General features: G+C 65.0%; 35 protein-coding genes and 1 tRNA gene. 24 read left to right on the top strand and 12 right to left on the bottom strand.

Annotated elements, in window-relative coordinates; translation table 11 throughout:
* From VFW84_RS00550 to VFW84_RS00505, 10 genes are all read left to right on the top strand, one after another.
* A partial coding sequence (locus VFW84_RS00550) for a YncE family protein (protein ID WP_414638843.1) occupies positions 1 to 162 on the top strand: 162 nt, incomplete at its 5' end.
* Positions 149 to 970, top strand: a complete 822-nt coding sequence (locus tag VFW84_RS00545) for a polysaccharide deacetylase family protein (RefSeq protein ID WP_329678470.1) — start codon at positions 149 to 151, stop codon at positions 968 to 970. The genes VFW84_RS00550 and VFW84_RS00545, both read left to right, overlap by 14 nt.
* Positions 971 to 1,000: 30 nt before the next feature.
* On the top strand, positions 1,001 to 1,969 hold the full coding sequence (locus VFW84_RS00540) for a sterol desaturase family protein (RefSeq protein ID WP_414638842.1): 969 nt from the start codon (positions 1,001 to 1,003) through the stop codon (positions 1,967 to 1,969).
* A 60-nt stretch (positions 1,970 to 2,029) separates the two neighbouring features.
* Positions 2,030 to 2,884 carry an EI24 domain-containing protein gene (locus VFW84_RS00535; protein ID WP_329678468.1) on the top strand — a complete coding sequence of 285 codons (855 nt, stop codon included), beginning with the start codon at positions 2,030 to 2,032 and terminating at the stop codon, positions 2,882 to 2,884.
* Complete coding sequence (locus tag VFW84_RS00530) at positions 2,881 to 3,675, top strand: competence/damage-inducible protein A (RefSeq protein WP_329678467.1); 795 nt, start codon at positions 2,881 to 2,883, stop codon at positions 3,673 to 3,675. The genes VFW84_RS00535 and VFW84_RS00530 overlap by 4 nt, the downstream gene beginning before the upstream one ends.
* Before the next feature lie 296 nt (positions 3,676 to 3,971).
* The gene (gene glnA / locus VFW84_RS00525; RefSeq protein ID WP_329678466.1) at positions 3,972 to 5,390 is read left to right on the top strand and encodes a type I glutamate--ammonia ligase; all 1,419 of its coding nucleotides are present in this window, start codon (positions 3,972 to 3,974) and stop codon (positions 5,388 to 5,390) included.
* Positions 5,391 to 5,556: 166 nt separating this feature from the next.
* Entirely contained in the window at positions 5,557 to 6,105 is a 549-nt protein-coding gene (locus VFW84_RS00520; RefSeq protein ID WP_329678465.1) for a hypothetical protein, read from the top strand.
* Between the two features lie 13 nt (positions 6,106 to 6,118).
* On the top strand, positions 6,119 to 7,270 hold the full coding sequence (glnL, locus tag VFW84_RS00515) for a nitrogen regulation protein NR(II) (RefSeq protein ID WP_329678464.1): 1,152 nt from the start codon (positions 6,119 to 6,121) through the stop codon (positions 7,268 to 7,270).
* A 57-nt stretch (positions 7,271 to 7,327) separates the two neighbouring features.
* The gene (gene ntrC / locus VFW84_RS00510) at positions 7,328 to 8,881 is read left to right on the top strand and encodes a nitrogen regulation protein NR(I) (RefSeq protein ID WP_329678463.1); all 1,554 of its coding nucleotides are present in this window, start codon (positions 7,328 to 7,330) and stop codon (positions 8,879 to 8,881) included.
* Positions 8,882 to 8,954: 73 nt separating this feature from the next.
* Entirely contained in the window at positions 8,955 to 10,853 is a 1,899-nt protein-coding gene (locus tag VFW84_RS00505; RefSeq protein ID WP_329678462.1) for a GspE/PulE family protein, read from the top strand.
* A gap of 4 nt (positions 10,854 to 10,857) precedes the next feature.
* Here VFW84_RS00505 and ftsH read toward each other — a convergent pair whose 3' ends face one another.
* Genes ftsH through VFW84_RS00485 form a run of 4 tightly spaced genes read right to left on the bottom strand, consistent with a single transcriptional unit; the run spans position 10,858 to position 17,771 of the window.
* Positions 10,858 to 12,732: an ATP-dependent zinc metalloprotease FtsH gene (ftsH, locus tag VFW84_RS00500; protein ID WP_329678461.1), complete on the bottom strand. Its 1,875-nt coding sequence runs from the start codon at positions 12,730 to 12,732 to the stop codon at positions 10,858 to 10,860.
* Between the two features lie 9 nt (positions 12,733 to 12,741).
* The gene (locus VFW84_RS00495; RefSeq protein WP_329678460.1) at positions 12,742 to 13,881 is read right to left on the bottom strand and encodes an ABC transporter permease; all 1,140 of its coding nucleotides are present in this window, start codon (positions 13,879 to 13,881) and stop codon (positions 12,742 to 12,744) included.
* Positions 13,878 to 16,628: a ribosome-associated ATPase/putative transporter RbbA gene (gene rbbA / locus VFW84_RS00490; protein WP_329678459.1), complete on the bottom strand. Its 2,751-nt coding sequence runs from the start codon at positions 16,626 to 16,628 to the stop codon at positions 13,878 to 13,880. Before rbbA ends, VFW84_RS00495 begins: the two co-directional genes overlap by 4 nt.
* 18 nt (positions 16,629 to 16,646) lie before the next feature.
* Complete coding sequence (locus tag VFW84_RS00485) at positions 16,647 to 17,771, bottom strand: HlyD family secretion protein (protein WP_329678458.1); 1,125 nt, start codon at positions 17,769 to 17,771, stop codon at positions 16,647 to 16,649.
* Positions 17,772 to 17,921: 150 nt separating this feature from the next.
* Here VFW84_RS00485 and VFW84_RS00480 point away from each other — a divergent pair, with 150 nt between their 5' ends.
* On the top strand, positions 17,922 to 20,738 hold the full coding sequence (locus VFW84_RS00480) for a pitrilysin family protein (protein ID WP_329678457.1): 2,817 nt from the start codon (positions 17,922 to 17,924) through the stop codon (positions 20,736 to 20,738).
* A gap of 89 nt (positions 20,739 to 20,827) precedes the next feature.
* On the opposite strand, the gene VFW84_RS00475 is transcribed toward VFW84_RS00480, so the two are convergent.
* From VFW84_RS00475 to VFW84_RS00450, 6 genes are all read right to left on the bottom strand, one after another.
* Positions 20,828 to 21,154, bottom strand: coding sequence for an H-NS histone family protein (locus VFW84_RS00475; protein WP_329678456.1), 327 nt, complete (start codon positions 21,152 to 21,154; stop codon positions 20,828 to 20,830).
* Positions 21,155 to 21,415: 261 nt separating this feature from the next.
* Positions 21,416 to 22,459, bottom strand: coding sequence for a Fe(3+) ABC transporter substrate-binding protein (locus tag VFW84_RS00470; protein WP_414638841.1), 1,044 nt, complete (start codon positions 22,457 to 22,459; stop codon positions 21,416 to 21,418).
* A gap of 114 nt (positions 22,460 to 22,573) precedes the next feature.
* Positions 22,574 to 23,785 carry a lytic murein transglycosylase B gene (gene mltB, locus VFW84_RS00465; RefSeq protein WP_329678455.1) on the bottom strand — a complete coding sequence of 404 codons (1,212 nt, stop codon included), beginning with the start codon at positions 23,783 to 23,785 and terminating at the stop codon, positions 22,574 to 22,576.
* Positions 23,786 to 23,807: 22 nt separating this feature from the next.
* Positions 23,808 to 25,919 (bottom strand): DUF3488 and transglutaminase-like domain-containing protein, encoded by a 2,112-nt coding sequence (locus tag VFW84_RS00460; protein ID WP_329678454.1) that lies wholly within the window; start codon positions 25,917 to 25,919, stop codon positions 23,808 to 23,810.
* Positions 25,916 to 26,905 carry a DUF58 domain-containing protein gene (locus tag VFW84_RS00455; protein WP_329678471.1) on the bottom strand — a complete coding sequence of 330 codons (990 nt, stop codon included), beginning with the start codon at positions 26,903 to 26,905 and terminating at the stop codon, positions 25,916 to 25,918. The genes VFW84_RS00460 and VFW84_RS00455 overlap by 4 nt, the downstream gene beginning before the upstream one ends.
* A gap of 14 nt (positions 26,906 to 26,919) precedes the next feature.
* The gene (locus tag VFW84_RS00450) at positions 26,920 to 27,825 is read right to left on the bottom strand and encodes a MoxR family ATPase (protein WP_329678453.1); all 906 of its coding nucleotides are present in this window, start codon (positions 27,823 to 27,825) and stop codon (positions 26,920 to 26,922) included.
* Between the two features lie 50 nt (positions 27,826 to 27,875).
* On the opposite strand from VFW84_RS00450, the gene VFW84_RS00445 reads away from it, so the two are divergent.
* The 6 genes from VFW84_RS00445 (at position 27,876) to pbpG (ending at position 34,863) form a co-directional block, all read left to right on the top strand.
* A complete protein-coding gene (locus VFW84_RS00445) occupies positions 27,876 to 28,814 on the top strand; it encodes a histone deacetylase family protein (protein ID WP_329678452.1) in 939 nt (312 codons plus the stop codon).
* Between the two features lie 29 nt (positions 28,815 to 28,843).
* Positions 28,844 to 30,163, top strand: a complete 1,320-nt coding sequence (locus tag VFW84_RS00440; RefSeq protein ID WP_329678451.1) for a mechanosensitive ion channel family protein — start codon at positions 28,844 to 28,846, stop codon at positions 30,161 to 30,163.
* Positions 30,160 to 30,804 carry a phosphatidylserine decarboxylase gene (locus VFW84_RS00435; RefSeq protein ID WP_329678450.1) on the top strand — a complete coding sequence of 215 codons (645 nt, stop codon included), beginning with the start codon at positions 30,160 to 30,162 and terminating at the stop codon, positions 30,802 to 30,804. The genes VFW84_RS00440 and VFW84_RS00435 overlap by 4 nt, the downstream gene beginning before the upstream one ends.
* 11 nt (positions 30,805 to 30,815) lie before the next feature.
* On the top strand, positions 30,816 to 31,655 hold the full coding sequence (gene pssA, locus VFW84_RS00430) for a CDP-diacylglycerol--serine O-phosphatidyltransferase (RefSeq protein ID WP_329678449.1): 840 nt from the start codon (positions 30,816 to 30,818) through the stop codon (positions 31,653 to 31,655).
* 292 nt (positions 31,656 to 31,947) lie between these two features.
* Complete coding sequence (locus VFW84_RS00425) at positions 31,948 to 33,489, top strand: 2-isopropylmalate synthase (RefSeq protein WP_329678448.1); 1,542 nt, start codon at positions 31,948 to 31,950, stop codon at positions 33,487 to 33,489.
* Positions 33,490 to 33,642: 153 nt separating this feature from the next.
* Positions 33,643 to 34,863: a D-alanyl-D-alanine endopeptidase gene (gene pbpG, locus VFW84_RS00420; protein ID WP_329678447.1), complete on the top strand. Its 1,221-nt coding sequence runs from the start codon at positions 33,643 to 33,645 to the stop codon at positions 34,861 to 34,863.
* An 890-nt stretch (positions 34,864 to 35,753) separates the two neighbouring features.
* Here pbpG and VFW84_RS00415 read toward each other — a convergent pair.
* Positions 35,754 to 36,500 carry an IclR family transcriptional regulator gene (locus VFW84_RS00415; RefSeq protein WP_329678446.1) on the bottom strand — a complete coding sequence of 249 codons (747 nt, stop codon included), beginning with the start codon at positions 36,498 to 36,500 and terminating at the stop codon, positions 35,754 to 35,756.
* Between the two features lie 155 nt (positions 36,501 to 36,655).
* Between VFW84_RS00415 and VFW84_RS00410 the strand changes: the two genes are divergently transcribed.
* Positions 36,656 to 37,861: a TIGR03790 family protein gene (locus VFW84_RS00410; RefSeq protein WP_329678445.1), complete on the top strand. Its 1,206-nt coding sequence runs from the start codon at positions 36,656 to 36,658 to the stop codon at positions 37,859 to 37,861.
* A 30-nt stretch (positions 37,862 to 37,891) separates the two neighbouring features.
* On the opposite strand, the gene VFW84_RS00405 is transcribed toward VFW84_RS00410, so the two are convergent.
* Positions 37,892 to 38,716, bottom strand: a complete 825-nt coding sequence (locus tag VFW84_RS00405) for a phytoene/squalene synthase family protein (protein ID WP_329678444.1) — start codon at positions 38,714 to 38,716, stop codon at positions 37,892 to 37,894.
* Positions 38,717 to 38,948: 232 nt separating this feature from the next.
* On the opposite strand from VFW84_RS00405, the gene VFW84_RS00400 reads away from it, so the two are divergent.
* The 6 genes from VFW84_RS00400 to VFW84_RS00375 all read left to right on the top strand — a co-directional run.
* Entirely contained in the window at positions 38,949 to 40,121 is a 1,173-nt protein-coding gene (locus tag VFW84_RS00400) for an efflux RND transporter periplasmic adaptor subunit (protein WP_329678443.1), read from the top strand.
* Positions 40,122 to 40,168: 47 nt separating this feature from the next.
* Positions 40,169 to 43,318, top strand: coding sequence for an efflux RND transporter permease subunit (locus tag VFW84_RS00395; RefSeq protein ID WP_329678442.1), 3,150 nt, complete (start codon positions 40,169 to 40,171; stop codon positions 43,316 to 43,318).
* A 142-nt stretch (positions 43,319 to 43,460) separates the two neighbouring features.
* Positions 43,461 to 43,547 (top strand) — tRNA-Leu (locus VFW84_RS00390).
* A gap of 44 nt (positions 43,548 to 43,591) precedes the next feature.
* Positions 43,592 to 44,917 carry a trigger factor gene (gene tig / locus VFW84_RS00385; protein ID WP_329678441.1) on the top strand — a complete coding sequence of 442 codons (1,326 nt, stop codon included), beginning with the start codon at positions 43,592 to 43,594 and terminating at the stop codon, positions 44,915 to 44,917.
* A 680-nt stretch (positions 44,918 to 45,597) separates the two neighbouring features.
* A complete protein-coding gene (gene clpP, locus VFW84_RS00380; RefSeq protein ID WP_329678440.1) occupies positions 45,598 to 46,209 on the top strand; it encodes an ATP-dependent Clp endopeptidase proteolytic subunit ClpP in 612 nt (203 codons plus the stop codon).
* A 124-nt stretch (positions 46,210 to 46,333) separates the two neighbouring features.
* A partial coding sequence (locus VFW84_RS00375; RefSeq protein ID WP_329678439.1) for a ClpX C4-type zinc finger protein occupies positions 46,334 to 46,867 on the top strand: 534 nt, incomplete at its 3' end.

Below are 46,867 nucleotides of genomic sequence, written 5' to 3'. Positions count from 1 at the left end.
GATTGCATGGACCTGTTGTCCGATGGCAAGACCATCCTGGTGACCTCGCGCTGGGCGCGCAAGCTGACCTTCATCGACACGGTGCAGGGCAAGGTCCTGCGCCAGGTGCCGGTGGGCAAATCCCCGCATGGGGTCTGGACGCTGGACCATGCGCCCCGTTGAGCGCCTGCGCCGTGCCCTGGCACCGTGCCTGCTGATCGCGGGCTCGGCAGGGGCATGGGCGGCACCGGCGGCCACCTGCACCAAGCCGGTCTACCTCACCTTCGATACCGGCCACATGGGCGTGGCGCCGCTGGTGGCGCAGGTGCTGGCGCGTCAGCAGATCCAGGCCACGTTTTTCCTGGCCAATGAGCGCACGCAGCCGGTGGCATCACGCCCGGCGGGCACCAGTCTGGATGAGCACTGGGCGCCCTGGTGGAAAGCGCTGGCACAGGCCGGGCATGATTTCGGATCGCATACCTGGGACCACATGGTCTGGCGTGGTGACCGCAGTGGGGCGCTGATCCTGCAGCCGACGGCGGGCCCGCAGACCGGTCAGCGCCTGAGCTTGAGCCCGGCGCAGTACTGCGAGGAGCTTGCTCGCAGTGCCCAGCGCTTCCAGGCTATGACGGGGCGGCCGATGCGGGCCCTGTTTCGTGCGCCCGGAGGCAAGACCTCACCTGCGCTCCTGAAGGCCGCCCGGCATTGCGGCTGGCACCATGTGCCCTGGACGACGGCCGGCTTTCTGGGCGATGAGCTGCCCAGTGACCGGTATCCCAATGCGCGGCTGCTCCAGCAGGCCCTGCGGGACATTCGCCCGGGGGACATCTTGCTGGCGCATCTGGGCATCTGGTCGCGCCAGGATCCCTGGGCGCCCGCCGTGCTGGAGCCTCTGATCGTGGGCCTGAAGGCGCGTGGTATGTGTTTTGCGACCTTGCGCGAGCATCCCGACTACCGCACGGTCGGTGATGCACCGGCCCCTCGACCCTGATGCCTGTGAATCCCCATGATTGACGAAGCCCTGAATCTCGTCTCCCAGCACTTCGACACCGCCCAGCAATGGCTGTTCGAAACCGTGGTGCAGCCTCTGGCGTTCGACCTGGGCTTGGGCAACCTCCTGGAAGATGCCTACAACGCCACTGGCTGGTTGCTGGTGGGCTTGCTGCAACTGGTGATCATGGTGGTGGTGTTTGGCGCGCTGGAGCGCTGGCGGCCGGTCGAGGCCGTCACAGATCGGCGGGCGGTGCGCGTCGACATGTTGTACTCGTTCATCCATCGCCTGGGGGTGTTTCGCCTGGTGATGTTCTTTTCCCTGGATCCGGTGATCGATGCCTTGTTTGGCTGGGCGCGTGTGCAGGGCGTGGATGGGATCCACCTGGACGCACTGGCGGCCCCGTGGTGGCCGGGGGTGAGTGACACGGCCTGGTTCAGTCTGGTGCTGTATCTGCTGGTGTTCGACTTCGTGGATTACTGGATTCACCGTGGGCAGCACGCCTCCAATGCCTGGTGGGCTCTGCACGCCGTGCACCACAGTCAGCGCCAGATGACCTTGTGGAGCGACAACCGCAACCACCTGCTCGACGATGTCATCCGCGCCTTGATCATCGCCGTGGTGGCGCGGGCCATCGGTGTGCCTCCGGGGCAGTTCGTGGCGGTGGTGGCCGTGACCTTGCTCATTGAAAGCCTGTCGCACGCCAACACGCGGCTGCGCCTGGGGAGCGTCATCGAGCGCCTGCTGGTGAGCCCGCGGTTCCATCGCGTGCACCATGCCATTGGCATCGGGCACGAGTCGCATGGGCCTGGCAGCCTGGGAGGGCACAACTTCGCGGTGCTCTTTCCGGTCTGGGACATCCTCTTTGGCACGGCGGATTTCCGCTCCCCCGTCGAATCCACCGGCATCCGCGATCAGTTGCCGGACCAGGGCGCGCGCGACTACGGGCGTGGATTCTGGGCTCAGCAGTGGCTGGGCCTCAAGCGCCTGCTGGCCTGAGTTCAGGGTCTTGCGTCAGTCCAGCAGCGGATTCCCCGCTGCTGCTGGCAAGATGGCGCCATGACTGGCACTTCATCACCTCTATCGAGCAGCTTGTGGCGGGCGCTGGCTTACGGCCTGCACCCCAGGATCATCTGGCTCTCGCTGTTGCCGCTGCTGCTCTCACTGGTGGTGCTCGGTGGGCTGGCCTGGTGGGGCTGGAGTGACGCGGTCACGGCACTGGCTTCGTCGCTGAACACCTGGCCCTGGCTGAGCACGCTGTTGTCCTGGTTGAACCAGTGGGGCGTGCCCGGAGCTTCTTCGGTGCTGGCCGCGATGCTGCTGCTCGCTCTGGTGGTGCCGGTGGTCGTGATCTCCTGCCTGCTGGTGGTGGCCACGCTGATGGCGCCCTCGGTGGTGCGGATGGTGGTGGCACGGCGCTTCCCGGATCTGGCGTCACGCCACCGTGCGCCCTGGTGGGCCTCGCTGGGCTGGTCCCTGGGGTCGACCGCTCTGGCGCTGGTGGTGATGCTGGTGTCCATGCCGCTGTGGTTCATTCCGCCGCTGGGTCTGATCTTGCCGCCGCTGATCTGGGGCTGGCTGACCTACCGCGTCATGGCGTTCGATATCCTGGCCGAGCACGCCACGCCTGAGGAGCGGACGCTCATCCTGCGTGAGCATCGCCCGTCCTTGCTGCTCATGGGGGTGATCACGGGCTATCTGGGCGCGGCGCCTTCCATGCTCTGGGCCATGGGTGCGCTGGCCGTGGTGCTGGCGCCGGTCATGATCGTGGCATCCCTGTGGATCTACACCTTCGTGTTCGTCTTTTCCTGTCTGTGGTTCGCCCACTACCTGCTGGAGGCCTTGCAGAACCTGCGCACCCGGCCGGTGGACCTGCCCCTGACCCCGCCATCTTCGGAGACTGCCCTGTCATGATCGGACTCATCATCATTGGCGACGAAATCCTCAGCGGACGTCGTCAGGACAAGCACCTGGCCAAGGCCATCGAACTGCTGTCGGAACGGGGCATGGCCCTGTCGTGGGCCCGTTATGTGGGGGACGAGCCTGAGCGCATCACCGCAGATCTGCGACATGCCTTTGATAGCGGCGATGTGGTGTTTTCCTTCGGGGGCATCGGCGCCACGCCGGACGATCACACCCGGGCCTGTGCGGCCCAGGCGCTGGGCCAACCCCTGGTGCTGCATCCCACGGCGCGCGAGCTGATCCTGGATCGCTGTCGCGAGATGGCCGAGCAGGAGGGGCAGCCTTTCGAGCCGGACTCCCAGGACACGCAGCGGCGTTTGCAGATGGGTGAGTTCCCCGTGGGCGCCGAGATCATTCCCAACCCCTACAACCGCATTCCCGGCTTCAGCTTGCAGGGACGGGTGCACTTCCTGCCCGGGTTTCCGGTGATGGCCTGGCCCATGATGGCCTGGGTGCTGGATCAGTGTCACCCGCAACTGCAAGGGCTTGGGCGCATGGCCGAGCACGCCGTGGTGGTCTATGGTGCCATCGAGTCCCATCTCACGCCCTTGATGGTGGAGATCGAGAGCCGCTTTGCCCCGGTGAAGGTGTTCAGCCTGCCCAGCGTGGACCATCCGGTGCATGGACGCCACATCGAGTTGGGGGTGAAGGGGCAGGGTGAGCAGGTGGGCGCGGCGTTCGATGCCTTGGTGCAAGGTCTGAACCAACTCGGTGCATCAATGGGCCCAACAATGGTGCGGTGACGATAGGCGCTACCATTGCGCACTCATTCGGTGCATTTTGAGTCTTTGCCTGGAGGTGCGAGGGAGTGCGGGGTTTCATCCGTTGAAATTCTCGACCCTCCAGCCGCGAAGGGGTGCCCGAGACAGTGCGAAAATATGGGGGCGCTCAAGGCGTCCCGTGTGAAGGGTGTGCATCGCTGTTGATCTCGGTCGCGGGTGGGCATGCTTTTCGCTATTACACTGCGCGCTGTTTCTGTTTTTGGAAACAGACTCGTTCCATTTCATTGCACATTCAAGCCTCTCGCTAGGAGCACCTGATGGCCAACAAGACCGTCGCTGACGTGATCAAAATGGTGAAGGACAACGAAGTCAAGTTCGTTGACTTCCGCTTCACCGATACCCGTGGCAAATCGCACCACACCACGGTGCCTGTCTCTCACTTCGACGAAGACAAGTTCAGCGAGGGCCACGCCTTTGACGGTTCGTCCATCGCCGGCTGGAAGGGTATCGAAGCATCCGACATGCTGCTGATGCCCGATCCCAACACCGCCAACATCGACCCGTTCTTTGAAGAGCCGACGCTGATCCTGACCTGCGACGTGATCGAGCCGCACGATGGCAAGGCCTATGAGCGCGATCCCCGCTCGCTGGCCAAGCGCGCTGAAGCCTATCTGAAGGCTTCCGGTCTGGGCGACACCGCCTTCTTCGGCCCTGAGCCCGAGTTCTTCGTGTTCGACTCCGTTCGCTGGAGCAACGACATGGGCCACACCTTCTTCAAGATCGAAGCAGAAGAAGGCGCCTGGAACACCGGCACCGAATACGAGCACGGCAACACCGGCTACCGTCCCACCGTCAAGGGCGGCTATTTCCCCGTGCCCCCGGTCGACTCCGGCCAGGACATGCGCTCGGAAATGTGCCTGATCCTCGAATCGCTGGGCATTCCCGTGGAAGTGCACCACCACGAAGTGGCCAACGCTGGCCAGATGGAAATCGGCACCAAGTTCAGCACGCTGACCGAGCGCGCTGACTGGCTGCAACTGCAAAAGTATGTGATCACGAACGTGGCCCATGCTTACGGCAAGACCGCCACCTTCATGCCCAAGCCCATCGTGGGCGACAACGGCTCCGGCATGCACGTTCACCAGTCCATCTGGAAGGACGGCCAGAACCTGTTCGCCGGTGACGGCTACGCCGGTCTGAGCGAATTCGCTCTGTACTACATCGGCGGCATCATCAAGCACGCCCGTGCCCTGAACGCCATCACCAACCCTGGCACCAACAGCTACAAGCGCCTGGTGCCTGGCTTCGAAGCCCCGGTGAAGCTGGCTTACTCGGCCAAGAACCGCTCGGCCTCGATCCGCATCCCTCACGTGGCCAACCCCAAGGGTCGCCGCATCGAGGCGCGTTTCCCCGATCCTTCGGCCAACCCCTATCTGGCCTTCTCGGCCCTGATGATGGCCGGTCTGGATGGCGTGGAAAACAAGATCCATCCGGGCGAAGCCGCCACCAAGGATCTGTACCATCTGCCGCCCGAAGAGGACGCACTGGTGCCGACCGTCTGCCACAGCCTGGACCAGGCTCTGGAGTATCTGGACAAGGACCGCGCGTTCCTGACCAAGGGTGGCGTGTTCACCGATGCCTACATCGATGCCTACATCGACCTGAAGATGCAGGAAGTGACCCGCTTCCGCATGGCCACGCACCCGGTCGAGTTCGACATGTACTACGCTCTGTGATCCACGTTCGCGTGGGGCACTCAGCCTGAAAAGGGGCGACGCAAGTCGCCCCTTTTTTCATGAAGGAGGCCTGCGTGAGGTGTCAGCCAGGGCTGGGCACGTTGCGTTGTGTAAACAGGTGTGGTGGGGCTGTCCCGCTGCAGGAGCTTGCAGGCATACTAGATCCATGAATCACGCTTTGACGATGAACGGTGCGGTGCGCTCGTGCCTGTGGGCGCTGTCGGCCTGTCTGCTCGCGGCTGCTGCGCAGGCGCAGGACAAGCCGGTGTACCGCTGCCCCGGCAATCTCTACACCGATGCCTTCTCACCCAAGGAGGCGGTGGCCAAGGGCTGCAAGACCCTGGAGGGTGCTCCCATCACCGTGATCCAGTCCCAGATGCCACGAACGCCCCCCAAGCCGGCGGCTTCGGGTGGGACATCGGGCGGTGATCAGGTCAGCTCCGATGCCCAGAAGGCCCGAGATGCCGATTCACGTCGCATCCTGGAGGCTGAACTCAAGAAGGAAGAGGGCGCGCTGGAGGCCCTTCATAAGGAATACAACAACGGTCAACCCGAGCGTCGGGGTGATGAGCGCAATGCTCAGAAGTACAACGATCGTGTGGCCGAGATGAAGAACGCCATCACCCGCAAGGAGGCTGACATTGCCTCCATCAAGCGCGAGTTGGCCAAGCTGCCCGTGGCCCCGCCACCCGTGACCCCATCCACTGCGAAATAAGGCCTGCTTCGACATGGAGATCCGCCATACCCCGTCGCTGGGCCGTCAGAACAGCGTGGCGCGTGGAGGCTCCAGGGCCGATCCCGAGGAGATCGCACGCCTGCTGCCACCCGGCCTGGAAGCCTTTGACCATCTGGCCACCATGGTGGCCGTGATCGAGCCCGATGGCCAGTGTCTGTTCACCAATGTGGCTTTCGAGGAAGAGTTGGGCCTGTCGCGCCGCAGCGTCCTGCGCGAATGCATCTTCGACTGGTTCGAGGAGCCTGCCCTGCTGCAGGACATCGTGGGATCCGTGGCGGCCAACGAATATGCCACCAGTCGCCTGGAGGCCTGCCTCAAGCGCCATCCCAATCTGTTTGCCGAGCCTTTGCCCGTGCAGGTGCTGGTGACCCGCATGGAGCATGGTGATCTGGTCGTGATCGAGCTGGTCGAGGTGGCGCAGCAGACCCGTCAGGAGCGCGAAGAGCGCGTTCTGGATCAGGTCCGGGCCAACAAGGAGCTGATCCGCAATCTGGCCCACGAGATCAAGAACCCCCTGGGGGGCATCCGGGGTTCGGCCCAGTTGCTGCAGATGGAGCTGGAGTCCAAGGCCCTGACCGAGTACACCCAGGTCATCATCCACGAGGCCGATCGCCTGCAGTCTCTGGTCGATCGTCTGCTGGCGCCGCATCGTCGGCCGCATCTGGTGGGCGACGTCAACATCCATGAAGTCTGCGAGCGTGTGCGCTCCCTGATCCTGGCCGAGTTCCCCAAGGGGCTCAAGGTCTGGCGTGATTACGACATCTCCTTGCCCGAGTTCCGGGGGGACCGTGAGCAGCTCATCCAGGCGGTGCTCAACATTGCGCACAACGCCGCGCAGGCCCTGGTCGATCGCATCGATGCCGGGGATGCACTGATCACTTTGCGTACGCGGGTGGCTCGCCGTGTCACGATCAACCGTCAGTTGCATCGCCTGGCACTGGTCTTGCATATTGAAGACAACGGCCCGGGTATTCCGGAGTCCCTGCGTGACCGCATTTTCTACCCGCTGGTGTCGGGTCGTGAAGGGGGTTCAGGCCTGGGGCTGACCCTGGCCCAAACCTTCGTTCAACAGCACCACGGCACCATCGAATGCGAGAGCGAGCCCGGCAAGACGGTCTTCAAGATCCTCATTCCCTTGCCATGAACGGGTGGCCCTCGCATCCCAGGATGTGTGTCACGGTGATTACGCTGACAGGCCGGCATGAAACCCATCTGGATCGTTGATGACGACCAATCCATCCGCTTTGTGCTTGAAAAGGCACTGGCGCGGGAAGACCTCCCTGTGCGCAGCTTCACGAATCCTCGTGATGTGCTGGCCGCGCTGGACGACGACGAGCCCCAGGTTCTGGTGTCCGACATCCGCATGCCCGGGGGCTCGGGGCTGGACCTGCTGACCAAGGTCAAGGAGCGCTGGCCTGGCTTGCCCGTCATCATCATGACGGCCTACTCGGATCTGGACTCGGCCGTGTCGTCCTTCCAGGGCGGTGCGTTCGAATACCTGCCCAAGCCTTTTGATCTGACCAAGGCCGTGGAGCTGATCCGCCGTGCCGTTGACGAAAGCGTCCGCGAGGATGTGGCCGACGAGCGTGCGCAGCAGATGCCCGAGATGCTGGGCCAGGCCCCGGCCATGCAGGATGTCTTCCGGGCGATCGGCCGACTCAGCCAGAGCAATGTGACGGTGCTGATCACCGGTGAGTCGGGCTCGGGCAAGGAGCTGGTGGCCCATGCGCTGCACAAGCACAGTCCGCGCGCCAACGGGCCTTTCGTGGCCATCAACACGGCGGCCATCCCCAAGGATCTGCTGGAGTCTGAACTCTTCGGGCATGAGCGGGGTGCCTTCACTGGTGCGCAGACCATGCGACGCGGCCGCTTCGAGCAGGCCGATGGCGGCACGCTCTTCCTCGATGAAATCGGGGACATGCCTTTTGACCTGCAGACACGCCTGCTGCGTGTGCTGTCGGACGGGCAGTTCTACCGCGTGGGCGGGCACCACCCAATCAAGTCCAATGTCCGTGTGATCGCGGCCACCCACCAGAACCTGGAAGAGCGTGTGCGCCAGGGCGCGTTCCGCGAGGACTTGTTCCACCGCCTGAACGTGATCCGTCTGCGTCTGCCGCCGCTGCGTGAGCGGCGCGAAGACATCGCCACCCTGGCGCGCTTTTTCCTGCAAAAGAGCGCCAAGGAGCTGGGGGTGGAGGCCAAGCGCATCTCCGAAGGGGCTCTGGCCCAACTGGTGTCCTTTGATTTCCCTGGCAATGTGCGTCAGCTGGAAAACATCTGCCACTGGCTGACCGTGATGGCGCCCGCGCAGGTGATCGAGGCCAAGGATCTGCCGCCCGAGTTGATGGGCCTGGCGCTGGTGGCCATGCCGGCAGGGGCCTTGCAGGCGGCGTCCAGCAGCCCCGAGGGCCAGGATGCGCTGGCGGCTCCCGTGTCCAGCGTGCCGGCTGCGGCCATTCCCAGTCGATTGATGGATGCGCCTGTGCCGGAGTCCTGGGGGCGCCCGGTGCCTGTGCCGGTCGTCGCTGCACCGACCAGCGGTGGCTGGCTAGGTGATCTGGAGCGCGAAGCGCGGGCCTTGCTGGATGCGGGGCAGGCGGATGTGTGGGATCACCTGACGCGGCAGTTCGAGGCTCGGCTCATCCACACGGCGCTGGACCTGACACGGGGGCGCCGCATCGAGGCAGCCCAGAAGCTGGGCATCGGTCGCAACACCATCACCCGCAAGATCCAGGAGCTGGGCATCGACGAGTGAGTCTGGATCATTGAGTTGGAGGGGCGAGCGTCCGATAATGAACGCTCAAGCCCCTTCCTCTTCGTGAGTCCAGATGCCCACTGCCCATCGCCTGCCCCATGAGTTCGTATGCCCTGACGGGCGGCGTGTGGTCCTGAGCCAGGCCGAGGACATCTGGCGCGCGGCCAATGACCGCTACCATCTGGTTCACGACTTCAAGCTGGGCGAGTTGCTGGTGCTCAATGGAGTGATCTCGCCCGAGCAGTTGCACGATGTGCTGGCCGCTCAGCAGCGGGGCGCCCATCGCCCGGTGGGGCGGCTCCTGCGTGAGCGGGGCTGGATCTCCGATGCCGACCTCAGCGTCGGGCTGGCGGCCACGGTGCACATGCCGGTGGTCGACTGCTCTGCCGTGCGCCCGGACAAGGATGCCTTGTCGGCGGTGCCGCGCGAGCTGGCCGGACGACACCAGGTGCTGCCCCTGATCCTGCGCCAGGGCACCCTGGTGGTGGCCATGGACGACCCCTGGGCGCGTCCGGTGCTCGATGAGCTGTGCTTTCTGACCAATCTGCGTGTGCTGACTGTCATGGCCGAGCCGGGTACGGTTGCCGAAGCCATCCAGAAGGCCTATGACGGCTTCAGGCCGGTCGTGCCAGGGCATCAGGATCACTCCATCCATCAACTGGCGGCCGAGTTGTCGGTCGAGGTGCCCGAGTCCGAGTCCGAGACCACCGATGTGATCACGGAGTCCAGCAGCGCGCTGGTGCGGCTGGTCAACACCATGATCGAGGATGCCGCCAAGCGCCACGCCTCGGACATTCACATCGAGACCACGGCACCGCAGACGCCGGTCAAGATCCGCTTCCGGATCGACGGTGTGCTGATGCCTTATCTGGAGCTGCCCCCCCGCTACCGCCATGCCCTCGTGGCGCGCATCAAGATCATGTCCGATCTGGACATTGCCGAGCACCGCAAGCCCCAGGACGGCAAGATCGATTTTTCCCGTTTCGGGCCCACGGCGATGGAGTTGCGCGTGGTGACGGTGCCCACCTCGCATGGGGTGGAGGACGTGGTCTTGCGTCTGCTGTCCGGTGCCAAGCCCCTGCCGCTGGACGACATCGGGCTCAATGCCTCCAATCTGCAGGCGCTGCGCCAGAGCTTCGCCAAGCCTTATGGCCTGATCCTGATTTGCGGGCCCACAGGCTGCGGCAAGACCACGACCTTGCACTCCGTGCTGCGTGAACTCAATACAGGGGACCGCAAGATCTGGACGGCCGAGGATCCCATCGAGATCACCCAGCCCGGCCTGTGTCAGGTGCAGGTCAACAGCCGCATCGGCTGGACCTTTGCCGCGGCCATGCGCACCTTTCTGCGCGCCGACCCGGACGTGGTCATGATTGGCGAGATGCGCGATGAGGAAACCGCCCGCATCGCCATCGAGGCCTCCCTGACCGGCCACTTGGTGCTGTCCACCCTGCACACCAATTCGGCGGCCGAGAGCATTGCGCGGCTGCTGGAGATGGGCATGGACCCCTTCAACTTCTCCGATTCGCTCCTGGCCGTGCTGGCGCAGCGTCTGGTGCGCCGTCTGTGTCCGGCTTGTCGGCAGAAGACCCTGGCCACGCCGGACGAGGTCGAGCAGATGGCCCGTGAATACCTGCGCTCAGGGCATCGGGAGATCACGGAGTCGGCCCGCGATGAGCTCCTGCGCCACTGGCATCAGGTCTATGGCGACGCCCAGGGACAGTTGTGGCTCTACCGGAAAAGTGCTTGCAAGGTCTGCGATGGGCGGGGTTACAAGGGCCGCATGGGCATCCATGAATTGCTGGTCAGCAACGACGACATCCGCCATCAGATCCGGCATCGGGCGTCGGCCACGGACATCCTGGCCTCGGCCTTGTCCACGCAGATGCTGACCCTGCGCCAGGATGGCATCGAGAAGGTCTGGGCAGGGTTGACCGATCTGTCGGAAGTGCTGGCCGCCACCAACACCTGAGGCCTCAGGGCTGGCGCAGGCGGGCCTGTTTGGCCAGCGGTGTCAGCTCGGCCTCGCTCAGAGTTTCGTGGGCCAGCAGCATCTGGGCGCCTTGTTCCAGCAGGTCTCGGCGTGCCTGTAGGGCTACCGTGGCACGCTGGAAAGCCGCATCGACCAGATGGCGCACCGACTCGTCGATCTGGCGGGCCGTGGCTTCGCTGTAGTTGCGCACCTGGCCAAAACCCGGCATGTGCGCCAGAAAATCTGCATGCTGACGCTCGTAGGCGACATGGCCCAGTTGGGCGTCCATGCCCAGGCGGGTGACCATCTCCAGCGCGATGTCGGTGGCCTTGGCCAGATCGTCGGTGGCGCCTGACGACACCTCTGCAAAGACCAGTTGTTCCGCAGCCCGCCCGGCCAGCAGCACGGTCATGCGGTTTTCCAGCTCGGTGCGGGTGGTCAGGTAGTGGTCCTCGGTGGGGCGCTGGATGGTGTAGCCCAGAGCACCAATGCCTCGGGGGATGATGGAGATCTTGTGCACCGGATCGACCCCGGGCAGGGACATGGCCAGCAGGGCATGGCCCATCTCGTGATACGCCACGGTCTTGCGCTCCTGGGCGCTGAGCACGCGCTGGCGTTTTTCCAGCCCGGCCACGATGCGCTCGATGGCGTTGGTGAAGTCGGCCTCTTCGACGGCCGCTGCATTGCGCCGGGTGGCCAGCAGGGCCGCCTCGTTGACCAGATTGGCCAGATCGGCGCCGGCAAAGCCCGGGGTGAGGGCGGCGATGGCATCGGGCTGCACATCGGGGCCCGTGGTGATCTTTCGGAGGTGGACCGACAGGATGTCGGCCCGGCCCAGGCGGTCCGGGCGGTCCACCAGCACCTGGCGGTCGAAGCGGCCGGCGCGCAGCAGGGCGGGGTCGAGCACCTCGGGGCGGTTGGTGGCCGCCAGGATGATGACGCCGACGCTGGCGTCAAAGCCATCCATCTCGGACAGCAGTTGATCCAGGGTCTGTTCCTTCTCGTCATGGCCGCCGCTGATGGGGCCGCTGCCGCGCGCCCGCCCCAGGGCATCGAGCTCGTCGATGAAGATGATGGCCGGTGCCGCCTGGCGGGCTTGTTCGAACAGGTCGCGCACCCGGGCGGCACCCACGCCCACGAACATCTCGACGAATTCGGAGCCGCTGATGGAGAAGAAGGGCACGCCTGCCTCACCTGCCATGGCACGCGCCAGCAAGGTCTTGCCGGTGCCTGGCGGGCCGATCAGCAGCACGCCCTTGGGCATGCGTGCGCCCAGGCGCCCATAGGACTGCGGATTGCGCAGAAAGTCGACCGATTCGCGCAACTCCTGCTTGGCTTCATCCACCCCGGCGACGTCGCTGAACTTCACGCCCACATCGGTCTCGGCGTAGACGCGTGCGCGGCTCTTGCCCACCGACATCATGCCGCCCAGCCCCCCGAAGCCACCGTCCTTCATGAGCCGGCGCGCCAGCACGTTCCACAGTGCAAAGAGCACCAATGCCGGCACGATCCAGGACAGCAGATCGCGCAGCAGGGTGTTTTCCACCACGCCTTCGAAGCGCACGTTGTGGGTGGCCAGCTCCTTGGCCAGGGCCGGGTCGACGCGGGTGCTGATGAAGCGGGTGCGGCCATCCGGGCGGGCCTGCTTGAACTCGCCTTCGATGAGGTTGTTGCTGATGCGCAGGCTGGCGATCTCGCCGGCCTGCACATGCTGCATCAGCTCGCTGTAGGGCAGGGGCTGGGTCTGGTGGGTGCCGACCCACAACTCGCGTATCCACATCAAGGACAGCAGCACGATGGCCAGGGTCCAGGGGTTGAGGGACCAGTGCGGTCGATGATCTGGCGGCGGGCTGCTGCCGGGAGACGGTGGTGGGGGCATGGTGGGGCCTCAGGTCTGCATGCGGCTGACGGTGGCGCGAAAGCGCATCAGCGCACCGGTGAAGAAGACGGTGCCGATCAGGGCGATGGCGGCAAATTGCGGCCACACGATGGACAGGCCGGCGCCGCGGTACAGGATGGCCTGTGCAAAGGTCACGAAATGGGTGGTGGGCGCGCCCAGCATGAGGGTGCGCACCAGCTCTGGCATGCTTTCACGGGGGGTGGCTCCACCCGAGAGCATCTCCAGGGGCAGCAGCACCAGGATCATCAGCAAGCCCAACTGCGGCATGGAGCGGGCCACGGTGCCCAGGTAGATGCCCATGGACGTGGTGGCAAACAGATGCAGGGCGCAGCCGGCCAGGAACAGCCCGGTCGAACCACTGACGGGCATGGCCAGTGCGCCCTGCAGCACGGCACTCAGTGCCACGGCGGTGGCCAGCAGAACCACCAGGCCCATGGACCAGACCTTGGCCAGCATGATTTCGAACGGGGTCAGCGGCAGGACCAGCAGGTGCTCGATCGTGCCGTGTTCGCGCTCGCGGATCAGGGCGGCGCCCGTGAGGATGATGGACAGCATCGTCACGTTGTTGATCAGCTCCATGGCGCCCATGAACCAGCGTTCGTCCAGCGTGGGGTTGAAGCGGTAGCGCAGGCTCAAGTCGACTGCCGGTGTCTGGACGAACCGCTCTCGCTGCACGTATTCCGCAATCTCGGCCAGGGCGATGGACTGGATGTAGCCCGCGCCGACGAAGGCCTGGCTCATCTGCGTGGCATCGACATTGAGCTGCAGCGCCGGGGATTTGCCGGCCAGCACATCACGCTGGAAGTCGGGTGGGATGTCCAGCACGAAGGTGTAACGCCCCTGGTCCATGCCGGCATCCATGGTCTGCAGGTCGATGTGGGCCGGCACCTTGAAGGTGGGTGGGTAGAAGGCGCTGACAATGCGTGCCGACATGGCGGACTGATCCTCGTCGACCACCGCCATCGGGGCTTTGTGCAGCCTGTCCGGCACACTGTGGGCGGCGGTGTAGAGCGCCCCGGTGAAGGCCCAGACCACGAAGATCAGCAGGAGCCGGTCGCGCCACAGGCTGCGCAGCTCCTTGATGCCCAGATGCCAGGCATGGTTCAGTGATCGGCTGAGGGGCCTCATCGGTCCTGCTTCCTCAACAAGACCGCGCTGAGCAGGGTCAAGGCCGGGATGATCAGCAGCAGCGGGATGAAGTAGGGCCACAGATCGGCCAGGCCCAGCGCCTTGGAGTACACGCCACGGCTGATGATCAGGAAGGGGCCGGTGGGGTAGATGCGGCCCATCAGGGCGGCGCCGCCCTCCAGGGACGACACGGGGTTGATGATGCCGGAGAACTGGATGGCCGGCAGCATGGTGGCCAGGGCGGTGCCGAAGATGGCCGAGATCTGGCTGTGTGTGAAGGTGGACATCAGCAGGCCCAGACCCGTGGCGGCCGTCACGTAGAGCAGGGCGCCCGCGAACAGGGTCCAGAAACTGCCTTTGAGCGGCACCTCGAACATCCAGATGGCCATGGCGGTCATCAACAGGAAGTTGATCATGCCCGCGGCGATGTAGGGCAGCTGTTTGCCCACCAGGAACTCCAGGCGCGTCACCGGGGTGACGTAGAGGTTGATGATCGAGCCCAGTTCCTTTTCCCGCACGACGCCCAGGGCGGCCAGCATGGAGGGGATGAAGATCAGCAGGATGGGGATCACCGCCGGCACCATGGCGATGATGCTGCGCACCTCCGGGTTGTAGCGGTAGCGGACCTCGACCTGCGCCAGGGCACGCACCTGCCCCAGGGTCTGTGCCTGGCGCTCGGCCAGGTAGCTGGCATGCAGGCCCTGCACATAACCGGCGACGGTTTCCGATCGCTGCGGCATGGCGCCGTCCACCCAGGCCCCGACCTCGGTGGGGCGCCCGCGCAGCAGGTCCTGGCCAAAGCCGGGGGGGATCTCGATCGCCAGGCTCAGCTCGCCATTGCGCATGCGGCGATCCAGGTCGGCGTCATCTTTCAGGGGCGCCTGCTCCAGGAAGTAGGGCGAGCCCGACAGGTGCAGCGTGTAGGCGCGGCTGGCGGGGGTCTGGTCGCGGTCCAGCACGGCATAACGCAGGTCTTGCACGTCCATGCTGATGCCATAACCCATGATGAGCATCAGCAGCACGGTGCCCAGCAAGGCCATGGTCAGGCGAATGGGGTCATGCAGCAGCTCCAGTGCCTCGCGCCGGGCGTAGCTCAGCAGGCGCAGCAGGCTGAAGCGCGTGCTGCGGGGGGGCGTCGGGTGGCTGGCTGGCGAGACCGCCGGGGGCGCCTCGCCGGGAGGTGTCACCGAGCCTCCTTGAGCCTGTTGCAGGTGCGCAATGAAGGCATCTTCCAGGCTGGCGTGGCCGCCCTGGGCCACCAGGGCCTCGGGGGTGTCGCTGGCCAGCACACGGCCCGCATGCATCAGGGAGATGCGGTCGCAGCGCTGCGCCTCGTTCATGAAGTGGGTGGAGATGAACAGCGTCACCCCGTCCTGACGGGACAGGCGGATCATCAGGGCCCAGAACTGATCTCGGGCGATGGGATCGACTCCGGACGTCGGCTCATCCAGGATCAGCAGATCGGGCTTGTGCACCACCGCGACGGCCAGGGACAGGCGTTGGCGCACGCCCAGGGGCAGCTTGTCAGGCCAGTCGTCGGCCACGCCCACCAGGTCGAAGGTCTCGAGCATCTCCTGCACACGCGCGGGCAGGATCTCGGGCGGCACATGGAAGAGGCGGGCATGCAGGTCCAGGTTCTGGCGCACCGTCAGCTCGCTGTAGAGCGAAAAGCCCTGGGACATGTAGCCCACGCGCTTGCGCACCTCCAGGTCGCGTGCATCCACGGGCCGTCCGAACAGTGTGGCCTGCCCCTCGGTGGGTGGCAGCAGCCCGGTCAGCATCTTCATGGTCGTGGTCTTGCCGCAGCCATTGGAGCCCAGGAAGCCGAAGATCTCGCCACGGCGGATGCGAAAGCTCACGCCATCGACGGCCGTGAAGTCGCTAAAGCGGCAGGTCAGGTCCCGGGCTTCGATGGCGATGTCGTCGTCCGCATGGGCCCGGGGGGGCAGCACCAAGGCCTGATGTTCCCCACGGCGCGCATCGGGCAACAAGGCGATGAAGGCCGTCTCCAGCGTGGTGCAGGCTGTGCGCGCCTTGAGCTCGGTCGGGCTGCCCACGGCCAGGATGCGGCCGCCATCCATGGCGATCAGGTGATCGAAGCGTTCGGCCTCGTCCATGTAGGCGGTGGCCACGATCACGCTCATGCCGGGGCGGCGGTGGCGGATGCGCTCGATCAACTCCCAAAACTGGCGCCGCGACAGCGGGTCGACCCCCGTGGTGGGTTCGTCCAGGATCAGCAGGTCCGGGTCATGGATGAGCGCGCAGCACAGGCCGAGCTTTTGCTTCATGCCCCCGGACAGCTTGCCCGCCGGGCGGTCGGCAAAGGGCGCCAGGCCCGTGCTGTCCAGCAACTCCTGGATGCGTGCCTGGCGTTCCTGGCGGGCTTGCCCGAACAGGCGGGCGAAAAAGTCCACGTTGTCCCACACGGACAAGGTGGCGTAGAGGTTTTTGCCCAGCCCCTGGGGCATGTAGGCGATGCGAGGGCAGCGCTCCCGGCGATCGCCGGCTCGGGCCATGTCGCCACCCAGGACCTGCACTTGCCCGTCCTGGATCTGACGCGCTCCGGCCATCAGGGCCAGCAGGGTGGATTTGCCCACGCCGTCCGGACCGATCAGGGCCACCATGCGGCCCCCCGGAATCGACAGGCTCACATCCTCCAGCGCCGCCACCTTTTGATAGCGATGGCTCAAGCCCGTGACCGTGACCACGGGGGGCTGGAGGGTGTGGTGATCGAGGCCGGGCTTCACGGGATGACGTGGCGCAGGTCAGCGGCTGGCGGCAGACGCACTGGCGGGTGCCTCGGCGGGCAGCGCGATGGCCAGCTTGTCAGGCCAGGCCTGTTGCGGATCGATGCGGACATAGGCCATGCCGGGCATGCCTGTCTTGACCTGGGTGCGATGGCGGGCCAGCAACTGGGGGTCGACCTGGGCCCGGATCTTGAAGACCATCTTCTGGCGCTCGGAGGTGGTCTCGACGGTCTTGGGGGTGAACTGCGCCACGCTGGCCACAAAGGACACCTTGGCCGGAATCACGAACTGCGGCGCGGCGTCGAGCACCAGCCGTGCTTCTGCGCCGATGGCCACGCGGCCGGCGGCGGTTTCCGGCAGGAAGAAGGTCATGTAGACGTCGCTGAGGTCGACCAGGGACAGCACACGACCGCCGGCGCCCAGGACCTCGCCCGGGCGGGCGGACAGCAGTTGCACCCGGCCAGCGCGGGGGGCACGCAGCGCCGTGTCGTTCATGTCGGCCTGGATGCGGGCCTGAACGGCCTGTGCCGTCTCGATGGCCGAATCGGCTTCGATCAGTTGCGAGCGGGTGGCCAGCACGGCGGCGCGGGCCTCCGCCACCTGGGACTGGGCTGCGCTCAGGGCGGCTTTGACGCGTTGCGTCTGGGCCTGTGCCTCATCGAGCTTCTGGGGGGGCAGAAAGCCCTTGCCCACCAGATCCCGGGCGCGTTGCAGCTCCTTGAGGGCCAGCGATTGCTCGGCCTGGCGTTGGGCCACCAGGGCCTGGGCGGTGAGGACGGATTGTTCCCGCTGTGCCAGCAGGGCCGAGCCGGTGACCCGGGCGTTGCGTGCCTGAGTGACCTGTGCGGCGGCCCGGTTCAGGTCGGCCTGCAGCGTTTGCGTGTCCATGGTGGCCAGCACCTGTCCGGCCTCGACGAAGTCGCCCTCCTGAACCCGCACGTCCTGAAGTCGCCCGCCCGAGCGGGTCGCCACATCGATGTCGGTGGCCTCCAGTCGGCCATTGCCGCTGGCGATGCCTTCGGGCAGCCCGGCTGGCTTCAGACGTGTCCAGGCCTGCCAGGCCCCGACGCCCACCGCAGCAAGCAGAGCGATGGTCACCAGGCGGGCCAGCCGCGAGCGAGTCGAAACAGAAGGGGTGTTCATGGCCATGATGCGGTGCAGCAAAGATACGGATTGTTTGTATCACGAGCCGGTGCTCCTGAGGGTGCGGCGGCGCAAGCCGCTGTGCCGACGCCACGGAACCTTTGGCCTGCCCCTCTACACTCAACAGCTTGTGTCACGAAGCAGATCCTCATGTCAGCACGTCAGCGATTGATGACCTCCTGGCGCCCCCTGGGTGCTCCTGGTGTTCCTTCCCGCCTGCAGGCCGCCTGCCTGGTCTTGTGTCTGTCTCTTCAATGGGCGGGCCCCGCCTGGGCAGCCAAAGCCGACACGCCTCGTGCCGCGTTGAGCAGCGCCTCAGCCCTTCAAGCGGTTGTTTCGGTCGAGGGCGTCAGCGAGTACCGTCTGCCCAATGGCTTGCAGATCCTGCTGATCCCCGACGATTCCAAGCCCACCACCACGGTCAACGTGACCTACCGCGTGGGCTCGCGTCATGAAAACTACGGGCAGACCGGCATGGCCCACCTGCTGGAGCACCTGCTGTTCAAGGGCTCTCCTCGCCATCCCAATGTGTGGGGCGAGTTCAACAAGCGGGGCCTGCGCGCCAATGGCACGACCTGGTTCGATCGCACCAATTACTTCGCCAGCTTTGCCGCCAATGACGACAATCTGCGCTGGTATCTGGCCTGGCAGGCCGATGCCATGGTCAACAGCTTCATCGCACGGCGCGACCTGGACACCGAGATGACGGTGGTGCGCAACGAGATGGAGATGGGCGAGAACGACCCGGGGCGCATCCTTTTCGAAAAGACCCTGGCCACCATGTATCAGTGGCACAACTACGGCAAGTCCACCATCGGCGCACGCACGGATGTGGAAGGGGTGGACATCGGCCAGCTCCAGGCTTTTTACCGCCAGCACTATCAGCCAGACAACGCCACCCTGATCGTGTCGGGCAAGTTTGATCCTGCCAAGGTCAAGGGCTGGATCGCACAGTCCTTCGGCGCCATTCCCAAGGCCAAGACCCGTCCGGCACCCCAGTACACGCTGGACCCTGTTCAAGATGGCGAGCGCACCGTGACCTTGCGACGGGTCGGGGGCACGCCCCTGCTGTATGCGGGCTACCACGTCATGCCCGGCGCGCACCCGGATTACGCCGCCGTCGAGTTGCTGGGCCTGATCCTGGCCGATACGCCCTCGGGACGCCTGCACAAGCAGTTGACCGAAAAGCAACTGGCGGCAGCGGTGTTCAGCTTTTCCGAAGGCCTGGCCGATCCCGGCTTCATGCTCCTGGGTGCCCAGCTGGGTCCACAGCAGGATGCGGATCCCGCCTCCCGGGCGCTGCTCTCGGTGATCGAGTCGGTGGCGCAGCAGCCCATCACCGCAGACGAACTGGCCCGTGCCAAGGCCAAGTGGCTCAACAGCTGGGAGCAGGGCTTTGCCGATCCCCAGCACGTGGGCGTGGCGCTGTCCGACGCGGTGGCGCAAGGCGACTGGCGTCTCTTTTTCCTCTTGCGTGACCGCGTCAAGGCCATCTCCCTGGCCGATGTCCAGCGCGTGGCCTCCCAGGTGCTGGTGCCCTCCAACCGGACCCTGGGTCAGTACGTGCCCACGGTGGCGCCTGCGCGTGCGCCAGCACCGGCCCGCGTCGACGTGGCCGCCACGCTCAAGGATTTCAAGCCCCAGGGGCAGGCAGCTCAGGTGGAGGCCTTTGACGCCAGCCCGGCCAATATCGACGTGCGGACACGCCGCCTGACGATCGAGCCTGGCGTCAAGCTGGCCCTGCTGCCCAAGGGCACGCGTGGTCAGGTGGTCAAGGCCACGATGAGCTTGCGCTTTGGTGACGAACACTCGCTCAAGGGCTGGGGCGAGGCGCCCGCTGTGCTGGCCGCCCTGCTGGACAAGGGCACGCCCTCACTCAGCCGCCAGCAGATCCAGGATCGCCTGGATGCCCTGCAATCGAGCGTGTCCTTCTCCGCAGGCGCAGGGCAGTTGAACGTGTCGATCGACTCGCGGCGCGAGCACCTCAACGAGGTGATCACCCTGGTCACCCAGATGCTGCGCGAGCCCACGCTGCCTGCGGAGGTTCTGGAAGAAGTCCGCCGGCAGGCCCTGGCGGGCCTGGAGGAGCAGCGCAAGGAGCCCGAGGCCGTGCTGGACAACGCCCTGTCACGTCATGGCAATCCCTATCCCCGTGGCGATGTGCGGTACGCCCGCACCTTCGATGAGATCGAGGCCGACTGGAAGGCCGTGACCATCGAGCGCGTGCGCGAGTTCCATCGGCAGTTCCTGGGGGCCTCGAATGCCGAGTTCGCAGCCGTGGGTGACTTCGATCCCGCTGCGCTGCAGCAGGCCCTCACGCAGGGCTTGCAGGGCTGGCGCAGCCCCGGGGCCTATGTCAGGGTGCCGGAGCCCTGGGTGGACGTGCCGGCCCTGCACACGGTATTGCCGACCCCGGACAAACAAAATGCCACCATGACGGTGTTGCAGTCTCTGCCCCTGAGCGACCGTGACGCCGATTACCCCGCGCTCATGCTGGCCAATCATTTGCTGGGCTCGGGTGGAGATTCGCGGCTGTGGAATCGCATCCGCGAAAAGGATGGCCTGTCCTACAGCGTGTACAGCACCGTGCAATGGAACCCGATCGAGCGTCATTCTCAGTGGATGGCCACGGCCATCTTTGCCCCGCAGAATCGTGACAAGGTCGAAAAGGCGTTCGCGGAGGAAGTCCAGCGTGCGCTGACACAAGGCTTTACACAGGCTGAAATGGACGCAGGCCGCAAGGGGCTGCTGAATTTCCGGCGTCTGTCGAGAGCGCAGGATGCTCGCCTGGCAGGGGCCTGGGTCAGCAATCTCTATCTGCAACGCACGTTTGCAGATTCGGCGCGTGTGGACGAGGCCCTGCAGGCCTTGACGCTGGAGCAGGTCAATCAGGCCTTGCGCCGCTACCTCAAGCCCGCACAGTTTGTGACCGGGCTGGCCGGGGATTTCAAGACCACGGCACCTTGAAAAGAAAAAAACCGCAGGGCCATGGTGATGGCACTGCGGTTTTGGAAGTGAATCCGCCCGGTCAGGGGAAGGGATTCACAAAGGGGATGTCAGATGGCAAAGTCTTCGAGCTTCTTGCCCGAGGCCAGCGCAGCTTGAATCCACTTGGGCTGCAGGCCACGGCCGGTCCAGGTTTCACCGGTGGCGTTGTTGCGGAACTTGGGAGCCACCTTGCGGCCCGCTGCTGCGGAGGGGGCCTTGCCAGCCTTGCCACCCAGGTCGGCCACGGTCAGGCCATGCTCGGTCATCAGCGACTTGATCTGGGCGATCACACCAGCGCGCTCGGCACGACGAGCGTCGGACAGGGCCTTTTCGAGTTCGGCGGCTTGTTTTTCCAGGGCGGCCTTTTGGGCCAGCAGATCCTGATAAGTGGTCATCGTGAATGTCCTTTGAGTGAGAGTGACTACGTCGTTTCCAGTGCGTGAATCTGAAGGCCTGTTGAGAGGCTGACCGCTTGTTTTGAATGTAGGTCGAATCACGAACTGAGCAGTTGCGTGAGGCGCATTTTATACACAAATGAAATGCCTCTGCAATTGAGCATGTGTATCCCGGTTAATCGGACTGTAATTGCCTGGCTCAAGAAACATAAAAAAACCCGGCCAAGGGCCGGGTGATGGATGGGGCCTGGGGGTGGACGATTATCGATATCCGACCTTGTCCAGCAGTTGCTGAACGCGTGCCGTATTCATTCCCACCACGGAAATGGGGATGACTTCGGACTTGAAGTTGCCCATGGCATCCAGAGCGGGGTTATTGATCTTGAGGCCCTTGACCACGGCATATTCATTGTTGCCATTGGCAAAGTAGCCCTGGGCGCTGTCGCTGGCCAGATACTCCAGAAACTTGACGGCCGCCTCGCGATGACGGGCATGGCGAGCCACGGCGCCTCCCGCGATATTCACGTGAGTGCCCCAGCTTTGCTGATTGGGAAACACCACGCCCACACGTTCGACGGCGCTGCGGTCTTCCGGCTTGCCCGAGCGCATCATGCGTGCCAGGTAATAGGTGTTGGTCAGGCCGATGGCGCACTCGCCACTGGCCACGGCCTTGATCTGGTCGGTGTCGCCGCCCTTGGGGTCGCGTGCCATGTTGTCGACCACGCCCTTGAGCCAGGCTTCTGTCTGAGCGGGCCCCATGTGTTCCAGCAGGGATCCGAACAGCGAGAGGTTGTAGGGGTGCGAGCCCGAGCGTGTGCAGACCTTGCCTTTGTTCTTGGGGTTGGCCAGCGACTCGTAGGTGCTGACGTCCCCCTTGCTCACACTGGCCTTGTTGTAGACGATGACGCGTGCGCGGGTCGAGAAGCCGAACCACTGAGGGCCCTTGCCATCGTCCTTGCCGCGCAGCTGTGCAGGGATGCGTTGCTCCAGTGTGGCGGACTTGACGGGCTGGAACAGACCGTCCACCTCGGCGCGCCACAGCCGTGCGGCGTCCACCAGCAGGATCACATCGGCGGGGCTGGCAGCGCCTTCGCTCTTGAGACGGGCGAGCAGGCCGGCGTCGTCGGCATCCACACGGTTGATCTTGATGCCGGTGGCCTTGGTGAAGTTGTCGTAGAGCGCCTGGTCGGTCTGGTAATGCCGGGCCGAATACAGGTTCAGCACCTGCTCGTCATCGGCATGGGCACCGCCCGCCATGGCCAGCGTCGCCAGCAGGGTCGCGCAGGGCAGGGCAGCGCGGCGCATGGTGAGTGAGAAATGCGAGCGTAGGCGGGTCAGCATGACGAGATCCTCGAGTCAAAGATGAGCTCATCATATCAAATACGAATAATTCGTATTTGTGTGTGCGGAGTAAAGACCTCAGTTGTTGCTGCCACGCACAGCCTGAGCCACGGCCTGTCCCAACTCGATCACGGCGAGGGCGTAGTAGCTGGACTGGTTGTAGCGGGTGATGGCGTAGAAGTTGTCGGTGCCGGCCACATAGGTCGGGGCGGCATCGGCGTTGTAAAGCAGGACCAGGGCCAGCTTGCCCTCATGGCTTTGGCCCGGGGCGTCCAGCAAGGCGCCATATTGCTGCATCTGGGGGGCGGTGAAGGTGGGCAGGATGTCAGGCGCCAGCAAGGTGCCCAGGGCAGATTCGTCCTTGGGGGGGATCACGGCATAGTGGGTGGGCAGGTCCTTGCGCCAGCCGCTACGGGCCAGGTAATGGGCCACACTGCCAATGGCGTCTGCAGGGCTGTTGCGCAGGTCGATGTGGCCGTCGCCGTCGAAGTCGACCGCCAGTCGCCGGATGGAACTGGGCATGAATTGCGGCAGGCCGATGGCGCCGGCGTAGGAGCCCAGCACGGTGGTGGGGTCGTCACGCTGCTCGGCGCACAGGCGCAGGAACTGGCCAAGCTCTTCCTGGAAGAAGGCGCTGCGGTCACTGCGTCCCTTGGGGAAGTCCAGGCTGAGCGTGCTCAGGGCGTCCAGCACGCGGAAATTGCCGGTGTTGCGCCCGTAGATGGTCTCCACGCCGATGACCCCGGCGATGACCTCCATGGGGACACCATAGGTGTCTTGCGCGCGTCGCAGCGTGGCTTCGTGGGTGCGCCAGAAGTTGACGCCCGCGCGGATGCGCAGGGGTTCGATGAAGCGGCTGCGGTAGAGCGCCCAGTTCTTCGCGGCGGGGCTGGCCGCCGGCATGATCAGCTTGGCCACGGCGTCGCTGACCTGTGCCTGCGCCAGCACCGAGCGCACCCACTGCTCATCGAGCTGCTGCTGCTGTGCCAGCTTGGTGGCCAGGGCCCGGGCATCTTCGCGAAACGCATAGCTGTTGGGCAAGGGGCTCACCGGCAGGGGCAGCGCCTGCGGGCTCAGACGCGGCGTGATGGCCTGTGCCACGGCCGGTGTGGCATCGTTGTCCGCGGGGATGGCGATGCTGACCACGGGGGCGGGAGGAGGCACCTGTGGCGTGCTGCTGCAGCCGCCCAGCGCCATCAGGCAGGCCAGGACACTCAGGCACAAAGCGGTCCGGCGGGACGTGGGGCGCGCGCCTGGCGCGTGGGCGGTGGCCGGAAACGGCAGAAGCATGGTCAGGTTCTCGACAGGGTGATCACGGGGAGGAGTGTGCCGCATCGGCACGCAGGCTGCGTGCCATGGCCAGGATGCGGCGCACCAGGGCCAGCCGCTGGCGTCGCAGCGACCGCTCGTGATCTGTGGGGGCGAGGGGGCCATAGCGCAGGGCATCCAGTTCGTTCAAGGTCCGCAGCAGGTCTCCTTGTGTGGCCGACAGTGCGGGTTCATGGCCAGGGGGGGCAGCGTTGCGCCAGTGCCGGGCCAGATGGGCTTGCCATGCCGATGCCGGTGCGGGCGCGGGGCCCGCAGGCGGAGGCACCAGGGCCGACAGCGCGTGGTGGACGTGGGTCATCGGACGCAGCCAGGGCTGAGCCCGGGGGCGCTCCCGGCCCAGCCAGGCCACCAGACTGCCACCCAGTGCCAGCGCCGAGAGCGCCACGGCCAGGGCCTGCGCCAGTTGGGTCCAGTCCGGCTGGGACCATCCCAACTGGCGCATCAGGTCCATCTGCTGTCCTCGGGCGTACTGCAGAACCCAGACGTTCCAGCGATGGTCCACGGCATCCCAGGCATCGCGCAGGCGCCTCAGTGCAGCAGGATCGAGCTCGCCCAGCGGCCCGGGCAGCCCGGCCAGTGGCCGCACGCGCAAGGGTTGTTCAACCCGTTCCGGCGCCACGGCGGCTGTGGGGTCCACGCGGATCCAGCCCTCTTCAGGCGACCAGACCTCGGCCCAGGCATGCGCGTGGCTGTTGCGGACGATGTACTGGCCGTCCAGCGGGTTGAGGTCGGCACCCTGGTAGCCCGTCACCACCCGGGCGGGCACGCCCATGGCGCGCATGACCACGGTGAATGCGGTGGCAAAGTGTTCGCAAAAGCCGGCGCGACGGTCCATCCAGAAGTCGTCGATCAGATGCGGGGTGGTGGTTTGAGACGGCCCGCCCGGGCTGAGGGTGTAGCGGTAGTCCTGCTGCCGGATGTGGGCCAGCACGCCCGCACTCAAAGAGCGAGCCGATGCCTGCGTCCAGGGCGCTTGTTGCCGCCATTGGCGCGCCCATGCCAAGGTGCGAGGGTTGTAGCCGGGAGGCAGACGAAGCCATCGGCTCATGTCGGCCTGGTGCCCCACAGGCCCCTGTTGCGCGATGGGATAGGCCACGGCCTGGATCTGGATGCGCCGGTTCATCCCGCCCAGGCGAACCCAGTCCAGACCGGTGCGAAAGAGTTTCAAGTCCGGGCTCGCGGCCACGGGTGCAGCCTGGGCGGTCCCCTCGATCAGGGGCAGCACCTTCAGCATCGACGGCTCCAGGGTGGCGGTGTAGGACCAGGCCGGCCCCTTGAACGCCACCGGTGGCAGGCCGCGAAAGCGTGCCGGCGTCCAGGTGCGTCCGTCAAAGTCGTCCAGGGTGGGGCCCCGCATGTACATCTGCGAGGGCAGCGGGCGCGGCCCCTGGAACGCCAGTCGCATGGCGATGCTGTCGTCCTGGGACAGCTCGGAGACCTCGCCCAGTTGCAGCGTCTCGGACAGGCCGGTGCGTGCTCGCGCCTCGGTGGGCATGGCCCACAGGGGGCCGATGCGCGGAAACAGCACGAACAGCACCAGCATCAGTGGCAGGCCCCATAACATGGCCCGCAGGGCTTCCGTGCCCACCTCGCGCAGGGGCGGGCGTCCCAGCGGACGCTGCCCGAGGATCAGAGACGACAGCAGGCTCCAGACCGCCACCAGCATCAGGGCGGCGGTCCCCAGGCCCTGGCTGTAGATGAACTGCGTGAAGATGAGAAAGAAACCCAGATAAAGGCAGACCAATGCGTCGCGCCGGGCCCTGAGTTCCAGGGCCTTGAGCGTGGTCAGGATCACCACCAGGGTGATGCCAGGCTCTCGTCCGATCAGGGTCCGGTAGGTCAGCCAGGTCAGGATCAGGGATGCGAGCAACAAGCCCATCAGCCACCAGCGTGAGGGCAGGGGGGCATCCCGCCAGGCCAGGTAGGCCCGATACACCAGCGCCACGGTGGCGCCCACCCCGGCCCACCAGGGCAGCCGGGGCAGATGAGGTGTCAGGACCAGCGCCAGCGCGGCCAGCAGCCAGAGCGTGTCCCGGGCCTCACGGGTCAGGGCCTTCCATCGCAGAGGCAGTCCATGGCGCAAGGACGCGATCATGTGTCCACCTCGCCACGGGCAGGGGGACCCCATTGGGCCAGGGTGTCCAGGCAGCGCTGTAGATGGGCATGGCCATGTGCGCAAGGCAGGCTCACACCAGGAAGGCGCAGCCCGTAGATCTGGCCGTCATGCTGAGCCTGCTGCTCGGCCATCACCAGCCATGCGGCCAGCCGGCTGAGGCGTGCTTCCGTGGCCAGGCCATGGGCGTCTTCCCAGTCGATCCACAACTGCTGCCTGGCCTGGGCCGGGTGGAAGCGGCTGACCGGATTCAGCCCGGAGGCCATCCGGGTGGCAGACTTCTTCCAGGCCACTGTGCGCAGGGCATCGCCACGCTGCCATTCCCGGACCTCCTCGGGCAGCGGTGCGGCCATGTGCTGTGCCGAGGTGGGCCGGTCGCCTTCGCCTCCCGGCCCGCTGGGCAAGGGCGGGGCGTGAGGCTCCAGCGCAGGCCAGATCAGCACGGCAGGCTCGGCGCGCCAGTAGGCCCAGGCCGTGAACAGGCCCAGGGGGTAGGTGCTCTCCACGCGCCAGCGGGGGAGCAGCATCCAGCCGCGTTGCGTCGTGGGCACGCTGACGTGCACATGGGTCTGCTGATCGGCGCCGACGTCGCAGGGCTGGCCTGCCAGCGTCAGACCGTGCCGGCCACGGCGGCGTGAGCGGGCGTCCAGCACCACATGGGCCTGCAGGGGCTGGCCTGCATGCACACTGGCGCTGGGCCCCAGGGTCAGGCTCAGCCCACGCAGATTGCCATGTGTCAGCCACATGGCTGACAGGCCGACACCGCCCAGCAGGAAGGCCAGGGCGTAGGCCAGGTTGAGCTGCTCGTTGATGGCCGCCACCAGCAGCACGGCCACCACGGCGGCATAGACCCAGCCCCCTTTGGCCGGAATGATGTAGACATTGCGCTGGGTGAGCGTCAGCTGGTTCTGCCGGGGTGAGCGGCTGTCGATCCAGCGCCTCCAGCGCGATTGCCAGGCCGTGAGCATGCGCACCCCGTTGCTCAGGGCACGGGCACGGCCGCCAGCAGGGCGCGAGCCTGTTCGGCCTGGTTGCCGGGGCGGCTGGGCAGTGGCACCAGCCGGTGTGCCACGGCGTTCACCCACAGGGCCTGCAGGTCCTCGGGCGACACATGGTGGCGGCCCTGCAGCAGTGCGCGGGCGCGGGCCAGTTTCAGCAGCGAGAGGGCCGCACGCGGGCTGAGGCCCTGAGCACACCACTGGCCGTTGCGGGTGGCTGCCACCAGGGCCTGCAGGTAGTCGAGCAGGGCATCCGAGACGTGGATATCGTGAACAGCCTGCTGACTGGCTTGCCATTGCGCCGGGCTCAGCACGGCCGCCAGTGCCTGCAACTGCGCTCGGCGATCTTCTCCGCGCAGCAGTTGTCGTTCGGACTGGGCATCCGGATAGCCCAGGGAAATGCACAGGGCAAAGCGGTCGAGTTGAGATTCGGGCAGAGGATGGGTGCCCAACTGCTCGGTCGGGTTCTGTGTGGCCAGCACGAAGAACGGGCTGGGCAGGGGGCGGGTCAGCCCGTCCACCGACACCTGCCGCTCCTCCATGGCCTCCAGCAGCGCGCTTTGAGTGCGCGGACCGGCACGGTTGATCTCGTCGGCGAGCAAGACCTGCGCAAAGACCGGCCCCGGATGGAAGACGAAACCCTCGGTGGCGCGCTCATAGACACTCACCCCCAGCAGGTCGGAGGGCAGCAGGTCGGCCGTGAACTGCACTCTCGAAAAGCTCAGGCCGAGCGAGCGGGCCAGCGCCTGGGCCAGTGTGGTTTTGCCCACGCCGGGGATGTCCTCGATCAACAAGTGGCCGTCTGCCAGGAGGCAGATCACGCTGAGCTCGATTTGCTCTCGCTTGCCAATGACGATCGTGCTAATCTGGTCTACGAGTTTTTGCAGCATGTCGTCACCATACATGAAACAGCCACAGACAGTGGCGCGGAGACATCGCCATGGCGACCGGATATTTCACACATGAGGCCTGTCGTCGTCACGACATGGGTGAGGGGCATCCCGAGTGCCCGGCGCGGCTGGTGGCCATCGATCAGCAACTGAGATCTCAAGGCCTGGATGCGGTGCTGCAGCACCGCGAGGCCCCCGAGGTCACGGTCGAGCAACTGGGGCGCGCCCACGATACCAACTATGTGCTGGGCACGCTGGACATCCTGCGGCGCCTGCAGGAAAACGGGGACCACCGACACCTGGACCCCGACACCGTGGCCATGCCCGATACCCTGAATGCGGCTTTGCGGGCGGCCGGTGCGGCGGTCGCGGCCACCGATGCCGTGATCGACGGCACCTTCAGCAATGCCTTCTGTGCCGTGCGCCCACCGGGACACCACGCCACGCGGCATGAAACCATGGGTTTTTGCTTTTTCAACAATGTGGCTGTGGCGGCTCGTCATGCGCTGGACGACCGGGGCATGCAGCGGGTCGCGGTGGTCGACTTCGATGTGCACCACGGCAATGGCAGTGAAGACATCCTCTGCGATGACGACCGTGTCCTGATGGTGGGTCTGTTCCAGCACCCGCTCTATCCCTTCACGGGCACACACCCCCTGGGGCGCAATGCGGTGAACGTGCCTCTGGCACCTCGCTCGGACGGCACGTTCGTGCGAGAAGCGGTCCTTCAGAAATGGCTGCCGGCGCTGGAGGCCTTCAAGCCCCAGATGATCTTCATCTCGGCGGGCTTCGATGCCCATCTGGAGGACGATGTCGGTGGCCTGCGGCTGGTCGAGGATGACTACATCTGGATCACGCAGCAGATCATGGATGTCGCGCGCCGTCATTCGGATGGGCGGGTGGTGTCCTGCCTGGAGGGGGGCTACAACCTGTCCGCCCTGGGGCGGTCTGTGGCTGCGCACATCAAGGTGCTCACCGGCGCGAGCTGATCGGTCTGGGTCAAAATAGACCCATGACCGTGACACCTCATTCTGCTCATCCGCTCACTGCCGACGAACTGGCTCAATTGTGGCGCCAGCTTCAGCAGCCCTCGGCCTTGCTGGAGATGGGCGTGCTGCTGGGCTGTCTGGGCTTGGCTTGGTTGATGGTGCGTCTGTGGCGCGGCAAGGAGGCCACTGCAGATTCCATCTGGTTTGGCAAACATGTGATCGACGGCGTGCTGTTTCCTGCATTGGCGCTGGTGCTGGCCTTGGGCGCGCGCCGTGTGATGTTCGATCAGGTGCCTCTGGCCGTCTTTCGGCTGGTCATTCCCATCTTGTTGTCGCTGGCGGCCATCCGCCTGACGGTCAAGGTGCTCAGGGCGGCGTTTCCGACCTCGTCGGCCGTGGCGGCCATCGAGCGCACCGTGTCCTGGCTGGCCTGGGTGGCGACTGTGCTGTGGGTCACCGGCATCCTGCCTTTGCTGCTGGAAGAGTTGGACGGCATCAGTTGGAAAGTGGGCAGCACCACGCTGAGCCTGCGCAATCTGATCGAAGGCTCGCTCTCGGCGGTGCTGGTGCTGATCCTGTCCTTGTCCATCTCATCGGCCATCGAGTCGCGCCTGCTCAAAGGCGCGGGCTCCGACAACCTCTCCTTGCGCAAGATTGCCGCCAACGCCATCCGGGCCCTGCTGCTGTCGATCGGGTTGATGCTGGCCCTGTCGGCCGCCGGGGTGGACCTGACGGCCCTGTCGGTGCTGGGGGGTGCGGTGGGTGTGGGCCTGGGCTTTGGGCTGCAGAAACTGGCCGCCAACTACGTCAGTGGCTTCGTCATCCTGGCCGAGCGCAGCCTGCGCATCGGGGATCTGGTCAAGGTTGATGATTTCGAAGGACGCATCACGGACATCAACACCCGCTACACCGTGTTGCGTTCCTCGCAAGGGCGCGAGGCGATCGTGCCCAACGAAATGCTCATCACACAGCGGGTCGAGAACGCCTCGCTGGCCGACAGCAAGCTCATGCTGACCACCACCGTGCAGGTCGCCTACGGCACTGACCTGGACTGGCTCAGGCCATTGCTGCAGGCAGCGGTGGCGGCGGTGCCCCGCATCCACCAGACACCCGCGCCGGGGGTCTACCTAACCGCCTTCGCGTCCGACGGGCTGGAGCTCACCATCCACTGCTGGCTGAAGGACCCCGAGAACGGCCAAGTGGAGCCTCGCTCGGACGTCAATCTGGCCATCCTGCGCTGCCTCAATGAACTGCGCGTGGACATTCCCTATCCGCAACGTGTGCTGCAATGGTCGGCGGGCCATGCACCGCCAGAGGCCCGGCTTGAGGTATCCTCCGCCGCAAGATGATTGAATCGCAACCGACTGCGGCCCTCGATGGCCGGGTGATGATCGCCCTGGCGCTGCTGGCCTCCTGTGTCTCCACCTGGCTGCTCGGGCTGGGGCTGGTGTCAGCCTTGTGCTGGGGGGCGCTGGTGCTGGCCGTCGTGCTCTGGCGTACCCGCCCTCGGGACGTGCCCTCCGATCCGGGGGCGGTGCTGTCACCCGCCGATGGCCGCGTCGTCAGCATTGGCCGAGTTCGCGATCCCTACACCAACCGTGAGGCGCTCCTGATCAGCGTCTTCATGAATGTGCTGGGCACACCGGCACACCGCGCCTGTGTCGATGGTGTCGTGCGGCACGTGCGCCGCATGCCGGGCTTGAGAGAGGCCTCGGCCTCCGATGTGTCCGCACAGCCGGCCAGCAACGCGGTGGTCATCGATGCGCACGGTCGCACGGTGACCCTGGTGCAGGTGGCAGGTCGCATCGCCCGGCGTGTGCTGTGCCATGTCAAACCCGGCGATGTCCTCACGCGGGGTCAGCGTTTCGGTCAGAATCGTTTTGGTTCTCGCATCGACATGTACTTGCCCATTGATGCCTTGCCGCTGGTGGCCCTGGGAGACCGGGTGCTGGCCACCACCACCATCGTGGCGACCTTGCCCAAGGCCTGAGTTCCTTACCCATGACGCAAATCCCCCCCACCGAGCCCTCCCGCGCGGATGATCTGGACGACAACGACGAGTTGCCGCGTCCTCGCCGCAAGGGCATCTACATCCTGCCCAACCTGTTCACCCTGGCGGCCCTGTTCGGGGGCTTCTATGCCATCGTGATGGCCATGAACGGGCAGTTCGAGCAGGCGGCCTACGGCATTTTCTGCGCCATGGTGCTGGACAGCCTGGACGGTCGGGTGGCCCGCATGACCAATACCCAGAGCGCCTTTGGCGAACAGATGGACAGCCTGTCGGACATGGTGTCCTTCGGGGCGGCGCCTGCACTGATCGTCTATGAATGGGCGCTCAAGGGCTTGGGCAAGCTGGGCTGGATTGCCGCTTTTGTCTACTGCTCGGGCGCAGCCTTGCGTCTGGCGCGCTTCAACACCAACATCGGCGTGGTCGACAAGCGTTTCTTCCAGGGCTTGCCCAGTCCAGCCGCTGCGGCGCTGGTGGTGGGGCTGATCTGGGTGGTCACCGATTGGGGCCCTGCGGGGCGGACCCTGGCCTGGATGCCCTGGCTGGCGTTTTCGTTCACGCTTTACGCGGGCTTGACGATGGTCACCAACGTGCCTTTCTACAGCTTCAAGGACGTGAGCTTCAAGCGCACCGTGCCCTTCATCGTCATCGTGGCCATCGCGCTGAGCATTGCCATCATCAACCTGCATCCGGCGGGGGTGCTGTTCTCGGTGTTTGTCGTCTACGGGGTGTCGGGTTATGCCGTCTTCGTGTGGCGCCGACTCAAGGGCAAGCCGGTGAGCGTGATTTCCACCTCGACCGATGAGCCCGACGAGGCCGGGCTGCACCGCTGATGGCCTTTTCCAGGGCTTTTGCCCATCCCTGATCGACATCGTGCATGGTATATTTCCAGCCATGAAGTCGATCCAACGTCCCTTGTCGCTACGACTGTCAGGAGTGCCCCGGGCGCGTTGATTTTCGACGTCTGTACGCAGTACATCTTGAGAACCTCGTCATCACGGCCCGCCAAGCGCTTCTTGCGGGCCGTTTTGTTTTTGGCAACCTTGTTTCACAGCCATGGCGGCCCCGGCGCTGCTCAGCCCCGCTCCCTGGTTTCCTGAACACCTTGCCACCGGAAAGACCACCATGACCGACAAGCTCATCATTTTCGACACCACCTTGCGTGACGGCGAACAATCGCCTGGCGCTTCCATGACGCGTGAAGAGAAACTGCGCATTGCCCGCCAGCTCGAGCGCATGAAGGTCGATGTGATGGAGGCGGGGTTTGCCGCGTCGTCCAACGGTGACTTCGAAGCCATCAAAGCCATCGCCGACGTCATCAAGGATGTCACCGTGTGCTCGCTGGCGCGTGCCAATGACCGCGACATCAGTCGCGCGGCCGAGGCGCTCAAGGGCGCCAACTCCTGGCGCATCCACACCTTCATCGCGACCAGCCCGCTGCACATGGAGAAGAAGCTGCGCATGTCGCCCGAGCAGGTGCTGGAGCAGGCCAAGGCCTCGGTGCGTTTCGCCCGCAACCTCACCTCGGATGTCGAATTCTCGGCCGAAGACGGCTACCGCTCCGAGATGGATTTCCTGGCTCGTGTGTGCGAGGCCGTGATCAATGAAGGCGCCACCACCATCAACATCCCCGACACGGTGGGCTACGCCATCCCGGAGCTCTACGGCAACTTCATCAAGACGCTGCGCGAGAAGGTGCCCAACTCCGACAAGGCCATCTGGTCCGTGCACTGCCACAACGACCTGGGCATGGCTGTGGCCAACTCCCTGGCCGGCGTGAAGATCGGCGGTGCCCGCCAGATCGAGTGCACCATCAATGGCCTGGGCGAGCGTGCCGGCAACTGCGCGATGGAAGAAGTCGTCATGGCCATCAAGACCCGTCGAGACTACTTCGGCCTTGATGTGGGGCTGGAGACCACCCAGATCATGCCTGCCTCGCGTCTGGTGTCGCAGACCACCGGTTTTGTCGTGCAGCCCAACAAGGCCGTGGTGGGGGCCAATGCCTTTGCGCACGCCTCGGGCATCCACCAGGATGGCGTGCTCAAGGCACGTGACACCTACGAGATCATGCGCGCCGAAGACGTGGGCTGGGCCGCCAACAAGATCGTGCTGGGCAAGCTCTCGGGCCGCAATGCCTTCAAGCAGCGCCTGCAGGAGCTGGGCATCGACCTCGACTCCGAAGCCGAGATCAACGCCGCCTTCACCAAGTTCAAGGAACTGGCCGATCGCAAGAGCGAGATCTTCGACGAGGACATCATTGCCCTGGTGGGAGATGAGAGCGTGACCAGCGAGCAGGAACACTACCGCCTGGTGGCCCTGTCGCAGCGCTCCGAAACCGGCGAGCGCCCGCATGCCCGCGTCGTGTTTGCGGCGGGCTCCCAGGAGCACGTCGCCGAGAGCGATGGCAATGGCCCGGTCGACGCCTCGCTCAAGGCCATCGAGTCGGTGGCCAAGAGTGGCGCCGAAATCGTTCTCTATTCGGTCAATGCCATCACCTCGGGCAGCACAGAATCGCAAGGCGAGGTCACCGTCCGTCTGCAGCACAGTGGTCGGGTGGTCAACGGCGTCGGCGCAGATCCCGACATCGTGGTGGCTTCTGCCAAGGCGTATTTGTCCGCGTTGAACAAGCTGCACAGCAACGCAGAGCGGGTCGCGGCACAGGGGTAACCCCAATGGGAGTGGCCTTGTGAGCGAGGCCACTTGATGAAATGCGCGTAAGTCATTGATCTGGCGCGTGTTTCTAATTACACTTGTGTCACGTCGAAAGGGTTTGTCGTGGTAGATCAGAAGTTCAAGCTTCGCTGGCTGGTTTCAGCCTTGATGTCCGTCCTGGCCGTGTCCTGGGTTGCCCAGGCTGATGCTGCCACGACGCGTCACAAATCCAGTCGGACGCAGGCAGTCACCAAGACCTCCGCCAAGAAGGTGAAGGTCGTGAAGATCGTCAAGATCAAGAAGGTGCAGCGCACGGTCAGCAAGTCCAAGTCCCGTGCCCGCGTGGTGGCTGCCAAGAGCTCGCGCAAGGGGGCTTCCGTGATGGCCCGAGCCTCTCAGGTGCAGGCGCCGCGCAGCGGCATTGTTCGTGCTATGGCCAGCGCAGATGATCTGGCCGTGCCGGCGCGTCTGGTGCCGGTGTCGGTCCATGCGGCACCGCCCGTCACATCCACAGGCCGCACCATCATCGCTTCGCCGTCTATGTCGGCGGCGTCGGGTGCTTCCTTCGGGCAGATCTATGGCCTGCATCACACGGCCGATCCGCTCGACCTCAAATCCAGCGTGGCCCTCGTGATGGACCAGGACACCAACGAGATCCTGCTGGCCAAGAACTCCGAAGCCGTCCTGCCCATCGCTTCGCTGACCAAGCTGATGACGGCCCTGGTCGTGGTCGAGGCCCGCCTGCCCATGGACGAGACCATCACCGTCACGCAAGACGATGTGGACACTGAAAAGAACAGCAGCTCGCGTCTGGCCGTGGGCACCACGCTCACGCGCGGTGAGGCCTTGCACCTGGCCCTGATGTCCTCCGAGAACCGGGCTGCACACGCTCTGGGGCGTCACTACCCCGGCGGCCTGAGCGCCTTTGTGACTGCCATGAACGCCAAGGCCCAGCAACTGGGCATGCGTGACACCCATTACGTGGAGCCGACGGGTCTGAGCAGCCAGAACCAGTCCAGCGCGAAGGATCTGGCCAATCTGGTCAAGTCTGCGTCTCAACAGGCGCTGATCCGTGAGCTCTCCACGTCCACCGGGTATGCCATCCAGCGGGGCGCTCGCCAGATCCAGTTCCACAACACGAACAGTCTGGTGCGCAACCCCACCTGGGACATCGGTCTGCAAAAAACGGGTTACATCGTGGAAGCCGGGCGTTGCCTGGTCATGCAGGCTCGCATGGCGGGGCGCAAGCTGATCATGGTGTTCCTGGATTCCTCAGGCAAGTATTCGCGCCTGGGTGATGCGGAGCGTGTGCGTCGCTGGATCGAAACGGCGGGTCGCCACAGCGGTCCATCGGCCGCCATGCAGGTGACGTCACAGCCCCGATCCTGATGGGCTTGCGGCCCGCCTTTTGCGTGGGTGCAAGTCATGCCAAAGGCGCCCTGGAGGGCGCCTTTTTAATTGGTTCATGATGCATTTCCGGGGGGCGGTGTCACCTGATGTACTCTTTGTCGATGCAGAGCGGGGCGCGGGCTGAACCGACTTCCGGGCGGGCTTCAATGTGGGTGGTTCCGTCTTCGACGGAACTGCCCTGCGGTGCTTCCCATGGGCTTGTGCCGTGGAACTCGCTTCGCGGCTGACGCCGCTGCGCTCGCACAACCACGGCAAGTCAGATGACGATGCGTGCTGCGCACGCCAAGCCCATGGCTGCGCTCCTCGGCACCCACAAGGCGCCCGCCCGAAAGCCGGCTCAGCCCTTCTTCGCCCCGCTGGTGGCATGCCGAGACCGCCACGGGTACGGCTCGCGCGCTTTGAACGTGAAAGCCAGGGCGGCGGATGAATGAGTTGGGAGCGATCACACGAAGGCCTCTATGTCGTTCGTCCATGGGTGCGAAAGCGCAGCGACCATGGCACGCCAGGACGTCTACGCAGGCCACCAGCGGGGCGATCAAAGGGGTGAAGGGGCACGCGGCCGGGCGCCTTGTGGGTGCCGAGGAGCGCAGCCATGGGCTTGGCGCGCGTCAGCGCGCTTCGTGAACATGCTTGCCGTGGTTGTTCGAGTGCAGCGGCTGAAAGCCGCGGAGCGAGTTCCACGGCACAAGCCCATGGAGAGCACCGCAGGGAAGTCCTGCCGCAGGCAGGACCACCCACATTGAAGCCCGGCCGCGTGCCCCTTCACCCCGCGCCCCGCGCTGCACCGCAAAAGCGCAAGATCGCGATGCATGCAAAACGGCGCATGGTTGTGTGTCCAACCCCCTCTGGTGAAAAGAGGGGGCATGTGATCAGGCCTGATCGGCCACCGGCCAACCCATCAGGGCCGAAATGCGTGAGGTGGTGTTCTGCAGGGCAGCGCTGACATCGACCACCGACGTGCCCGTGACGCTCAACGAGCCAATCACCTGACCGGCATCGTTGAAGACCGGGGCGCACACACAGGGTGCGCCACCCGCATGGGTATCGTCGGTGCCCGTGAGCACGCCGCTCTGACGCAATTGCTGCAGATCCAGCGCCACGGCTTCGGGGCGATGACCCTGCAACTGACACAGATGATTGACCTGTGCCAGCGAGTCCTTGATCAGCATGGTGCGACCGGGGAGGGTGTCTGTCAGGGGCGCGCGGCCGGTGGTGACGCGCTGCATGGTCACGCCGTGACGTTCCTGCATGGTGCGCGCCAGACACACGCTTTCGTGGTCCTGGCGGGCATGCAGACTCACGGACAGGCCCGTGAGGCGGTGCAGCTCCAGCATGGGCTTGAGCGACTCTTCCTTGAGGTCCAGTCGAGAGCGAACGAGATTGCCCAATTCCAGCAGGCGCAAGCCCAATCGGTAGCTGCCAGGGCCGGCGCGTTCAACATAGCGACCTGCCGCCAGATCGTTGAGGATGCGGTGCGCGGTGGACGGGTGCAGACCCGTCTGAGCACTGATGTGTTTGAGTGATACAGCTTCCTGGCCCTGTGCCAGGGTGTCCAGCAGCGCAAACATCCGGCTCATCACCTGGATGGATGTGGACTGTGATTTGGGTTCGTTCATCGGGATTCCCCTCCATGACATCCCATTTTGAAATGTGGGATCCATGCTCAATCGGCGGAATAATCCCCCTCACAGGGGTGATTTGTCACTCAAGTGCTCCAGTGAGTTGTTCGAGACTGGAACCTCTTCGCATTCCTGGCCTCTACTGGAGCACCATGCACCTTTTCTTCCCCAAGCTGTTGCGTCATCTGAGCTGTGTCGTCGTTCTCGGTTTGGGGGGCGGGCTGGCCTTGGCTCAGGAGCCAGCCGTCAAGGCGTCCGGCGCCAATCCTGCTGCGGCGGAACTGTCTGCATCGTCCGCGCCTGCTGCGCGTCCCCAGGCACCTGTCAAGCGAAGCTGGGCGGCGGTTCCTCGGGTGTTCGGCAAGCTGTCGTCCAGGGATGTGGGCCTGGTCATCAACACCGACGATCCCTACTCCGTGAAGATCGGGGAATACTACGCTCGCGCCCGAGGCCTGGCAGATGACCAGATCCTGCGGGTGAGTCTGCCGATCCAGTCCACCTTGAGTCGGGACGAGTTCAATGAGCTGTCCCGCAAGATCGATCAGTTCTATGGCGACCGGGTGCAGGCGCTGGCCCTGGCTTGGCGCTTGCCTTATGGCGTGGAGTGCAACTCCATCACGGGCGCATTGACGACGGGTTTTGATCCCGCGCTGTGCAGCCGCACCTGTGCGCCCTCCAGGCCATCGAGGTACTTCGGCTCGCCCTCCACGAGGCCCTACCAGGACTACAAGATGCGGTTGAGCATGCTGCTGGCCGCGCCCAGCGTCGACGAAGGCATGGCCCTGATCGATCGAGGCGTTCGCTCCGATGGCACCCTGGGACTGAAAGGCGCCCCCCCGGCCAATCTCCATTACGTGACCACCTCTGACAGCGTGCGCAGCGTTCGTCAGTGGTTCTTCCCGCCGGCGGGCCCGCTGGCGGGGCTCAACACACAGGTGTACCTGGACCAGACCGACGCCCTCAAGAACGCCTCTCGCGTGCTGATCTACATGACAGGTCGGGCGCAGGTGGATTTTCTGGACACCAATGAGTTCTTGCCCGGGGCGCTGGCGGACCATCTGACCTCCTTTGGCGGCATGCTGGACAAACCGCACGGTCAGATGACGGTGCTGTCGTGGATCGGTGCGGGCGCCACGGCCTCGTATGGCAGCACCACCGAGCCCTGTTCGCACTGGCAGAAGTTTCCGCATCCCCAGGCCCTGTTCCTGTTTTACTCACAGGGCGCCACCGCCATCGAGAGCTACTGGAAGAGCGTGTTGTGGCCCCAGCAAGGTCTGTTTGTGGGCGAGCCGCTGGCAGCGCCCTTTGATCGGATCCGCGCCGACAAGGACAAGGCACCCACCGCCGCGATGCGCTGAGGGGGCAAGCCGGGCGCAAAGCCCCTTGACTCACATCCAGCGCGCGCGCCAGCCGATCCACAGCTTGCGCCAGGGGCCCAGTGCCACGCGCTGTCGCAGCACGGCATAGCCGGCTTGCTGCAAGTCGTCCATCAGGGCCAGATGCAGGTGTGCCAGAACCTGCAGCGGGCGGGTAGCGCGACGCTCTGAGGCGGGCCATGCACGGGTCTCGGCCAGCGCCTGCCGAATCAGGGCAGCGGTGCGCTCATGCCAGGCACCCAGCAGTTGGCGGATCTCTGGTCCGGGTGTGTCCGAGGCCGGGCGCAGCAGTTCATGTGCGCGCACGCCATGGGCCTGCAGCACATCGATCGGGACATGCAGCCAGCCGAGCTGGGCATCCTGGCCGAGCCGCTCCAGGATGTGGGCGCGCCGCAAGGCCACGCCCAGGCGCCGCGCCCAGGCCAGGGTGGCTTCCTGTTGTGCGCCCATCAGCATGACGGCCCCCTGACATGCCGCACCGGTGGTCGCCCAGGCGTGCTTTTCCAGGGTGGCGTCGTCCAGCCAGCGGGTCTGCTGTGTCAAGGTGCGCAGACCGTCGATCTGCTCCAGCCACAAGGCCATGGTCGGCCCGGTGAGGGGGTCGCGTGGTCGGGCCATGGCCATGAGCAAGGGGTGCTGCGGCGGCGCCTTGAAGGCGTCCATCACAGCCTGCGCCCACCAGGCCAACTTGCGATCGGCCACCGACGGGTCGGACACGGTGTAGGGAATGGCGCTGACTTCGTGCCACCACTGGATCCAGGCCTGCAGGCGCTCGCGATGCGGGCCCGCCATCAGCAAGGCCAGGTGCAGACTGCTGCCGGGTCTCGGCACCGTCATCTTGTTATCAGCAGGCATATCCGGACAGGGGTGTGGGCAAGGTGCGCCAAAGTGCGCCAGGAACAGCGCAAGGGTGCGTATTGTCGCCTTGGATCAATTGACATCCACCCCGCGGGGCTTCTACATTACTGACTCACGAGTCAGTAATTTTGACTCTGTTTCACTGGGTGCAAAATGAGCGCCCAGCAGGGTGCATGATGCGTGGCATCGCTCTCATAACGACAATCGATTCATGATTCAGAGATCTCTCTTTTCGACTGGGCGTCTCACGGCCCTGGTGGTGTCTGCCGTGGCACTGGGTCTGACGGGCTGCGACAAGGCCAAGGCGCCTGAAACGCCGGTGCGTGCGGTGCGCACGATGGTGATCGCCGATACCGGCGGCATCCTGGATCGGGAGTTCTCCGGAGAGATCCGGGCGCGTGTCGAGACGCGCCTGTCCTTCCGCGTGCCGGGCAAGATCACCGCCCGGCAGGCCGAGTTGGGCCAGTCGGTCCGTGGTGGGCAGGTGCTGGCCCAGTTGGATGCCGCCGATCTGCGCCTGGGGCAGGAAGCGGCCCGTGCAGGCCTGATGGCCGCACAGGCGCAGGCCCAACAGGCCGCGGCTGATTTCAAGCGTTTCCAGGATTTGCGAGCACAGGGCTTCATCAGTGCCGCTGAGCTGGAGCGCCATCAGACCATGCTCAAATCTGCCGAGGCCTCGCTGGCACAGGCGCGCGCCCAGTCGCAGGTTCAGGGCAATCAGACGTCCTACAGTCAACTGACGGCCACGGCCGCAGGGGTGATCACCTCCGTAGATGCCGAGCCTGGCCAGGTCGTGGCGGCCGGCATGCCGGTGATCACGCTGGCCCACGATGGCCCGCGCGATGTGGTGTTTGTCATCCCCGAGGACCTTTCTGCCGCCGTTCGGCCCCTGGTGGGCAAGCCGGGGGCCCTCAAGGTGAGGCGCTGGGGAAGCGATCGCTGGGTGCCCGCCACGATCCGCGAGATGGCGGCGGCGGCCGACACGGTCACCCGCACCCTGCAGGTCAAGGCCGATGTGGGGGCACTGGATGCCACCCTGGGCCAGACCGCCACGGTGGCGCTGACCGTGCCGGCCCGCATCCGTGAAGGCTTGCGCCTGCCACTGCATGCCCTGACCGAGCACCAGGGCAAGTCGGTGGTGTGGCTGCTGGATCCCAAGTCAATGACCGTCTCGCGCCAGAACGTGATCACGGCCGACGTGAGCGGCAACATCGTGCTGGTGGCGGCAGGTTTGCGCCCTGGGCAGGAGGTCGTGACAGCCGGCGCCCATGTGCTGACGCCGGGTCAGAAAGTCAAGCGCCTGGTGGACAAGGCTGCGGCCGATGCGGCTGCCGGTGCGGTGGGTGCGCAATCGCTGGCAGCCCCTGCGACCGCTGTGAAGTGAGCGCGCTCGCGCCCAGTCGGTAACCCTGTCGAATCCTCCAGACCGCGATGACGTCGAACTCCTCACACACGCCGGACGACCGTCCGTCGACATTCAATCTGTCCCGCTGGGCGCTGGAGCACAAGGCCCTGACGCGCTACCTGATGGTGGCGCTGATGCTGCTGGGCCTGGCGGCCTTCTTCCAGCTCGGACAGGACGAAGACCCGCCCTTTGCCTTCCGCATCATGGTGGTCCGCTCCTATTGGCCAGGCGCCTCCGCCCAGGTCATGGCCGAGCAGGTCACCGACAAGATCGAGCGCACCCTGCAGGAAGTCCCTCATGTGGACAAGGTGCGCTCCTACAGCAAGCCGGGTGAGACCTACTCCCTGCTGCTGCTCAAGGACAGCACGCCTCCGAAGGAAGTCCCCGACATCTGGTATCAGACCCGCAAGAAGGTCAACGACATGCGCCACACCCTGCCGCAAGGGGTGCTGGGTCCGTTCTTCAATGACGAGTTTGGCGATGTCTACGGCTCCATCTATGCGCTGTCGGCCGATGGCTTCTCGGATGAGGAGTTGCGACAGTACGCTGACAAGGTGCGCGGGCAGTTCCTGCACATGCCGGACGTGGCCAAGGTCGAGCTCTTCGGCGTGCAACCCGAAAAGATTTTTGTCGAGATCCCGCAGTTCCGCCTGGCCCAGATGGGCCTGGATCTGAACTATGTGATCGGCCAGCTCAATGCCCAGAATGGCATCGAGGGGGCAGGGGTCTACAGCGGCGACCAGAACACCGTGCAGATGCGCGTGACCGGGGCTTTCAACACCGTTGAGCACATCCGCGCCATGCCCCTGCGGGTCATCAACCCGGTCAACGGGCAGGCGCGCACGGTGCGCCTGGGGGATGTCGCCACGGTCCGCCGTGCTTACGAAAATCCTCCCGTCACCAAGGTGCACCACCAGGGCAAGGAGGTGCTGGCCATCGGCATCTCCATGGCCAAGGGAGGCGACATCATCGCCCTGGGCAAGCGCCTGCAGCAGACGGCGGCCGAGATCAAGGCCGACCTGCCCGTGGGCATCGAGCTTGAACAGATCCAGAACCAGCCCGAGGCGGTGTCCCACTCCGTGGGCGACTTCCTGCAGGTGCTGATCGAGGCCGTGGTGGTGGTGCTGGGCGTGAGCTTTGTCAGCCTGGGCCTGCACACCCGCCCCCTGCGTCTGGACATCTGGCCCGGCATGGTGGTGGCCATCACCATCCCCCTGGTGCTGGCGGTGACCTTTCTGGTCATGTACTTCTGGGGGGTGGGCCTGCACAAGATCTCGCTGGGCGCCCTGATCATTGCCCTGGGCCTGCTGGTGGACGACGCCATCATTGCGGTCGAGATGATGGTGCACAAGCTCGAAGAAGGCTATGACAAGGTTCGCGCGGCGACCGCGGCCTACGAGATCACGGCCATGCCCATGCTCACGGGCACCCTGATCACGGCCGCCGGTTTTCTGCCCATCGGTCTGGCCAATTCGGCCGTGGGTGAGTACACCTTCGCCATCTTTGCCGTCACGGCGGCGGCCCTGATCATCTCCTGGGTGGTCTCGGTGTACTTCGTGCCCTACCTGGGCCAGTGGCTGCTCAAGACCAAGCCCAAGGTGGCTCCCGGGGAGGGCGCTCAGCTGGACCTCTATGACACCCCCTTCTACGGCCGCTTCAAGCGACTGGTGAATTGGTGTGTCGAATACCGTTGGACCACCATCGGTCTGACGCTGGTGTGTCTGGCGCTGGGGGTGGTCGGCATGGGCAAGGTGCAGCAGCAGTTCTTCCCGGATTCCAGTCGTCCCGAGGTGCTGGTCGATCTGTGGTTGCCCGAGGGCAGCAGCTTCGAAGCCACCGAGCGCACCACGCGCCGCTTCGAAGAGCGCATGCTCAAGCACCCGGACGTCAAGATGGTCAGCAGTTGGGTGGGCGCCGGTGTGCCGCGCTTCTATCTGCCCCTGGACCAGATTTTCCCTCAGAGCAATGTGGCCCAGGTTATCGTGGTGCCCAAGGATGCAGCAGCCCGCGAGCGTGTGCGCCATGAGCTGCCCCGCTTGGTCGATGCCGAGTTCCCCGAGGTGCGTGCGCGGGTCAAATTGCTGCCCAACGGCCCCCCGGTGCCTTACCCGGTGCAGTTCCGCATCGTGGGTGACGACATCTCGCAATTGCGCCACTGGGCCGACGAGGCCAAGGCCATCATGCGCCTCCACCCCGACATGCATGGCGTCAACGACAACTGGAACGAATCGATCAAGGCCATCCGCCTGGATGTGGACCAGGCCAAGGCGCGCGCCCTGGGCGTGACCACCCATTCGATCGCTCAGGCCAGCCGTGTGCTGACCTCGGGTGTGACCGTGGGCCAGTACCGCGAAGACGACCGCACCATCGACATCGTGCTGCGCTCACCGCAATCCGAACGTGTCACCCTGGGCGCCTTGGACAACGCCTATGTGCCCACGGCCTCGGGCCGCATGGTGCCGGTGCTGCAGGTGGCCAAGCCCAAGCTGGTCTGGGAGCCGGGTGTGATCTGGCGCGAAGGGCGTCGCTTTGCCATCACCGTGCAGGGCGATGTGAGCGATGGCGTGCAGGGCCCCACGGTCAGCACGGCGCTGTGGCCCCAGTTGACGGAGCTGCAAAAGAAGATGCCAGCCGGGTATCGCGTCGAACTGGCGGGCACGGCCGAGGAAAGCTCCAAGGGCCAGGGCTCCATCATTGCCAAGATGCCCATCATGCTGTTCATCATCTTCACCTTGCTGATGTTGCAGTTGCAGAGCTTCAGTCGGGCGATGCTGGTGTTCCTGACCGGCCCCATGGGGATCGCTGGCGTGGCCGCCTCGCTCCTGCTGCTCAATCGCCCCTTCGGCTTTGTGGCCATGCTGGGTGTGATCGCCCTGATGGGCATGATCATGCGCAACTCGGTCATCCTGATCGACCAGATCGAGAGTGACCGCAGCGCGGGCATGCCGGCCTGGAACGCCATCGTCGGCGCGGCCGTGCGGCGTTTCCGCCCGATCGTGCTGACGGCTGCGGCCGCCGTGCTGGCCATGATCCCGCTCACACGCAGTGCCTTCTGGGGCCCGATGGCCGTGGCCATCATGGGCGGGCTGATCGTGGCGACCGCGCTGACGCTGTTGGCGCTGCCCGCGATGTACGCAGCCTGGTTCAGGGTTCGCCGCCCTGGTTCTGCCGCCTGAGAGAGTTTGCTCGGACGGGGCCCGAGAAAGCGCGCTTTGGCGCGTTAGAATCACGGGTTCCGACCGAATATCGGCTGGATCCTGCTTGCTGACGTCCGGCTTGAAGGATCTGGCCCGCCCGCAAGGGTTCATCCGGTCGTTCGCGCGGGTGGCGAAATTGGTAGACGCACCAGGTTTAGGTCCTGACGCCAGCAATGGTGTGGGGGTTCGAGTCCCCCCCCGCGCACCAAGACGACCGTTCATTGCCAACATTTCTTTTAGTGAGTTCACAACATGGCTGTCACCGTGGAGACCCTGGAAAAGCTGGAGCGCCGCATCACGCTGTCGCTCGCCGCTGACGTCCTCAAGAACGAAGTCGACACCCGCCTGAAAAAGCTGGCTCGTACCGTCAAGGCTGACGGTTTCCGCCCCGGCAAGGTGCCGATGAACGTCGTGGCTCAACGCTACGGCTACTCCGTCCAGTACGAAGTCATCAATGACAAGCTGGGCGAAGCCTTTGCCAAGGCCGCCCAGGAAGCCCAGCTGCGCGTGGCCGGTCAACCCAGCATCGCCGAAAAAGAAGGCGGTCCCGTGGATGGCCAGCTGCAGTTCGACGCCACCTTCGAGGTCTATCCCGAAGTCAAGGTGGGCGATCTGTCGGCTGTCGAGATCGAGCGTGTCAACGCCGATGTCAATGACGCCGCCATCGACCGCACCGTCGAGATCCTGCGCAAGCAGCGCCGCACCTTCGCCCAGCGTCCCGCTGCCGAAGGCGCTGCGGACGGCGATCGCGTGACCATCGACTTCGAAGGCAAGATCGACGGCGTGCCTTTCGAGGGCGGCAAGGCTGAAGGCTTCCAGTTCCTGGTCGGCGAAGGCCAGATGCTCGAAGCTTTCGAAAAGGCCGTGCGTGGCATGAAGGCGGGCGAGTCCAAGACCTTCCCCCTGGCTTTCCCTGAGGACTACCATGGCAAGGATGTGGCCGGCAAGGAAGCCGACTTCCTGGTGACGGTCAACAAGATCGAAGCCCAGCATCTGCCGGAAGTCAACGAAGCCTTCATCAAGGGCCTGGGCCTGGCCGATGGCTCTGTGGAGGCTCTGCGCGCCGACATCCAGAAGAACCTGGCTCGTGAAGTCAAGTTCCGTGTGGCTGCCCGCAACAAGGCTGCTGCTCTGGACGCCATCCTGAAGGTTGCCGAGTTCGACGTGCCCAAGTCCCTGGTGGCTGCCGAAAGCGACCGTCTGGTCGAAAACGCACGCGCTGACCTGAAGGCTCGCGGCATCAAGGACGCCGACAAGGCTCCGATCCCCGCCGAGATGTTCGCCCCGCAGGCTGAGCGCCGTGTGCGCCTGGGCCTGATCGTGGCCGAGCTGGTCAAGAACAACAACCTGCAGGCCAAGCCTGAGCAACTGCAAGCTCACATCGAAGAGCTGTCGCAGAGCTACGAGCAGCCCGCCCAGGTCATCGCCTGGTACATGTCCGACCGCCAGCGCATGGCTGAAGTCGAGGCCGTGGTGATCGAAGCCAACGTGACCGACTTCATCCTGGGCCAGGCCAAGGTGAGCGACAAGACGGTCAGCTTCGAAGAGTTGATGGGCCAGCAAGGTCAGCAGGCCTGATCGTTCTGAGCGCTTCGGCGAGAAGGGCACCTGTTTCGGCAGGTGCTTTTTTTTGGGTGGCTGCATCTTTCCATGCGTCGCGATCTTGCGTTTTTGCGGTGCAGCGTGGGGCGCGGGCCGAGGTGGCCTCTGTCCGGGCTTCACGGGGGCGGTCCCGCTGCGCGGGACACACCTGCGCTGCTCGCGTCGAGGTGGCGTCGGGGAACTCGCTACTCGCCCTTCAGGCGATCCGCTCAGGCAACCCCGACGAGTCAGTTCTTGATGCGCGCTGCGCGCACCCACCCCGACGCTGTGCTGCTCGGCGCCCCCGAGGCGCCCGCCAGAGCCCCCCTCGGCCCTTCATCGCCCCACTGGTGGCATGCAATGAACCCGCTGTGCGGGGAGGGGGCGCTGGCTCTTTAGCTGCCTCCTGACGAGCACCGGAAGGCAGTCCCGCGCAGCGGGACCACCCACTTGAAGCCTGGACAACAGGCCCCCTCCGACCCAGCCCTGCGCTCTCCCGCCAAAACGCTCGATTCCCAACCCCACGTTGTTCAAACCGCACGCAGCGTAAAGACGACATCCCCACTCGAGTGTTATTTCGACCGATAGATGCGCCCCCGGCTGCGGTCATAATGAATTCACACATTGAAAATCCGACTGGAACCCTCATTTCTGTCGAATTGCTTTCAAGGAATCACATGAGCGCACTGGAAACGCAAAACTTGGGCATGGTGCCCATGGTCATCGAGCAGTCGGGCCGCGGAGAACGCGCCTACGACATCTACAGCCGTCTGCTGCGCGAGCGCGTGATCTTTCTGGTGGGCCCGGTCAATGACCAGTCCGCCAATCTGGTCGTGGCGCAGCTGCTTTTTTTGGAAAGTGAAAATCCTGACAAGGATATTTCTTTCTACATCAACTCGCCCGGTGGCAGCGTGAGCGCAGGCATGTCGATTTTCGACACCATGCAGTTCATCAAGCCGGACGTCTCCACCCTCTGCATGGGCATGGCCGCCTCCATGGGCGCCTTCCTGCTCGCCGCAGGGGCCAAGGGCAAGCGCTTTGCGCTGCCCAACTCCAAGATCATGATCCACCAACCCCTGGGCGGCACCCAAGGGCAGGCCACGGACATCGAGATCCATGCCCGCGAGATCCTCAAGACCCGCGAGCAGCTCAATCGCATCCTGGCCGAGCGTTCGGGCCAACCCCTGGAAAAAATCCAGAATGACACCGAACGTGATTACTACATGTCGGCCGACGAGGCTGCCACTTACGGTCTGATCGACAAGGTTCTCGACAAGCGCGGCGCCTGATTCTCCGGGCCAAGGTGGAGCAGAAAAGCCACACCGAGGCCCCGTTCTTTACAGGGTTCCTGACGCACCGGTTTGACTTATCATCAATTGGCCGTCTGCCCACAACTCACACAGGCCGAACACCATGGCTGAGAAAAAAGGCTCCTCCAGCGAAAAAATCCTGTACTGCTCCTTCTGCGGGAAGAGTCAGCACGAGGTCAAAAAGCTCATTGCCGGCCCGTCGGTCTTCATCTGCGACGAGTGCATCGAGCTGTGCAACGACATCATCCGCGACGAGGTGGCCGCAGAGGTGGATGCCGTGGGCAAGCCTGCCCGCAGCGATCTGCCCACCCCGTCCGAGATCAAGACCAGCCTCGATCAGTATGTGATCGGACAAGATGCGGCCAAGCGCACCCTGTCCGTGGCGGTCTACAACCACTACAAGCGCCTGCGCCACATGGGTGCGGTCGGTGAGGGCAAGAAGCCTGAGGTCGAACTGGCCAAGAGCAACATCCTCCTGATCGGCCCCACGGGTTCGGGCAAGACGCTGCTGGCCCAGACCCTGGCCCGCCTGCTGAACGTGCCTTTTGTGATCGCCGATGCCACCACCCTGACCGAAGCCGGTTATGTGGGTGAAGACGTCGAGAACATCATCCAGAAGCTGCTGCAGAACTGCAAT

Source organism: Aquabacterium sp., from assembly GCF_036279655.1.
In the GTDB taxonomy this organism is placed as follows: Bacteria; Pseudomonadota; Gammaproteobacteria; order Burkholderiales; family Burkholderiaceae_C; genus Aquabacterium.
Note: the sequence above shows the minus strand (reverse complement) of the source record. Positions and strands in the feature narration are given on the sequence as shown.

What these genes read in the sequence shown, in the direction of transcription:
- VFW84_RS00545 (WP_329678470.1), top strand. Translation starts at nt 149, where the DNA reads ATGCGCCCCGTTGAGCGCCTGCGCCGTGCCCTGGCACCGTGCCTGCTG.
- VFW84_RS00535 (WP_329678468.1), top strand. Translation starts at nt 2,030, where the DNA reads ATGACTGGCACTTCATCACCTCTATCGAGCAGCTTGTGGCGGGCGCTG.
- VFW84_RS00530 (WP_329678467.1), top strand. Translation starts at nt 2,881, where the DNA reads ATGATCGGACTCATCATCATTGGCGACGAAATCCTCAGCGGACGTCGT.
- glnA (WP_329678466.1), top strand. Translation starts at nt 3,972, where the DNA reads ATGGCCAACAAGACCGTCGCTGACGTGATCAAAATGGTGAAGGACAAC.
- VFW84_RS00520 (WP_329678465.1), top strand. Translation starts at nt 5,557, where the DNA reads ATGAATCACGCTTTGACGATGAACGGTGCGGTGCGCTCGTGCCTGTGG.
- glnL (WP_329678464.1), top strand. Translation starts at nt 6,119, where the DNA reads ATGGAGATCCGCCATACCCCGTCGCTGGGCCGTCAGAACAGCGTGGCG.
- ntrC (WP_329678463.1), top strand. Translation starts at nt 7,328, where the DNA reads ATGAAACCCATCTGGATCGTTGATGACGACCAATCCATCCGCTTTGTG.
- VFW84_RS00505 (WP_329678462.1), top strand. Translation starts at nt 8,955, where the DNA reads ATGCCCACTGCCCATCGCCTGCCCCATGAGTTCGTATGCCCTGACGGG.
- ftsH (WP_329678461.1), bottom strand. Translation starts at nt 12,732, where the DNA reads ATGCCCCCACCACCGTCTCCCGGCAGCAGCCCGCCGCCAGATCATCGA.
- VFW84_RS00495 (WP_329678460.1), bottom strand. Translation starts at nt 13,881, where the DNA reads ATGAGGCCCCTCAGCCGATCACTGAACCATGCCTGGCATCTGGGCATC.
- VFW84_RS00485 (WP_329678458.1), bottom strand. Translation starts at nt 17,771, where the DNA reads ATGAACACCCCTTCTGTTTCGACTCGCTCGCGGCTGGCCCGCCTGGTG.
- VFW84_RS00480 (WP_329678457.1), top strand. Translation starts at nt 17,922, where the DNA reads ATGTCAGCACGTCAGCGATTGATGACCTCCTGGCGCCCCCTGGGTGCT.
- VFW84_RS00475 (WP_329678456.1), bottom strand. Translation starts at nt 21,154, where the DNA reads ATGACCACTTATCAGGATCTGCTGGCCCAAAAGGCCGCCCTGGAAAAA.
- VFW84_RS00470 (WP_414638841.1), bottom strand. Translation starts at nt 22,459, where the DNA reads ATGCGCCGCGCTGCCCTGCCCTGCGCGACCCTGCTGGCGACGCTGGCC.
- mltB (WP_329678455.1), bottom strand. Translation starts at nt 23,785, where the DNA reads ATGCTTCTGCCGTTTCCGGCCACCGCCCACGCGCCAGGCGCGCGCCCC.
- VFW84_RS00460 (WP_329678454.1), bottom strand. Translation starts at nt 25,919, where the DNA reads ATGATCGCGTCCTTGCGCCATGGACTGCCTCTGCGATGGAAGGCCCTG.
- VFW84_RS00455 (WP_329678471.1), bottom strand. Translation starts at nt 26,905, where the DNA reads ATGCTCACGGCCTGGCAATCGCGCTGGAGGCGCTGGATCGACAGCCGC.
- VFW84_RS00450 (WP_329678453.1), bottom strand. Translation starts at nt 27,825, where the DNA reads ATGCTGCAAAAACTCGTAGACCAGATTAGCACGATCGTCATTGGCAAG.
- VFW84_RS00445 (WP_329678452.1), top strand. Translation starts at nt 27,876, where the DNA reads ATGGCGACCGGATATTTCACACATGAGGCCTGTCGTCGTCACGACATG.
- VFW84_RS00435 (WP_329678450.1), top strand. Translation starts at nt 30,160, where the DNA reads ATGATTGAATCGCAACCGACTGCGGCCCTCGATGGCCGGGTGATGATC.
- pssA (WP_329678449.1), top strand. Translation starts at nt 30,816, where the DNA reads ATGACGCAAATCCCCCCCACCGAGCCCTCCCGCGCGGATGATCTGGAC.
- VFW84_RS00425 (WP_329678448.1), top strand. Translation starts at nt 31,948, where the DNA reads ATGACCGACAAGCTCATCATTTTCGACACCACCTTGCGTGACGGCGAA.
- pbpG (WP_329678447.1), top strand. Translation starts at nt 33,643, where the DNA reads ATGTCCGTCCTGGCCGTGTCCTGGGTTGCCCAGGCTGATGCTGCCACG.
- VFW84_RS00415 (WP_329678446.1), bottom strand. Translation starts at nt 36,500, where the DNA reads ATGAACGAACCCAAATCACAGTCCACATCCATCCAGGTGATGAGCCGG.
- VFW84_RS00410 (WP_329678445.1), top strand. Translation starts at nt 36,656, where the DNA reads ATGCACCTTTTCTTCCCCAAGCTGTTGCGTCATCTGAGCTGTGTCGTC.
- VFW84_RS00405 (WP_329678444.1), bottom strand. Translation starts at nt 38,716, where the DNA reads ATGACGGTGCCGAGACCCGGCAGCAGTCTGCACCTGGCCTTGCTGATG.
- VFW84_RS00400 (WP_329678443.1), top strand. Translation starts at nt 38,949, where the DNA reads ATGATTCAGAGATCTCTCTTTTCGACTGGGCGTCTCACGGCCCTGGTG.
- VFW84_RS00395 (WP_329678442.1), top strand. Translation starts at nt 40,169, where the DNA reads ATGACGTCGAACTCCTCACACACGCCGGACGACCGTCCGTCGACATTC.
- tig (WP_329678441.1), top strand. Translation starts at nt 43,592, where the DNA reads ATGGCTGTCACCGTGGAGACCCTGGAAAAGCTGGAGCGCCGCATCACG.
- clpP (WP_329678440.1), top strand. Translation starts at nt 45,598, where the DNA reads ATGAGCGCACTGGAAACGCAAAACTTGGGCATGGTGCCCATGGTCATC.